The following is a 56,712-nucleotide window of genomic DNA, read 5'->3' on the forward strand; positions in this document are numbered from 1 at the left end:
CGACTTTCTTTGGTGGCTACGCCACTGCTTTCTCGCCTGTAAAGTTTCAGCTGAAAATGGCTTATTTTAGGGACAAACGACCGTCACGGATTTAGTTTTATGACATACAAAACATAGAGTCACTGGGTTCCCGATAACAGCATTCGGGAACGACCTTAGTTGTTTTCACGGGGGTAGGTCGTCCTCGCGCATGCGGGGACCCAGCGACTTTACAGTTGCTTCAAACACGGATGGCGGAAGGTAGAATCACGCAGGAGCAGTTATCGAGAAGCCTGTAAGCGCCAGCGCATGCTTTTATGCCCTAACTGGCTTAAGGCCCCCCTTATCCATTCGTCTTTCTAAACTTACTGATCAACTGATTCGTCGACCCATCAAAGCCTAATTCGGCATCGGTGTTGACGAGTTTATCTAACACTTGATTACCTAACTCTTTACCGAGTTCTACACCCCACTGATCAAAGGAATTCACCCCCCAAATCGCGCCTTGAACAAATACTTTGTGTTCGTACATGGCGACCAACGCTCCTAGCGTTTTGGGATCGAGTTGTTGGAATAATAGGGTATTACTGGGTTTATTGCCGGGCATGGTTTTGTGGGTGGCAAGGGATTCAAGGGTGGTATCGTCCAAGCCTTTTGATGCGAGATCGGCTTTGCATTCCTCAAAGGTTTTACCTTGCATTAAGGCTTGGGTTTGACCAAAACAGTTTGACGCTAACATAGCGTGATGTGCTGCATTTTTATTGGGAACATTGAGGGGCAACATAAAATCTGCGGGTATTAAACTTGTACCTTGATGGATCAGCTGGTGGAATGAGTGTTGGCCATTGGTGCCTTCACTTCCCCAAATAATCGGGCCTGTGGCATAGTCGACTGCGGTTTGGGAGCCTGCGATTCGTTTACCGTTACTTTCCATGTCGAGTTGTTGCACATAAGCAGGGAAGCCTCTTAGGTAATGATAATAAGGCAATAACACCTGGCTTTGCGCATCGAAAAAGTTTACGTACCACACCCCAAGTAACGCTAAAATCATTGGCAGGTTTTGTTCCATAGGCGCGTTTTGGAAATGTTCGTCCATGTCAAACGCACCTTGCAACATAGCGCGGTAGTGGTCGTAGCCTATTGTTAATGCAATGGGCAAACCTATGGCCGACCAAAGTGAATAACGGCCGCCGACCCAATCCCATAAAGGGAAAATATTCTCTGCATCCATACCAAATTCGGTTGCGGCTTGGATATTTGATGACACCGCAATAAAGTGTTTGGCGATATCTTGTTGTGTACCGCCTTCCTCCAAGAACCACGCTTTGGCCGTTAAGGTATTTTGTAAGGTTTCTTGGGTAGTGAATGACTTAGATGACATCACCACTAAGGTTTCCCGGTGATCAATCGAGGCTAAAACATCTTGTATATGACAGCCGTCAACATTGGCCACATAGTGAACTTTTACCCCAGCAAACCAATAAGGTTTAAGGGCTTCTGACATGATTTTAGGGCCAAGAAAAGAGCCACCTATACCAATAGCTACAATTTCTTTTAGCGGTTTGCCGGTATAACCTTTACGTTTACCACTGTGAACACTTTTCACAAAGTCTTGAATTTTTTGTTGGCAGGCTAACACATCGGGCATGACGTCTTGTCCGTCTACCAACACAGGTTTGCCTGAAAAGTTACGTAAAGCAGTATGTAATACCGCACGTTGTTCGGTGTGATTGATTATCTCGCCTGCAAACATCGCCTGACGTTTTTTATTAACCTGACATTCTATTGCAAGTGCTTGTAAGGCTTGCATCACCTCATCTGTAATCAGATTTTTGGAGAAGTCTAACTCAATACCACAAGCACTTTTAGTCAACTTTTCAGCACGTTGTGGGTCTGCAGTAAACCAATCACGCATATGCTGGGCTTTTATTTGCGTGGCTATGTTTTCAAGGTTTTTCCACTCAGGTGATGCGGTTAGTGCTGTCATTTTATTTTCTCAATTTGGAGTAAAGATTAGATGCGGTGATTTCTTAGACTACAAAACAAAAAAAAGCGCCAAGTCCGACGCTTTTATTTGGCATAAGTTCGCTTATAGATAACTTCTTAACATAGTTTCTAGCTTAACTTGGTCGGCTGCAAAATTGCGAATACCTTCAGACAATTTTTCGGTGGCCATGGCATCTTGATTCATTTCCCAGCGGAACTGGGTTTCGGTTAACGGTGCACCTGGTGTTTTAGTGGTGCCGTTATCTCTTAACTTAACCGGCAAGGGAGCATTCGATTGTGACAACTCTTCCAATAAACCTGGGCCAATAGTTAAGCGGTCACAACCGGCTAATTCGGTGATTTCGCCAGTATTACGGAAGCTGGCACCCATAACCACGGTTTTGTAGCCATGATCTTTATAGTAATTATAAATTTTCGTAACAGATAACACGCCAGGATCATCGGCAGAAGTATAATCTGTTTTACCGGTACTCTTTTTAAACCAATCAAGAATACGGCCAACAAAAGGCGAGATTAAAAACGCACCGGCTTCGGCACAGGCTTGAGCCTGAGCAAAACCAAACAACAAAGTAAGATTACAGTTGATGCCTTCTTTTTCGAGCACTTCAGCGGCGCGAATGCCTTCCCAAGTAGAGGCCAATTTAATCAGAATACGGCTTTTGTCTATGCCGGCTTCTTTATACAGCGCAATCAATTTGTGGGCTTTTTCGATACTAGCGGCGGTGTCGAAGGATAAGCGAGCATCCACTTCAGTAGAAATGCGCCCCGGTACGATATTCACTATATCGGTGCCAATAGTCACAGATAATTTGTCACCTGCATCGATGATTTGCTGTTCGGCGTCAGTGGATTGTTGTTTCGCCCATGCAACAGCGTCTTCAAGGTGAGACTTGTACTGCGGCATCTCGGCAGCTTTAAGTAACAAAGATGGATTAGTTGTGGCATCGACCGGTTGGTACTTTTTAATGGCTTCAACATCGCCTGTGTCAGCCACAACTGTGGTGATGTCGCGTAGTGCTTGTAATTGGTTAGACATAGTATTCTCTGTAGGTAATGACGCTAAATTGCAATCACGTTGTTTTGCCTATAGCTTGTCAAAATTGTGAGTAAATTTACACTAGCAAGCTGGCATATCTTATGTGTGATTAATGATAACAAGAAAGTGCGAGGGGTTACCTTAAAAATATTTAAAGGATTCATTCTTAGCGAGGCTACAAGGCAAAGAAAATTCAAATCCAACTTGTATTTGCCAGTCTTTCCCACATATTGGCTACAGCAGTTTGTAAACTTCAGTTTATCATTACAGGATCTCATTACATGTTAGTTGTTATCTCGCCCGCCAAAAATCTCGACTATGACACCCCAGCGCCTACTAACGCTTTCACTCAGCCCGAGATGTTGGATGATTCACAAAGGTTAATTAAACACTGCCGTAAATTAAGCCCAGCTAAGATTGGCTCGTTAATGAAAATTAGCGACAAATTGGCAGGCCTAAACGCCGACCGTTATGCTAGTTGGCAGACCCCTTTTGGTGTGACTAATGCCAAGCAAGCGTTACTAGCCTTTAACGGCGATGTATACACAGGGCTGGACGCAGGCTCATTTAGTCAACAAGACTTCGACTACGCGCAACAACATTTACGCATATTGTCTGGATTATATGGTGTATTACGTCCACTCGATTTAATGCAAGCCTATCGATTAGAAATGGGTACTAAGTTAGATACAGGTAAAGATAAAAATTTGTATCAATTTTGGGATGAGCGCATTAGCCATAAGCTGAATCAAGCAATAAATAGCCAAGGAGATAATGTTTTGATTAACTTGGCCTCTAACGAATATTTTAAGGCGGTTAAACCTAAGGCGTTAGATGCAGATATTTACACACCTGTATTTCAAGACTGCAAAAATGGCCAGTACAAAGTGATCAGCTTCTTTGCCAAAAAAGCCCGAGGCATGATGGCTAGGTATATTCTGCAAAATCAATTAACAGAGGTGAAACAACTTCAAAATTTCGATACCGCTGGCTATCGTTATGCGCCTGAAAAAAGCCACGGTCAAGAGTTAGTATTTACCCGTGAAGAACAATAACTACTTTAAGCAAAATATTCTCTGTGGGTAATTGCAACTAATGCCAGACTCATTCGAGGGATTTATCCTAACCGCTCGTAGCATAGAGCGCCAAGGGAAAACCTATATTGAATGTTGGTTTCAGACTGAAAATGGTGTTGTAAAAGGTTGCTCTCCGGCCCAGCAGGGAGTGTTTTTTATTCATCAAGACGACGCACCTCTAGCCACACAGTTACTCGCCAAAGAAGGCATACAGCATAGCGTTAATCCCTTAGCGTTAAAGACCTTCGAACACCAAGGGGTCACTGCCGTGTATTTTGATAAGGTGCACGGGTTATTTAAGGCAAAAGCATTACTCAAGCAACACCACATCATTTGTTTTGAAGATGATATTCGCCTAACCGAGCGTTATTTGATGGAGCGTTTTGTCTATGGCAGTGCGGTTTTTACTGGGTCATCGGTGGCCACACCAAACGCTGCTAAGCATATTGAAATCACCCATATGCAATGTAAGCCTAGTAACTTTGTCCCCACATTTAGCCAGTTATCCATAGATATTGAATGCAGCGAGCAAGGCGAGTTGTTTTCAATAGGTTTGGCAAGCGACAGCTATCAAGCGGTGCTGATGATAGGCCAAGCTCAACAAGGGCCAGATTGGATCTCTTGGGTAGATAACGAAAAAGCCTTATTACAGCAATTTGTGAAACAAGTGGCACAAATCGATCCTGACATCATCATTGGCTGGAATGTGGTGAATTTTGATTTTCGTTTACTGATCAAACGCGCCGCTTTGCATCAGGTCGAATTAACCTTAGGACGAGATAACCAAGCTATTTTATGGCGGGATGCCAGAAATGAAGTGAATCAAGGGTATATCACTATGCCCGGCCGCGTAGTGGTAGATGGCATAGATGCCCTAAAAACAGCCACCTATCAGTTCGATAGTTTTAGCCTAGAAAACGTGGCACAAACCTTATTAGGCAAAGGCAAAAAGACCGACGATGTTGAGAACAGACTGGCGCAAATTGCACAGGATTTTAAACACAACAAAGTCAAATTAGCCGAATACAATTTGCAAGATTGCCAGATAGTATTGGATATTTTTGCTCACACTAAAGTGCTGGAATTTTTAACTCTACGCAGCCAATTAACCGGCCTTGAGTTAGACAGAATGGGCGGATCTGTCGCGGCTTTTGTTAATTTGTATTTACCCAAATTACATCGAGCAGGCTATATCGCACCCAATCGCCCAGAGGATGGTGGCTTAGCCAGTCCTGGTGGTTATGTGATGAATTCCAAACCTGGGTTATATCAAAATGTGTTGGTGCTGGATTTTAAGAGCTTGTATCCGTCAATCATGCGCACCTTCAAAATAGACCCACTTGGATTAGTAGAAGGGTTAAAGTCACCAGAAGATGCCATAGAAGGTTATCGCGGCGCTAAATTCAGCCGTGATAAACACTTTTTACCCGACATTATTACCTCGCTGTGGCAGCAACGAGACCAAGCTAAAAAAAACCAAGACGCAGCGCGCAGCCAAGCCATTAAAATTTTAATGAACTCATTTTATGGGGTATTAGGCTCAGGTGGCTGCCCTTTTTATGACACCCGCTTAGCCAGCTCTATCACTATGCGTGGCCATGACATTATGCAAACCACAGCAAAATGGATAGAGCAGGCAGGTTATCAAGTGATTTATGGGGATACCGATTCGACCTTTGTATGGTTAGACGGAGAATATAGCAGCCAACAAGCTAATCAGATTGGCCAGTCGCTGGTCTTAGATATTAACCAAAAATGGCAGCAGACTATCCAGCAAGAGCATAAGCTAAGCTGTGAACTCGAAATCGAATTTGAAACCCATTTTAGTCAATTTCTCATGCCCACCATTCGCGGCTCAGAGCTCGGCAGTAAAAAACGCTATGCCGGTGTTAAAACCAGCAAAGAGGGTGATGAATTGGTATTTAAAGGTCTAGAAACCGTGCGCTCAGATTGGACTCAATTGGCGAAGGATTTTCAACTTAAGTTATACAAAATGGTGTTCAAGGGACAAAACGTAAGCGATTACTTACACGAAATCATTGACGAAACCTGGGCCGGTAAACTTGATGACAACTTAGTTTATCGTAAACGTATTCGCCGCAGATTGGATTTGTATGTTAAAAATGTACCGCCACATGTAAAGGCCGCGAGGCTGGCTGATCAACAAAATCAGGCACTGGGAAAACCCCTTAAATACCAACACAAAGGTTGGATTGCGTACGTAATCACCCTCAACGGCCCCGAACCCATAGAATACCTCAGCAGCCCCATTGATTACGAACACTACGTAGACAAACAAATCAAACCCATAGCCGAAGGTATTTTGCCCTTTATCGGTTTATCCTTTGCCGATATGACCAGCAAACAAATGGGATTGTTTTAGAACGGCATTTATTCGAGGGAAGCGCTAAAGATAGAGCATCGGCTGCGCCGACTTTCTTTGGTGGCTACGCCACTGCTTTCTCGCCTGTAAAGTTTCAGCTAAAAATGGCTTATTTTAGGGGCAAATGGCCGTCACGGATTTAGTTTCATGACATACAAAACATAAAGTCACTGGGTTCCCGATAACAGCATTCGGGAACGACCTTAGTTGATTTCACGGGGGTAGGTCGTCTTCGCGTATTCTGGGACCCAGCGACTTTACAGTTGCTTCAAGTGCGGATGGCGGAAGGTAGAATAACGCAGGAGCAGTTATCAAGATGCCTGTAAGCGTTAGCGCATGCTAGTTTATGCCTTAGTGGGCGCTGCCCTCTCTTGCAGGTTTCGAATTAATAAAGCTAAAGATAAAAAAACAGCATCAAATCAAAGATTTGATGCTGTTTTGAATCTAATTTTTGCGAAGCTAGAAACTACTTCCTATTTCTTATTCGATAAAAACACAATCAAATCAACCATATCCGCTTGGTTCATGTCGCGGGTGAAGGTGGCTTGGAATTTACCGTTTACAATAAAGGTGGGTACACTGCGAACGTGTTTACGGTATTGTTGAATCGCTTTGTTGTTCATTTTTAAGCGGCTATTGACCCCAAAACTTTTCATCATTTTGTCGAATTCTGCTGCTTCAACGCCGTTTACAACAAAGATATTCTTTAAGTCTTTGATGCCAGCCAATGATGAACGAGATACATGAATATAATTAAAAATGGCTTTATTAAGCTCGGTATCTCTTTTCAGTTCTCTGCCTATCATCATGGCTTTGGTGGCATCGTCTTGAATGGCAGCGCTGGTAAAGCCCATAAAGTTTACGTGGACTTTTTTAAATTGCACGTCATCGGCAAGTTCACTTTTGATATCTTTAACTATGGGTTCAAATCTAAAGCAGTGTGGGCACCAGAATGAAAAGAACTCTAATACTTCTTTCTTGTCAGTCGCTGTATCAGAAATAACAGTATAATGTGTGCCTTCACGCCATTTCTCTTGGGCGCAGGCCTGAAGTGGCAATAACAACATAACACTTAGGATCAATAATATTTTTTTCATAACTTCTCACAACTCATTTTAAAATTATTTGCAGATTAGCATAGCTGATAGGAATTGCCGATAGCATTATGTAACCAGTGATGAATTAGTGGCGTTTACAAAGCTAAAGGTGGCTCTTGTAATGATGAAAACTGTTCCTTGAGGCCTAGAACTTGCTGCTCCCAGTATTTGGGGTCGGCAAACCAAGGAAAGGCTTGTGGAAATGCTGGATCTTGCCAGCGTTTTGCAAGCCATGCCATGTAGTGCACCATGCGCATGGCGCGCAACGGTTCGATTAAAGCCAATTGGGTGTTATCGAAGTCGCAAAACTCTTGGTAGGCTTCGATTAAGGTGTCCATTTGTATAAATTGTTGTTGCCTGTCGCCAGATAACATCATCCATAAGTCTTGAATGGCAGGCCCATTTCTGCAGTCGTCTAGATCAACAAAAGTCGGGCCATCGCGCCATAAAATATTGCCTGGATGACAGTCGCCGTGCAGTCTAATGTTGGCTGAACCTTCGTATAGTGATAGAGCTAAATCCACAACTTGCTGTAAAATGGTGAAAAAGGGATTGTGCAAGCTTGAAGGAATAAGGGAGCTACTCTGTAATTCTTGCAACGGTAAAAGCAAATGCTCTTGGGTACTAAAAGTGGGCCTATGGATAAACTTAGCACTTTTGGCAACGGCATGAATACGACCAATAAAACGCCCCATCCACTCGAGGTGATCTAAATTATCTACTTCAAATTGCCTGCCACCAACTGATGGAAACAGAGCGAAATAGAACCCCTCATGGCTATGTAGGCTTTGCCCATTATGACGCATGGGGGCGACAACGGGAATTTCATGGGAGGCCAACTCTATTGAAAAATCATGTTCTTCTTGAATTTGTGCTTGGCTCCAACGCTGGGGCCGATAAAACTTGGCAACATAGCGTTTTTGATCTTGGGCGACAAATTGATACACCCTGTTTTCGTAACTATTGAGTGCCAACAAGCCAGATTCAACCAAAATGCCTTGAGATTCAATCGCATCGAGAATTAAGTCGGGATTGAGCCCAGAGAAATCAAAAGTACTCACAAATCGGGATACAAGAACTTACTGATTTCTTGCACCTTAACGGGGCTGTGGCTGGCATCGATTGACTCTACTCTAAAGTTGAACTCTGTGGACTCTTTGGTTAGCTTGTTTGGGTTAATAGCAATACTTAACGGTACGTTCAATACTTCCCCACCAGCTACTGTTGCTTCATTTTCTCCAATATAAGTATGGCCCTCAAGATTATCAACATATATACGATAGTGCTGGGTGAACTGAGATTTATTGAGAATTTTTAAGGTAAATATATTTTCAATTAGCCCGTTTCCTGTTTCGCGATATAAGGGCACTCTGTCTTTTATAATATCAATTTCTAAAGGTTTTCTGGATAGGATTTCAGCCACTAGCAAGCCACACATTAAGGTTAATACCAGAGCATAACCGATTAATTTGGGTCTAAATATTTTTGTCGTGCCACCCGCCAATTCTGTTTCTGAGGTGAAGCTGATTAAGCCTTTGGGATAATTCATTTTTTCCATAACACCATTGCAAGCATCCACGCAGGCACCGCAGTTGATACATTCGTATTGCAAACCGTTGCGGATATCTATACCAGTTGGGCAAACTTGCACACATAAATTACAATCGATACAGTCACCTAAGTTATTCTGTTGATTTTCTTCACGACTGACTTTGCGCCCTCTGGGACCACGTTTTTCTCCTCTTGAAGTATTATAAGCCACAGTAAAAGTATCTTTATCGAACATAGCCGATTGGAAACGAGCATATGGGCAGATATGGGTACACATGATTTCACGCATCCAGCCGGCATTTCCGTAAGTACAGAGCGTAAAAAATAACACCCAAAAAACGAGCCAAAAACTACTCGAAAAAGTGAAAAACTCTATAAATAGTGTGCCGATCGGGGTGAAGTATCCTACAAAAGTAAGCGAGGTTAATAAGGCAGTGCCGACCCAAGCAAAGTGCTTTAGGGTTTTGCGCCACATCTTGTCAAAGTCCATGGGTCTTTGATCTAGCTTCATACGTTTGTGGCGACTGCCTTCAATTTTTTCTTCAAACCAGATGAATATAAAGGTCCAAGTAGTTTGTGGGCACATAAATCCGCACCAAACACGACCCGCAAAAGTAGTGACAAAAAATAGCGCAAAAGCGGCCACCATCATAATCCACGCCAGTAACGTTAAATCCTGAGGCCATAAAGTTAAGCCAAAAATATTAAAGCGTTGTGCGCTTAAATCGAACAGTATTGCTTGAGCGCCATTGAACTGTATCCAAGGAAGTATCGCAAAACTCCCTAAAAAAAATAATCCAAAAAATCGACGAATATTTTCCAGCATACCCGTCACTGCGCGTACGTATATTCTATTACGCGGCGTGTAGGTGTTGTCGTGTTTACTGGTATCTGGTCGATGTACTTTTACGGGTGAGATGTTTTTGACCGGAATTCGCTCACTCATTAGATATCCTTGGAAAAATCAAAAGAAAGTTAGAGCATAATGGTTAAATGTGCTCTGAAATCTGAGGTATTGTATCAGTATGTTTATCCTTGTGCTTGATCCCTATCATGATTTTTGGCCAATATTGCTATGGTATTCGTGATTATCACAAAGCATAACAATTGGTTATGTTTTTGAGCGCTTTTTTAACGTAATATAGGGGCATTATGATATTTGAATAGTTTTCGAGTCGCGCTACATGTTGCGTTTTATAGTGGTTACCTTTGAAGTTTTGGCGTTGATAGTTATTTTACGCAGCGCTTTTGTGCAGTTTTGGTTGTCTGATGTGCAAACCAGTACATCAGAGTGGATGGAAGGGATCTCACTGACCATAGATAATCAACAGTTGACTAAATTCAGAGAAGACATATCAACTCAAATGCAAGATTTAAGTGAATCCCAGACCGAGTATTTGCTTAAAATTACCAGTTCCAAAGCAGCGCTCCATAAATTTAATCTACTTTATTGCCATGCAGGAGATAAAAACCCGTATATATACGGTACCAATCTGCGGTATGTTTGCGGTGAAATATACCGCAAAGAGATTTTAAAAGAATATAAATAACCTGTTGCAGCTTAATTGAAAGGGCTAGGTAAGCTAATAATAAACTTGGCTCCGCCCAATTTACTGTCGACTACAATGCAATCTCCTTGATGCCAATCAACAATTCTTTTTACAATTGCTAAGCCAAGACCCGCACCACCTTTTTGCCTATCGCGACTTTCATCGGGACGAAAAAACGGTGAAAATATCTTTTTCCGCATTGCCTTAGGTACGCCTCTACCATCGTCTTCTACACAAATCTGAATCACATCTTGTTGTTTGATAATACGTATTTGTAACATCTGATTTGCATAGCGTTTGCCGTTTAATACTAAATTTTCTATGGCACGTTCGATAAAATGCTCGTCGGCTAGAACGTGGGCATCATCACCAAACACCTCGACCTTTAAGTTGGCCAGATGGCTATCTTTCAAGCGATTTATTAATTGCTGGCACAATTGTTTGATGGGAATTTCAGCTAAGTTCATCTCGGGTATACGAGCATCGGTACTGGCGTAATCGAGCATTTCTTGTACCAGATTTTCTAACTCGTTTACGTCCTGTTGCATACCTTTCCAAGGTTCGCTTTGTTCAGAAGGTGCCATGGCTAAAGCAAACTTTAATCTGGCAAGCGGTGTGCGAAACTCGTGTGTTACTGCTCCACTAAGCTCTCTTTGATTTTGCATCAGTTGTTTGATTTGCAGCCCCATACTGTTAAGTGATTTTGCAATAGGGTAAATCAATGAGGTGGGGCTAATGTGATTTTGTACAATGCCGCCATCAGGCATGACCTTAGAGACGGTTTTTTCAAGATTAGATAAGTCTCGCCATAATGGCCAGATCCAAAAGGCAATCACAGCACCTAACAACAAAAAAAACAGGATGCTGTATGTCAAAAATTGCCCTGAATCGGGTCGGGTAACCGGTAAAGATATTTCTAAGAGCTGCGTGTTGTTATCCAAAATGTATATGTATTCAGAAATATCTGAGTCACTTAGGACTATGGCCAAACCGCTATTTAGCTTGCCTAAATTATCTTCTGACCAAGCAATATCGCCTATATCGAGTACTTTGTAAGTACCACCTAAGGTCTGAATGAAGTTTGGCATATTCACATTTTGTTGTTTAGCCGCTTCGAATACAGGGCCTAACAGTTGGGTTGCAGATGTTTCTGATTGGGTGAAAAATATGCGTTCTAGGCCCGCGCTCAAACCGACTAACGAAAGAGCGATAAACAAATACAAACTAACAAATAGGCGAGCCATTGTGGTTAGTCATCCCATGCATCTGCGACAAAAAAGAAACCTTTGCCCCAAATGGTTTTAATTCTATAAGGGTGTTGGCTATTGTCTTGTAGCTTTTTACGTAGGCGAGAAATACGCACATCGGCACTGCGATCTAATCCGTCATATTCCCGTCCAATCACCTCTTTATACAAGGTTGTGCGGTCGACTAAAGTTGAAGGGTTTTCAGCCAATTTCCATAACATGTCAAACTCATGGCTGGTTAATTGCACATCTTTGCCTTGAAGATGGGCTGAGCGCGTTGAACGTTCAATGGTAAGTTGTCCGTATTGCAAAGTTTGGTTGCTAATATTGGAATGCTTAGGTTCGGTATTTCGCCGTAACAATGCGTTGATCCTCGCCAGTAACACTCTTGGTTCAACTGGTTTAATGATGTAATCGTCGGCGCCTATTTCTAAACCAAACACTTGGTCAAAATCATCATTTTTCGCTGTCATAAATAATAAAGGCCCAGAGTAAAAGGGTCTTATTTTATTACACAAAGTAAAGCCATTATCGCCAGGTAACATTACGTCCAAAATCAATATGTCGGGAGGCGAAGTCTGAATATGTTGCAATAAAGTGTCGCCATTGGCTAAACGTTGCACTTTAAAATCTTGTTCACGTAAATATTGGCTAATAAGACTGCTTAAGCGCTCGTCATCTTCCACTAATAATACTTGTTTCATTAAAAAAGACTCCATGGAGGACGGATCCGCCTACGTTGAGCATGTGGTTCAAGGTATTTGATCATTAAGGTTTTAGAAAGAATAGTTTGTTGCGCCATATTTTTTAATTCAAGCAGTGAGTTCTGCGTTATTGAAATGGAGGTTTCTTTATAAAAGTGGGATTGTTGAGAACAGCTTAACAACTTACCTTCAAGAAAAAGACAAAGTCGTTCTGGGGGCAAATCTTCAGTTTCTATACTAAATGTGAGTTGGCAGGTGTCACCTAGACGCTTAGCGACACAAGTATTAGGCTGTATTGTCCAGACAGGTGTTTGCGCGCAGATCTGGCTGCACCAAATGACACCTGTAATCAATACCGCTATTCTCAAATCCACAGCCTAATCAAAACGATACGCTACACCTAAAAATGCATTAAGTATGTTATTTTTTTCTACTAGCGGACTACCAGTGAGTGACTGAGGCAGTCTCCGATAACCGATATTTGCAAGCCAAGACCAGTTTTCATTTATCGGCTGTTGGGCCTGTAACGAAATGTAAGGCTGCCATCCAGCTTCGCCTTTAAAATGCAGTTCTTTAAGTTCGGTATCCCGCACTGAAACACCGTAATAGTAGTCAATTAAGCGCGCACTTTTCCAGTCGACGCCTAGCGATATGCCAAAACGAAAGTCATGCCAAAGCCATCTGTGCTTATATTGTACACCGGCCTGTTGGCCTTGATGTACATTACTAATATCTTGCTGAAAAGATAGTTGCCATTCACCGTTTGATAAAAAGTAGTGGCCCCGAATGCCTCCGTTGATGGCCCATTTTCGGCTGGCCACATCATCAATAGAAAAGCTGCGTTCGGTGTTGATGATTTCATTATCGGGTGAGTCGACAATGTCGGATGAATCGGGTTTATCAGGTGCAACGGAGTTAGTCGAACCATTAGATGGCACTAAGAAGTTTGCTGGATGCAAAAAACTAAAATATGCGCTTTCTCGTTCGAGGTTGATAAAGGTTTCAAAAGAAAATTTTTGCTGGCTAAGCCATTGATACCCTAGTTCACCATTATCAAAGTAGGCTTTCTCTGCGTACCAAGCAATGTCTGGTAATAGCACTAAAGGAATATCGTCTCCATCCACCAGTGGATTGGTTTTAACACCTACGCCTAATGCTATGCCAAGTTGCCAACTACTTTCATCGATACAGTATTCTCCTCGAGTGCAGGCTAATGCTGTGCTCGAAGCGAGTATAGATATCAAAGAGAGGATACGAAAAAACACCATGTACAAAAAACAACATCTCAAACGAGTAATGTGGGTAGCCTAGCAGAGTTTACATGCTAGTTGTTGAGGGGTTACAAATATTCACAATTAGATGCAAATTTATGCATATATACTCGGTCACATTTATTACACTAATGTCATTGTTCACATAAATGGTACTTGATTATGATCCACTCGAAAAAGCGTCGAAGCAGTGACTATAGGTATTTTGCAATGCCATTTATTCCTGTCATATTTCTATTGGCGGCATGTTCTGGTGATTCTACCCAAGTGGCAGATGAACCTCCAATTAGGATTGACCCCGTAATTGAAAGGCCCACAGAGCCGCCTTTGGTTAATTCGGCTACTGCATTCGATGGTCCATTAGTGAAAGCGGATCAAGCGTCTGCTAGTCGCTTTATTAAAAATGGCATTTATTCAGCCACGTTAAATTACGTTAACTCCTTTAAAGATGAAGGGGCTAATCCTACCGCGACCCAAGACTCTAGCAGCGCGACGGGGGACTTCTCAACAACTAATACCCAAGAGTCTGGGGTAGATGAAGCAGACCGAATTGAATACGATGGGCAAACACTCTATCTGGCAGCATATCCACAATGGCATGGCGAAACGACCGAACCAGCGAAAATTAGAGTGTTAAATAGGCAAGACGATTTCTCATTAGAATCAATGGCTGAATTGCCGGTTTTAGAAAAAGATTCTCACATAGAAGGCATGTATCAGCACAATGATAGGTTAGCGGTACTGAGTACGACGGCTCAATTTTACGCTGTTGATATTTTATTTGCGCCCACTCCATGGATCCCAAGTGATCAGAAACTCAGCTTAGATATTTACAACACTGCTATACCTAGTAATCCCTCTACTGTAAGCAACATTAAAATAGACGGAAATATGATCTCAAGTAGGCGAATTGGCGATGCTGTTTACTTAGTCACTAGCTATACCGCCTATGTTGATGGGCTAAAGCTTGATGCAATAACCGATGCAGAAATATTGGCCAATTACTTAACTATTTTGAATACCCCTGACTCGCAACTGATGCCGAAAATATACCGAGATGGCGACCAAGGTACGCCCTTACATGGCATTGAGGAATGTGTTATTCCCAGTCAAGCCACCGATAAAGATGGTTATGCGCAATTACTATCAATCACTAGAATTAGCTTGACCGATCCTAATGATTATCAGTCACGCTGCATTAGCTCAGTGGCAGAGATGGTGTACATGTCTGAAGTTAACTTGTACTTAGGTTCATCTGTTACAGAAGAAACCATTTTGCACAAGGTGTCACTGGACCAAAATTTAACTTATCAAGCGACCGGCAAGGCTCAAGGGATAATAGGGTGGCGTAGTGCACCAAATTTACGGTTAAGTGAGAAGGATGGGTATTTAAGGATTGTCTCAACCACTTATTCTAAACAAGGGCCAGAACATAAGTTGTCGATATTGAACCAGCAAGGAGGCGAGCTGAAAGTTGTAGCAACGCTGCCCAATGAGGGATCGCCAGAGCCTATAGGTAAGCCCGGTGAGGATATCTATGCGGTGCGATTTTTAGGCGACAGAGCGTATATAGTCACCTTTGAAAGAATCGACCCACTTTATGTTATCGACTTAGCCAACCCAAATGCTCCTAGTGTGTTAGGTGCGTTAGAGATCCCAGGATTTTCCAACTATTTACATCCTTTGGACAATGGCTACCTGCTTGGTGTTGGTCAACAAGTGAATGTAAATAATATTCCAGAAGATGGACGAGTAACTATCCAGCCTGTAATTCAGGAAGGGATGAAAGTGAGTTTGTTTGATGTAACGGATCCAAGCCATCCAGTAGAAGTGAATAGCCTTGTTAAACTAGGAGGTTATACACCAGTTGAATACGACTATAGAGCATTAACAGTACTGAATACTGACGGTAACTATAAATTTGCGTTGCCGACAGAAAGTTGGAATTTTCGAGCCAATGACAGAGAAGGAGCTTGGGTATCTTCTTTTAGTTTGATGTTACTTGAGGTTGATACTAGGAGTAACAGCCCTGAATTAATTAAACGCTCAGAAATTCGCCCAAGTCTACAAACTGAGTCTTATGTAAATGGCGCACAAGACAGAAGCGTGATCCACGGAGACAATGTGTATTACATACACGGTAATCATGTATGGCAATCAACTTGGGCTGAAAAAGCCGCGGTGTTCGGGCCATATTAGACTAAAAGGCTGAATACATAGGGTATTAATTCAGTATGTATTCAGGTGATATTAGTGATAATGGCAGATACCTAAATATGGGGAGAGTATGATGAAATTATTAACTGGCGTATTTTTTGGTGCGATGACACTTGGTTTTTCTGGTGAGCTTATGGCTCAAAATGAAGTTGAGATTGAATGGGACCATCCAGAGAAATATCGTGATGTTAGACCTAGTTCTGAGTCACGTAAAAGGTTTAGAGCCGCAACCTTCAAACATATTAACGAGTATATGAATGAGCTGGCAGTGACATTACCTGAAAATAACAAATTGACAATGAAAGTGAGCGATCTTGATTTGGCGGGTGAAGTTTGGCCGGCCTCATTTGTTGGTTTGGGACCGAGTGCTTCAGATGTGCGAATTATTAAACAAATTGATATTCCTAGGATCCACTTTAGCTACCAATTGCTGGATGAGTCAGGTGACGTGCTGCAACAAGCAGAGGTTAAACTTAAAGATATGTCTTTTCTCGACAGCAGTAACCGTTTCTATAAAAGTGATAGGTTAGGTTACGAAAAAAATATGTTAAGACGTTGGTTTGAAAAGGAATTTCAAGAGAGAATTGGTAAAGCGAAAAATGCTGAGGATAAAGTAGCGGCTAATTAACCTGTATCGTTTAGGAATACAGGAGCCATGAGTTTTTACCATTTTCTTTAGCTTGATACAAAGCGTTATCTGCATGCTTAATAATGGTTTCTTGATCTAATAAAATAGTGGGGTTTGAGCTAGCTATACCAATACTCATAGTCACATAATCTGCCACATTGCTGTATTTATGTGGCAGTGCGTTGTGTTTCATTTGTGCAATAATATGTGTAGCTATCTTGATAGCCCCCTGTGAATCGGTATTTGGCAATACACACACAAATTCTTCACCACCATACCTAGCTACAAAATCACTCTCTCGAGGCAGTGAATCAGTAATGATTTTGGAAACATTTTTTAGACATTGATCACCAGCAATATGACCATAGTTATCGTTATATAGTTTGAAACAATCAATATCCATAAGCAGAATACTCACATGAGATTTTTGCCTAGAACACAACTCAATATCATGTCTTAGGCGGATATCTAATGCTCTTCTGTTGGCGATACCTGTGAGTCCATCGGCCATAGAAAGCTTCTTAAGCTCTCGCTTTTGCAAGTCAATTGTTTGGGTGAACTCTTTAAAAGCGGCTGCCAAATCAGTGATTTCATCATTTCCATCTAGCATGGTTTTATATTCAAAGCCTTGAGTTTTGTTGCGTACTATTAGATTAAAAATACGGATCCTTTTAAGTACTCGTTGCTGAAATAAAATCACTGTAATTATCAAGATAACAACCCCCCCCGCCAATAGATATTCCATGAGTTGAGTTTGTTGTTTCATTTCTTTTACTGATGACGCTACTTTTAAGGTGATATTTTGTTCGGTTTCTTTGGTAACAAACTCCATTTGTGCCACGTAATCCACAATTAAATTATGCACAAAATTTTCTCTACCTAAAGTTCTACCTGCTAAACGCAGAGCTTTTATTTTTAAAGCTTGTAGCCCATCCTCTGCAAAAAGTAGGGCCTCTAGCTGAGTTGTTAACCGCTGTCTTTTATCATTATTTTGTTGATTAGCAGCACTTGCTCTCAATTCAACAAGTTGTTTTTTTAATTGAAGAAATAGAAACCTGACGCGCTGTAGTTTGTCTTCATTTAATACTCTACTTACATTCACTAAAGCTTGAGAAAATCCAAGTATCCAAGTTGAAGGGCTATGCTTTTCGATAATAGTGGCCTGAAGATTAAGCTCATACATTTGTGCTTCTACTAACGCAATGCTATCAAAAGTCTGTATTCGCTCTTCTATCAGTGTTGAAAACTCGTCTAACTCAAAAGCAATGGTGTTGAGTTGCGTATCTAGAAACTCATTTGCGAGAATGTCTTTTGACGCTTTTCTAGTACTATTAAGGTTTTCTTGCAGCTGTTGTTCCGCCAAGCGTTTCGACGCAAAAGAAGAAGATCGTGATAAAAGTTGTTTGGACTCTATAAGTGAAGTGGCTTGACTGTATAACTGACCAATTTGTATCAGTTTAGGCATAGACTTATTAGAGACAAAAGTCAGCGTTGACTCAAAACTAAGCAAACGGGTAAAACTAAAGTAACTAAGCAGAACAAAAACAAATAATACGCTTGCCAATCCTATGCTAAACACTGTTACCAATGAGATACGCGCACGTTTTTCCACTGCTTCCGTCATTCAGTAACCTGCAATATTCGATTTTCGATCACTGGGGAAATTGTTTTTTGCTGTTGGATCATACGGGTGACTATATAAGAGAGTATCGGAGAGTTTTGAGCGAATTGATTAAGATGCTCTGCGTTGATAAATGCATCATATCCATCGCCACCTTTTGCCAAATAGTCTGTGGTAGCGACCGAATATTTTTGTACTGGATCTAACAATTTGCCATTGATGTAAACGCTCTGAACCCGTTCACCTATAGGCTTATTAATGGAATATGTAAAAGATAAGCCAGATACCTGCAAAAAACGCCCTTCCGTATCTTCAGCTGTGCTGACACTATTTTCTAGTGCCTGTTTTACTTGCTTACCGGTTACGGATAAAACAGCGATATGACTTCTAAATGGGATCTCGGTAGCAATATCTCGTAGGGTGATTGTGGTCCCCTTAGTATATGCTTTGTCGCCTCTTATCCCTCCTGAATTCATCATCCCAATGTCTGCCTTGGCATAATGTTTCAGTGCGTCGGCTACAAAATTTCCAAAAGGCATTTCTTTAGTGCGTATGAGGTGTTTAGAGGTGAGGATTTCAACGCCGAAGATACCAATTTTTTGATTGAGTAATCGATTAAGTCGTTGATTATACTCGTCGATCAAAATTGAAGTGGTTGGTTTGCTAGGACTGAATGAAATGTCATTCTGTGACTTCTTAATATCAAGACTTTCTTCAAGATTGCCAGCATTCCAACTTATCCTCAGCAAAATTATGGGTTCAATGCTTGAAATCGCAAATACGTTACTTTCTTGAGATGGAGTGGGCCGGCTTTCAGAAGTTGAACTAACCCGTAAAGCAAAATTTATTTGATGTTCGGACAGAAGGCTTTGGTAATAATCTCGCTCTTTAGAATAAATCAGTACTATTAGCTCAGCACCTTGTTGTTTGAGGTGAGCAATCTGTTGTTGGATGATTTGCTGAGGTTCAAACACTTTGATCCTTTTTAGTAGGTATTGTTCGATCACTTCTTCATCCAAAATCGATAAAAAACCTATTTTCACATTATTTTTTTCGACAATTAGGCTGGTTAAAATACCTTCTAGGTTACTCTTAATTAGAGGATCATAAAGATTACTGCTAACAATAGGGAAAGCGGCCTCATATGACCTTAGGGTGAGTTCATCCTCGAAATAACTAAATTCCTGTTTAGTGAGTGTCATCAAGTCGGGTTCGAGGGTATTTAAAATGTCTATGATATGTGAACCTTTATCTAAGCTGGATAAAGGACTAGGGCCTAAACTGCCACCGCCAAAAGCAAAAACGGTAGGAGAAATTTCGGCTCGTAAACTATCGAGTAAAGCAGCAATGTCGGGGTAAGTACCGTAGGTAGACACACCTATGTCAGGCATTCTGCCGGCAAACACTAGGTTTAAATGCTTTTTATCAGAGGATGCAGCACTTGTTACCGTGCTTAACAGTAGTAAATAAAGAACGCCTAATAGCCGAAAACTTATGAACAATTCTATTTTCCATAATAGTTACCAATCAAATTCAACACTGTATTTGATTTAGGGGTGCTACCAATATCGGTAACCCCCCTATAATCTGCATTATTTCTTAAATAGATTCAATACTAGTACGTTGCTCATTTAATTTACCCATCTGCATAGTAAAGTCAGCCAATTTTGCTTTTTCTTTTGTTATTACCGCCTCTGGGGCATTGCTCACAAATTTTTCATTGGCAAGTTTGCCTTGGGTACGAGCAAATTCTTTTTGCAATTTATCCAATGCTTTAGCAATTCTCGCCAGTTCGGCATCTTTATCTATTAAGCCGGCCATGGGGATCATAACCTCAAGAGATCCCAGCAAAGAGGTGGCACATGCCGGTGCTTTTTCTGTTTCACTTAGTGGCGTGACTGATTCCAATTTAGCAATGGAGTGTAAGAAAATAGCATTGTCATCAAGGCGTCTAATGTCCTCTACTGATGCGTTAGCTAATAACACAGGCAAAGGTTTGTTTGGGGAGATGTCCATTTCACCGCGAATGGTACGGATCGCAAGTACAAAGCCTTTAACCCATTCTAAGTCGGCCATCGCCGCTTCATCTACTTTAGTCCCATCAAATTCAGGGTAACTTTGGTTCATTATGGTGGCAGAATGACAATTAGCCAGTGGCGACACATCTTGCCAAATGGTTTCGGTAATAAAAGGCATAATGGGGTGCATCAAGCGTAGTAATGACTCTAAAACTGTTACTAAAGTATGTCGAGTACCGCGCTGCTGTTCTTCATTTCCTTGCAATATTACCGGCTTAGTTAATTCGATATACCAGCCACAAAACTGATCCCAAGTGAATTCGTATAAAGTGTGGGCGGCAATATCAAAGCGGTAATTATCGATTGCTTCGCGATACGCCTTGATAGTATTTTGGTACTGACCCATGATCCATTTGTCTGCCAAAGATAAGGTCATGTTTGAGTCATGACTAAAGCCACAATCCTGCTCTTGGGTATTCATCAGCACAAAATTACTGGCGTTCCATAGCTTGTTACAAAAGTTTCGATATCCCTCTAAACGTTTCATATCCCAATTGATATCACGCCCTGTAGTGGCGAGTGCCGCTAAGGTAAAGCGTAATGCATCGGTACCATGAGCTTCGATACCGTCTGGGAACTGCTTTGAGGTTTGTTTTTTGATCTTTTCAGCCATTTTGGGCTGCATCATATTGCCGGTGCGCTTTTCGAGTAAATTCTCAAGAGAGATACCGTCAATCATGTCCAATGGATCAATCACGTTACCTTTAGACTTTGACATTTTATTGCCATCGTCGTCGCGAATAAGCCCAGTCACATATACGGTTTTGAAAGGCACTTGTGGTTTACCGTTTTCATCTTTTAGAAAATGCATCGTCATCATAATCATTCTGGCAACCCAGAAGAATATAATATCGAAACCAGTGACTAACACATCACTAGGATGAAAGGTTTTTAAGTCTTCGGTGTTTTCTGGCCAGCCTAAAGTAGAAAAGGTCCACAGGGCAGATGAAAACCAAGTATCTAACACATCGTCGTCTTGTCTGAGAGTGATACTCGCATCTAGGTTGTTGTTGGTGCGCACTTCGGCTTCGTCGCGACCCACATAAACATTACCTTGTTCGTCATACCAAGCGGGAATTCTGTGACCCCACCACAATTGACGAGAAATACACCAATCTTGAATGTCATTCATCCAAGAAAAGTACATGTTTTCGTATTGCTTAGGCACAAACTCAATTTCACCATTGGTGACGGCATCTTTGGCAACTTTAGCTAGCGGTGCAGCCCGTACATACCATTGGTCGGTCAGCATAGGCTCAATCACAACGCTGCTTCTATCGCCATAAGGTACGGTTAAGTCGTGATCTTTAATTTCATCTAATAACGCTAATTCGTCAAACTTGGCCACTATGGCGCGGCGGGCCGCAAAACGGTCTAAGTTTTGAAATTCTGCCGGTAATTCGGCGCTCAATACATCACTGGCTTCGCCGTTGGTATCGAATATTTCAGCTTGCTGACGAATTTCGCCAGAAAAAGTCAAGATATTGATCATGGGTAATTGATGACGTTTGCCTACTTCATAATCGTTGAAATCGTGGGCAGGAGTTATTTTAACGCAACCTGTGCCTTTTTCAGCGTCGGCATGTTCGTCGGCAACAATAGGAATACGGCGATTAACTAAGGGCAAATCAACAAATTTGCCAATCAAATCATGGTATCTTAGATCGTCAGGATTGACCGCCACACCTGTGTCGCCCAGAACCGTTTCGGGACGGGTAGTGGCGACGACTAGGTAGTTTTTGCCGTCTTTGGTTGTCACTCCATCGGCTAATGGGTAACGAAAGTGCCACATGTGACCTTTTTTGTCTTTGTTTTCGACTTCGAGATCAGATATAGCCGTGTGTAACTTGGGATCCCAATTGACCAAGCGTTTACCGCGATAGATGAGATCTTCAGAATGTAAGCGCACAAATACTTCGTTGACTGCGTTAGACAGACCTTCGTCCATTGTGAAACGTTCGCGATCCCAATCCACAGAAGTCCCTAAACGGCGCATTTGGTTGGTAATAGTGCCACCGGACTGGGCTTTCCAATCCCAAATTTTATCGATAAAGGCTTCACGTCCTAGCTCTTTACGAGTGGGACCATTTTCAGCGGCTAATTTACGTTCCACTACCATTTGTGTGGCGATACCGGCGTGATCTGTGCCAACTTGCCATAAGGTATTATTGCCCGACATACGTTTGTAGCGCGTTAGGGTATCCATTATGGTTTGTTGAAAGGCATGACCCATGTGTAAACTGCCCGTAACATTGGGGGGCGGGATCATGATGCTATAGGGAACACCTTCTCCAGAAGGTTTAAATTGGCCGCTCTGTTCCCATTTTTGGTAAATATCTCGTTCGATATTTTGTGGATTAAAGGTTTTATCCATTGTGCTGTGTCTCGTTAATGCTTGAGGCGGGCAGGGTATCTAGTTGATTGCCTGCTGCTCTGTATTGTTTATATCGTTCTCTGGCCTGAAGTTTGAGTTGCTCATTGCCAGGCACAAAATCTATCACTTGTCTAAATCGTTGATGAAAATCGGCAATATTATCGGCCAAGTTTATCAATGTTGGTCGATTAAATTGGCTAGGTGTTTGCCAGCATATCTCAACTGGTGCGCCGCCTACAGGGCCTTCGCCGCTTAAATTGTGTGGCACAAAAGCGTCATTTGGTAATTGCCATAACAATTCATCAAATTGCTCAGCTTGTTGCTGGCTTTGACAATATACTAAACACTTTTGCTTTTGCCGATAACTACGGGTAGCCAACAAACAAGCCAGGGCAAAGTGCGCTGGCTGTTGATGGCTATGCTTAGTTTCATCAAGCAGGTAAAAGGTGACATGTGACATAAGTTAGATGTTTCCTAAAGATTGATTCAATCTTCGGTTTCAATGCCGGCGCGATTCATTAAGAACTGAGATAACATTGGCACCGGTCTTCCGGTTGAACCTTTGTTCTTTCCGCCGACCCAAGCTGTGCCTGCTATATCCATGTGGGCCCAATTATATTTGCGGGTGAAGCGTGATAAGAAACACGCAGCAGTAATAGTGCCGGCAGGGCGACCTCCTAAGTTGCTCATGTCGGCAAAGGGGCTTTCGATTTGATCTTGATATTCATCCCATAAAGGTAAACGCCATGCCTTATCTCCACTTTGCTCTGACGCACTAATCAACTCGTGGGCAAGCGGGTTATGGTTACTCAATACACCTGTGGCATGTTTACCTAAGGCAACCACACAAGCGCCGGTTAAGGTGGCAACATCTACCACTAACTCGGGATCAAACCTTTCTACATAGGTTAACGCATCACATAACACTAATCGGCCTTCCGCATCGGTATTCAGTACTTCTACGGTTTGCCCTGACATAGTGGTAAGAACATCACCTGGTCGGTAAGCATTGGCATCGGGCATGTTTTCACAACCCGCTAAGATACCCACAATGTTAATAGGCAGGTTGAGCTCACTGATTGTATGCATGGCACCTAATACACCAGCGGCACCGCCCATGTCGTATTTCATTTCATCCATGGCTTCGCCAGGTTTGATAGAAATACCGCCAGAGTCAAAGGTTAATCCTTTGCCTACTAACACTATAGGGGCTTGATCTGCTGGGCCACCTTTATGCTCCATTATGGTCATAATGGACTCATTGACCGAGCCTCGGCCTACAGCCAAGTACGAATGCATCCCTAGCTCGTCCATTTGTTTTTCATTCACCGAGCTAACATGCAAGTTGTCATATTGAGCTGCTAAACTTCCGGCTTGCTCTAGTAAATATTTTGGGTTGCAAATGTTGGGTGGCATATTAGCCACGTCTTTTGTGGTTTTTGAGCCTTGAGCTACGGCTAAACCATGCTCCAGTGCACGTTCTCCAATGGATAACTCACGGCGGGTGGGTACATTAAATACAATTTTTCGAAGTGGACGACGTAGTTCACCCTTTTTAGTCTTAAGTTGTAAAAAGGTGTATAAGGAATCTTGAGTGGCTTCTACTGCTTGGCGCACTTTCCAGTAGGTATCGCGTCCTTTAACATGTAATTCGGTTAAAAAGCTCACAGCTTCCATCGAACCTGTTTCGTTCAAGGTTTTAATGGTTTTTGAGATAATTTGTTTATACTGACGTTCGTCTAATTCGCGCTCTTTACCACAGCCAACCAACAATACACGCTCACTCAAGACATTAGGTACGTGGTGAAGTAGTAACATTTGGCCCGCCTGACCTTCTAAGTCGCCTCTTCTAAGTAAGTTGCTAATGTAGCCTTCACTAATGATATCGAGTTGCTCGGCTACAGAGGTGAGTCGCCTAGGTTCAAATACACCTACTACTATGCAGGCACTACGTTGTTTTTCTGGGCTACCACTTTTTACGCTAAATTCCACTTTGGATCCTCGTCAAATGATGAGTTAAGCTGCAACCCATAGTCCTTTTGATGAATATTCGAAGGGGGTATTGGGTAAAGCAGCGATATTAATGTAAGATTAACTTTAGCCGGACATAATAATGTAAATAAGATCTAGGCTGAGTGCTTTAAATACGCACACTTTATAAATTAAACTTGTGAAAACGTTAAGTTTACTTAAAATTTCCCATAGTGCCACTAAAAATACTACTTTTCCCTTGGATGTGTTGTGCTGATTTTTCGCTATTTAATGAAAGAAACCTTAAAGTCTCAGGCGGCGATTTTTATGCTTCTTATGGCTATTTTCATTACTCAAAGGTTTGTCAAGGTATTGGCCGATGCCTCTGAAGGCGAAATACCTGCCAGTTTGGTGTTGGGCTTCTTAGCTTTACATGCCCCTGTTTTAGCCTCTTTAGTTTTACCTCTAAGTCTATTCTTGGGAATAATGTTGGCTCATGGTCGCTTATACGTAGATAGCGAAATGAGCGTAATGCGGGCCTGTGGCATCAGTGAATGGTATATCACTCGCGTGATGTTGATTTTGGCGGTTTTTATGTCAATAGTCACCGCTGGCTTGACTATGTGGGTCACGCCCTTGTCTGTAGAAAGCACCTATCAACTAGAAGATAAAGTGGGGGCCCAAAGTGGGTTAACCAGCTTGATCCCTGGACGATTTCAGCAAACAGCTAATCAACAAGCTGTCATTTTTGTACATGATATCGATAACGGTCAAAACCCTCTAAGAAAAGTTTTTGTGGCTCAGCGAGACAGCGACTCTGACTCAGAAGGTGTAAGAATAGTGTATGCCAATACGGGGGGCATATCAGAACAAGCCAATGGCGCAGAAAAGTTGATCCTCAAACAAGGGAAGCAATACGAGGGCCAAGTAGGACGACAAGATTATAGTGTGGTTGAATTTGAAGAATACCAAGTACAAATTGCCGAACAACAAACGGAAAAAAAACGTAGGAAATTGAGTGCTTACCCTACTAGTGCGTTGTTAAATGATCCCTCAATCTACGCTCTCGCTGAGCTTCATTGGCGTATCGCTATTCCGCTTTCCTTACCTTTTTTGGTGTTGATTGCCGTTCCATTAAGTGCCTCAGATCCACGACAAGGGCGTTTCGGAAAAATGTTCCCTGCTTTGATGCTTTACCTTGGATATTTTATGTTGCTAATGGCTGGTCGAAAAGCCTTAGAAGAAGGCAATTTTCCACCTCAATTAGGATTATGGTGGGTGCATGCTGTATTGCTCTTTATTGGCATAGTATTACTGCTTAAAGGGCGTCCTATAGGGGTTAAGCTTAGAGCACAATTAAAAGGGGATGCCGGTGTTTAAAATACTGGATGTTTATATCGCCAAAACATTGCTTGCCACAACTGCACTTAGTTTGAGTGTGTTAGTTGGCCTAAGTGCTCTGATTAAATACATTGAACAAATGAAACAAGTAGGCAGTGGTAGTTATGATATGACGGTTGCCTTAGTCTATGTGTTGCTGAGTTTGCCACGTGAGCTGGAACAGTTTTTTCCTATGGCTACATTAATTGGTGGCTTGATAGGTATGGGGATTTTGGCCAGTAACAGTGAGTTAGTGGTGATGCAAGCTGCTGGACAAAGTAAGTGGAATATCATAGTTTCTGCCATGAAATCAGCTTTGTTAATGGTACTGTTTGTAATGTTTATCGGTGAATGGGTTGCGCCTGTTACAGAAACAAAAGCCAAAGAAATTCGCACCCAGTCTATTTCTGGTGGCAGTTTATTCGCATCCGATAGGATCACCTGGGCTAAAGATGGTGATAACTTTGTGAGTATAGGTGAAGTTGTTGATACCAATACATTGCGGAAAGTCACTGTTTATGAGTTTGATGAGCAGTTAGTTTTAAGAAAAATTATCAGTGCCTTACAAGCCAATTATAAAGAACAAAGTTGGCACTTGGAACAGGTGAAGTATACCGTCATTGACGATCAACGGGTGCGGTATGAACAGCAAGAAACGGGAGTATGGTCTTCTACTCTGACACCCGATAAATTGGGTGTGGTAACGGTTAAACCAGAAGCTTTGTCAATTCAGGGATTAGCCAAGTACATCAATTATCGAAATAATAATAGCCTAGATCCTAGTCGTTACGAATTAGCGTTGTGGCGAAAAATATTGCAACCATTATCCATAGGGGTGATGCTGTTGATGGCGCTGTCATTTATTTTTGGACCTCTGCGCAGTGTGACTATGGGCGCGCGAGTGATTCTTGGTGTGTTAACGGGTTTTGGATTCTTTGTCAGCAATGAGGTATTTGGCGCCTTGAGTTTAGTGTATCAAATGCCTCCCATTCTAGGCGCAGCCTTACCAAGTTTAGTGTTTGTCGGTTTCTCTATATTTTTATTGCAAAGAAAAGGCTAACAGCTTTTATTCTTGGATCTTTTTCCAAGCCTCATGGTGGTTATCTTCCTTAGTTAATACCAATATTTCCGTGCCGGCTATCCTATCTTGCAGTGATTGCTTCGATTTAAAATCCAATAGTACTAACAAGGTTCCTAAGCCGCCTAAGGAAAATATTAACCGTAAAAAGGCTCTGCCATAGCCAAACGGTTTATCATTGGTACTAAACAGGCGCAAGCGCCACGCTCGCATACCGATTGTTTGCCCACCATTGCGCCAAAACCACAGAAAAAAACCTAGGACCCATAATCCAACCCAAATTTGTAATGTTAGTTGGTAGCTATAAGAGTGCTGAATAAGATCGCTAAAATGTTGGTGTCCTTGATAATCCAATACATTATTTTCAACTAGTAACAACATAGCCACTAGCATTACCAAAGCGGCGCACATGCCAACTGCAACCGCTACTAGCACATCATAAACAATAGATGCGAGACGTCGAAAAAAGCCAGCTCGAGGGAAATTATTGGCGCTGTCGGTCATAGTTTTTGGATCTTTAGAGGTGGTTAAAAAAACAAGTTTATCAGGAAAACACCACCTAGATAAGATTTGTTGGGTTTAGTTTTGCACCCAAATACAGTCATTATTATTGGTCATGTAACACATATAATTGGTAATAGGTGTATTGGTGTTTGGTCGACAATAAATAGAAATATTCGGTTAACTTCAATATTCATCGTGTCCAAAAATACTATTTGTCCATATATAGAATAAGCACTTAGACTCATTACATTAAAGCCATAGTATGGAAACTACTATTTGTACAAAAAGTAATTTAAGGCATAAATATCGCTATTTATGCCTTAAAAAGCACAAAAACCATTCTAATATAGAAAGTTTTTTGTGCATCACAAACCAATAAAAATCAATTGCTTATGATATTGGTATTACCAAATTGGCTATTTAAGTGTGTTATTGGTATGTCAAAGTGTTGACACAATGATTGCTGATCGGTTAACTTGGTAACAGCTGGAATCAATTTATTAACAATTTACTAATAAATTGATATCAAGATTTATAGAAACTTAATTTATATAAATTTAATCAGTATTCGGAGACACAACATGACACACAAATTATCAAAAATAACCTTAGCTATGCTGACAGCGACTTCGCTGAACTTTGCATCATCAGTTACTGCTCAGGAAGCACAAGATCAAGATGTAGAAGTTATATCAGTTTCAGGCATTCGAAGTTCATTAACTAGTGCACTTCTTGAGAAACGTGAAACTGTCAATCTTATTGAAGTAATTGAAGCCGAAGATATTGGTAAATTACCTGATCAAAACTTGGCAGAAGTATTGGAAAACGTAACGGGTGTTCAAATCACCAGAACTGCGGGTGTAGGTACTGGTGTTCAAATTCGTGGTTCAAACTCAAACAATGTTTTAATTAATGGTGTACAAACTGTTAGTTCAGGTACTGGTCGTGGTGGTATTAGCTTTGAAGATGTCTCAGCTTCAATAATTGCAGGCGTAGAAGTGACTAAAGCTTCTGACGCTAAAACCATCGAAGGTTCAGTAGGTGGTACTGTTAACTTGCGTACTATTAGACCATTAGAATTAAATGAGCAATTAATTAATGTTCGAGTGCAAGGCGAAGACAGTAGCTTAACGACAGATGGTATTAAACCTCGTTTTTCAGCAGCTTTTGGGGATAACTGGGAAACAGATAGCGGTGAATTTGGATTTGTTATAAGTGGTAGTGTTACCCAGCAAGAAGCATCATCTTTCCGACCTCGTGTTGACCGCGATGGTAGTTTGGTAGAAAACTGTAATGCAGTCGTAGTGCGAGGCGGAAACGTTCAGGACTCTTCAGCTCGTCCAGCTTGTCAAGATTTCGATTTTCTAGGAATTCAATTCTTAAACCAAGAATATGAAAACTTCGAATATGAAACCACTAACATTTCAACCACATTCGAATTTGCACCTACAGAAAACACCAAGTTTTTCGTAGATGTTGTGTTAACAGACCAAGAACGTCGTCAAGACAGTACCCGTGTGCAAGGTTCTGGAGTTAGTTCAGTGCTTGACCTTAGCTTACCAACTGAATTTGAAACCGTTAATTATGGTTCTTTAGACGGTGTGCAGCTCGGCAGCATTCAGGCTGGTATTCGGGGCACAATCGAACCTAATCTTGCCAAAGATGACGATGATCCAAATTTACGTTTTAATAGTGACACTGGCGCACGTTTAACGGATACAAGCCTTTTCCGTATCGGTGGAGAATGGCAAGGAGACGACTTGTTCGCTAGTTTCGAAATCTCATCCGCAAGTTCAGATACGACTAACCCAAACCTAAGTACCCAATTGAACTTCATCAATCCACATGCACCTTTAGATGGCCTTGATGCTGACGGTAACATCACGTCTAGTACCAGTAATGATAATTCAGTTCCATTTATCTATGACTTAACAGGCGGCGCCTTAACATTTGGTATCAATTTTGATTCGCCATTTGCTCCATCAGTTTCTGAATTGTTGGATCCGGCAAACGTAGTGCTCGATCAAGTTGATGTTGGTAGAAATAAAACAGAAAATTCACTGGACGCAGTACGTGCAGATTTCACATACTTTCTTGAAGACTCTCCAGTTACGTCAATTGATTTTGGTTTTCGCGTAAGCAAACGTAAAAGCACCTACAATCAAATTACGGACAGAATTGGTGGATTCAGTAAAATGGTTGATAGCCCAAATGGTACATTGTTCGCCGATTTGTTAGTGCCAGGACCCAGTAACTTTGGTGACGCTGATGGTCGTGAATTGGCTATGCGTAATTTTATCATAGTCGATCCTGACTTAGCATTTAACGACCCTGATAGAGTATTAAGCACCTTAGAAGCAGCGTTAATAGCACATGATTCGTCACCTGACTTATCAAATTTAACGCCATCGTCATCAGCTTTCTTTAGCATTTCAGAAGAAACTCAAGCTATTTACGCACAAGCTAATTTTGATTTTGATCTGATAGTAGGTAATTTTGGTGTAAGGCACCTTAAAACCACAGTTGACTCAACAGGTAATACCGTTACTTCTTCTGGCTCACAATTAACTACCATTTCTGGAGATTACAGCTTTACATTACCTAAACTTAACATTGTATATAACGTTCATGATGATGTAGTACTACGTTTAGGATGGGGTCAAGATATTCGTCGTCCTAACTTCTCGGATTTGAATACTTCCGTGTCTTTTCCAACCAATATTAACCAATCTGTGTCTATCGGTAACCCAGGTTTAGAACCACAAGAAATCACGACTTTAGATTTGTCTGCTGAGTGGTATTTTGCGGAAGCCGCGGTAGTGAGTATTGGTTATTTTGATAAAGAAATCGGTAACTTGTTTGTTTCTACATTAGAGTCTTCACCAAGAGATGGAAATGGTTTCTTTGACTATACCAATACGTCATGTCCAAGCGGCGGTATATACAACCCTGCAGCACAGGGTGATGATTTCCTAGCCCCTCTAGGTGTTACTGGTGCCTGTGTAGATAAGAATACTAAAGTAAACGATCCTGCTAAAACGACTCAAACCGGTGTCGAAATGACAGTGCAATACGATTTATCTAGTTTTGAAGAAGACTTAGGCTGGGCTTCAGGTTTTGGTTTCATAGCTAATTATACTATCCAAGAATACAAAGGTGGTTCAATCGTTAACTCTTCAGCGGGTCGTGGTACTGATATCTTTAACGCTATCAACGGTATTTATGATGATAGTCAGTTTGTAAAAGTAAATGCGGTTCAAGGTCTTCTAGACTTCTCTGAAAATGCCTATAACCTTACTGCTTACTACGAGAAGCATGGTATATCGGCTCGTGTTCGATACACATGGCGTGAAGCGTTCCGCACTGATGATACTGCTGCCGGTGCATCACGTAACTCTACTTTAGGTTTCCCTGTATATACTCATGACCGCGGTCAACTTAATGCAAGTGTTAGCTATGACGTCAATGAACAACTTAACATAGGTGTAGAGGCGGTCAATTTGAATAAGGCCGGTGTCACGCAATCTTGTGTGAATGAAGGTGCAATCCTTTGTTTTCAAGGCTTAGCAGACCGTCGTATTACCTTCGGTGCAAGTTATAGATTCTAACGTGCTGACTTTAGTTATTAATTACAATTGACAGTGCCACCGTCTATTGGTGGCCAAGAGCCCAATATTTTGGGTGAATATTAAATAAAGAGAATGTGATAATTCTAGACTGTTAGTTATCACTTTAATTTGGAGATAGAAATGACTAAACCTACCATTGGTTTCATAGGCCTAGGATTAATGGGCAGTAACATGGTTGAAAACCTACAAAACAAAGGTTTTAACCTTATCGTAATGGATCTCAATAAAGATTCAGTGGCGAAAGTCGTTGCACGAGGTGGAGCTACTGCAGAATCAGCTGCAGAGCTAGCTGCTGCTAGTGACATCATAATGCTTTGTTTGACTACTTCAAATGTTGTAGAAAAGTTAGTTTATGCCGATGACGGCATTTTAGCTGGGATCAAAGAGGGGTCTGTTTTAGTGGATTTTGGTACCTCTATTCCAGCATCGACCCGAAAAATTGGCGCTGATTTAGCGAAGAAAGGCGCAGGCATGGTTGATGCTCCATTAGGGCGTACACCGGCGCATGCAAAAGATGGTTTACTCAATATAATGGCTTCGGGTGACCAAGCGACTTTTGATAAAGTTAAACCAGTCTTAGACGAACAAGGTGAAAATGTATTTTATCTGGGTGCTTTGGGCTCTGGTCATACTACCAAGTTAATCAATAACTTTATGGGGATGACAACTGTAACTGCTATGTCACAAGCATTTGCTGTAGCGGACAAAGCAGGCGTCGATCGTCAGCAACTGTTCGATATCATGTCTACTGGGCCATCAAACTCTCCCTTTATGCATTTTTGTAAAAACTATGCGGTTGACGGTGTCAGTGATCTAGGCTTTTCAATTGGAAATGCCAATAAAGATTTAGGCTACTTCTTAGAAATGGTGAAAGATCTCGGTACTCGTTCACAAATTGCAGAGGGCACCTCAGCGAATCTTCAAGCATCCTTTGATCAAGGAATGGCCAACGGCAACGTACCAGAAATTTACGATTACTTCCTTAAATTGGAAAGCTAATTTTTAACGTTATTGTCGAATAAACACATGAACTTAGTGACTTATTAAGCCTCTTAATCAGAGGCTTTTTATTTCATAAAAAGAACTAAGAAATAAGTAGGAGAGAGTTATGAGTCAAAGTGAACACTTTTTATTTGCTAACGAAACCGAAATAGAAGACCTCGGAAACGGCCTAAAACGCCAAATGTTGGGCTATAACCAAGAACTTATGGCAGTCAAAATTTGGTTTAGTGAAGGAGCGATTGGATACAATCATAAGCATAGGCATTCACAAGTCACTTATGTAGTGGAAGGTGAGTTTCACTTTAATATTGATGGTGTCACTAAAGTACTCAAAGCCGGTGATAGCTGCTTGATCCCACCCTTTGCCGATCATGGCGCAACCTGTCATACAGGTGGAATTTTAATTGATACTTTCAGCCCATTGCGTGAAGATTTTATCGATACTGAAGAAAAAAGCTAAGCTGAGTTAATCACCTGGACTCCAAGAAATAGTGAGATAAGGACCCATGTATATGTCTTTAAAAAATATTATCGCGCTTATGTTGATTGTCATGGCACTTTCAACCTCATTCTTTGCGCAAGCACAGCCACATCCCAATTTAATTTTAACTCAATCGGGTGTTGAAAAAATTAGAAAAAATTTAGGCAGTGTGCCTTTATTTGATGACACAGTACAAAGAGTGAAACAAGAAGTCGACGCCGAGATTGCGCTGGGTATAGACACCCCTATTCCTAAGGATTTTTCTGGTGGTTATACTCACCAAAGACACAAGCTTAATTTTTTAATTGCTCAAAAAGCGGGTGAGCTGTACCAGATAACGCAACAGAAAAAATACGCCAAATACATTCGCGATATGTTGTTTCAATACGAAGCTATGTATAAAACCTTACCCGTGCATCCCCAAGAAAGATCCTACGCTCGTGGTAAGTTGTTTTGGCAATGTTTGAACGACAGCAATTGGCTGGTCTACATGAGTCAGGCCTACGATGCTATTTACAATACCCTTTCTTCTGCTGAACGTGAAACATTAGAAAATAATCTATTTAGACCCTTTGCTGATTTTATATCTATCGAAAATCCTCAATTTTACAATCGCGTACACAACCACAGTACTTGGGGCAACGCAGCTGTGGGTATGATCGCACTCGTTATGAACGACGACGAGTTATTGCAACGTGCTTTGTACGGAATCGAAGACGACGGCCTTGATCTTAACGCTAGAGATAACGACGGCGGTTTAATCAAAGTGGCAGGTCAAAAAGCAGGATTTTTAGCCAATCTAGAAGACCCCTTTTCACCCGATGGTTATTATACTGAAGGGCCTTATTATCAGCGTTATGCCATGTATCCATTTTTGATTTTTGGTTTGGCTATGCATAACGTTAAGCCCGAAATGCAAGTTTTTGAACATAAAAACAATGTACTGCTTAAAGGCGTGGACGCTTTACTCAATCTATCAGATGCCGATGGTGAGTTTTTCCCGCTAAATGATGGCCAAAAAGGCATGTCTTATTATACGGCGTCTTTGGTGACTGCTGTTAATATTGCCTACCACTATGGCGAAAAAAATCCGCAACTACTAAGCATTGCAGAAAAGCAAAATAAAGTATTGCTGGACGAGTCTGGCTTGTCGGTTGCTATGGGAATTCGCGATGGTAAAGCTCAGCCGTTCGTTAAAAGCTCCATCAATTTGACCGATGGACAAAATGGCGAACAAGGCGGTGTTGCCGTTCTGCGTTATGGGAATGAAGACTTAACCCTAGTGTTTAAATACGCGGCCCAAGGGCTCAGCCACGGCCACTACGATAAACTGTCTTATTCTCTATATGAAAAAGGCGATGAAGTCCTCCAAGACTACGGCTTAGCGCGTTTTGTTAATATCGGCCAAAAAGGTGGCGGCAATTATTTAAAAGAAAACAAAACATGGGCCAAAACCACTATTGCTCACAATACCCTGTCCCAGAATGAGCAAATGCACTTTAACGGCAAGTACGAAACCGCCAGCAAGCACCACTCAGAATTGTACTTTTATGATGACGCGAATAAACAGGTTCAAGTCGTCAGTGCCATTGAAAACAACGCCTATCCCGGTACACAGCTGCACCGCACTATGGCGGTGATTAAAGATGATGGATTTGAAAAGCCATTCATGCTGGATATTATGAAAATCAATTCAGATTCTAAGAATCAGTATGATTTCCCGTACTACTTTATGGGGCAGGTATTAAGCCAAAACTTTGAATATGAATCTCCGAAAGTGTTGAAACCTTTAGGTGAAAACAATGGTTATCAACATTTATATGTTGAAGGGAAGGGCCAGCCTTCCACCGACTCAACCCAATTTTCATGGTTAGGAAATGGTAAATATTACACCTTAACCACTGCTACCAAGAAGTCCGACGAACTATTGTTCACCCGTATTGGTGCCAACGATCCGCAATTTAACTTGCGTAGAGATGCAGCCTTGATGATCCGCAGAAAAGACACCGATGACACCCTGTTTGTATCAGTCATCGAACCCCATGGAAGTTATAGCCCAGTGTCTGAACTGTCATTGAATTCAAGCAGCCATATCGCCCAGCTCGAAGTGGTACATGACGACAAAAACTACACTGGGGTGTCAATTCAAGATGTTAAAGGCAAGGTGAGTTTGTTTATATTAGCTAATAGTGACGCTTCGCCTGCTAAACAACATCAATTAGAAATTGGTGGCAAGACTTACAACTGGAAAGGGTCTTATCACTTTGCTCAATGGTATTAGAGTAGCGATGTAAACAGATTGGAATTTTTACATCGCCACCAGAATTAATTAACCAGAATTCTGGTTAATTAGATGCACCACTTAGGATGTGACTAAGGGAATATAGATCGCGCGTTTCGCTGGTTTGTTTTCGCATTGCCTCTAAGGCTTGTTTTTCACTGGCTTCAAATAATGCATTAATTAATCGATTAAAATGCAAATGCATGGCGGCTCTGGCGGCCTGTGAGTCACGCTTTTTTAGTGCATTGTAAATTGATTTATGTTCATCGAGTCGTTTGCTACTACTTTGGCTACAAACACCTTTATACGCATCCTTTACTGTTTCACTGGTATCGCGCACGTGCCAAAAGTTTTCAACTGCCATTAAAATGGCATTATTACGGGTGGCTTTAGAGATAATTAGATGAAATTTTCTATCTGCTATTTCAGGTTTGATATCTTTTTCCATATCTTCCAAAGTCTTATGTAACTGCAACAGTTCATCATCAGTAATGGTGGTTGCAGCTAACGCCGCTGCTTCGCCTTCAATCAAGGCTCGCGCTTGAGTTAATTCAAATGCGCTAAATTCATAATCAGAGGTTGTTGTTTGTTTGCCATTAAGTACATAGACACCAGATCCAGTTTTTACTTCTACTCTTTCTCGTACTTCAAGGGCAATAATCGCTTCACGGATAGTGGGGCGACTCACCTCAAAATTTTCTGCTAACAATCGCTCCGGTGGTAATCGACTACCCGGTGGGTATTGGCCAGAGTCAATCAACTCTTCGATTTTAGTTACTATTTTCCAGAACAAACGATGATTTGCCATTTTCAAACATCCTACAGTTTTACTTATTTTATAAATTTATAATAACTCTATTACAACCAATTCACTAGCTGTTTAACACTGGTATATCGCTGATTTATTTACAGACTGGAATCATGTTAGCGTCCATTGGTATTGCCAAATTGTCACATATTGGTAATAAAAAAACAACTATTTGGTTAACATTGGTTTGACAATATGTTTAACAATTGGTTACATTGTATTGTCTGAGTATAAATGTGAAGTTGTTTTCTTCTAGGGGAGCTGCTTCTATCTAAAAGACACCAAGTTAATTTTTAGCAATAAGAGCAAAGTTATGCAGCGTATATTCATATTAATCATTTTTACTTTTGTGTTATTAGCGACGATAAATCCTGGTGCTGTTGCTAAAGAATATTTAGTCAAAACTCAACAAGAATATAAAAAAGTGGTGACTCAATTAAAAGCAGGCGATGAAGTTGTGTTGGTCAATGGCACATGGTCAGACTTTGAAATAGTGTTTAAAGCTACAGGTACAAAACAAAAGCCAGTCACGTTACGAGCCGAAACGCCGGGTCAGGTTGTTTTGTCAGGGCTGTCAAATTTGCGTTTGGCTGGTAAGTATTTAGTGGTGTCTGGCTTAGTGTTTAAAGATGGTTATACCCCAACTGGGGAAGTTATTTCATTTCGCCGTAATAAAAATGATTTGGCTAATCATAGCCGCGTGACTCAAGTAGTGATCGATAATTACAGCAATCCAGAAAAATTTGAGCAAGATAAATGGGTGGTGATGTACGGAAGATATAACCGTTTTGACCATAGCAGTCTAATTGGAAAACGTAATGCTGGTGTCACTATGGCGGTGCGTTTAAATACTGAAGAAAGTCAGCAGAATCACCACCGAATCGACCATAACTATTTCGGGCCACGCCCGACGCTCGGCTCCAATGGTGGTGAAACATTGCGCGTTGGAACAAGTCACTACTCATTAACAGATTCATTTACGACCATTGAAAACAACTATTTTGACCGTTGTAACGGCGAAGTAGAAATTATTTCCAACAAGTCGGGTAAAAATCGCATTCTTAACAATGTGTTTTTCGAATCGCGGGGCACTCTGACATTACGTCATGGTAATGGCAACTTAGTTGAAGGTAATGTGTTTTTTGGTAATGGTGTCGATCACACCGGTGGTATCAGAGTTATTAACCGTGACCAAGTCATTAATAATAACTATATGGAAGGGTTAACCGGTTATCGTTTTGGCAGTGGATTTACCATAATGAACGGTGTACCTAACTCTAAAATAAACCGTTATCATCAAGTCGATAATGCGTTGATTAAGAACAATACTCTAGTTGATGTTGAGCATATACATTTTGCCGCTGGAAGCGATGCCGAACGCAGTGCCGTGCCTATCAATAGTCAATTTCAGAATAATTTAATTGTTAATAGTAACAATACTGACGGTATTAGTTTGTTTGACGATGTCAGTGGTATCAGCTTTGCTGGCAACCTGGTTTCATCTGGCATTAACCCTACATTAGCCAGTGGGTTTACCGTGACTTCATTAGATATGCAGCGTGCTGAAAACGGTTTGTTATATCCACAAAGTGACATATCAAAAGGGGCGTCAACTTCTCTTCAGCCCATCAAAAAACAACAGGTCGGTGCAAGTTATTACCCTAAAGCCGAACAAGATGTGGCTTTTGACTCGGGTAAAACGGTATCGGTCAAACCTGTCGAAAACGCACTTTTTGATGCCATAAATAATGCTGCCAGCGGTGATGTATTGCTGTTAGAGAATGGCGACTACACTATCGGCAAAGTGATTAAACTGACCAAAACGATTACCATCAAAGCAAAGCATAAAACCCAAGTGACTTTGTATCCTGAACGCTCTACTTTTGTAGATATCGGTGATTTTGGGAGTTTAAAATTAGTCGATCTCATCATTAGTGGTAAACACACGCCAGATTCAGCGGGTAATACTTTGTTGCGTACTTCAAAAATCCCCATGCAGCGCAATTACCGAGTTGAGATCCAAGGCAGCGTGATTGAAAATTTAAATGTTAATCACTCTTTTCATGTATTTGATGCAGGAAGTCGCAGCTTTGCTGATAGCTTTACCATCAACAACAGCACATTTAAAAATATTACGGGTGATCTCATTCGTCTTAATAAAGAAACCGATGATCTGGGCATTTATAACGCCGAGTATGTCTATTTCAACAACAATACCGTTGAGAATGTCGAAGGCGCGGTAGTTAAACTTTATAGAGGAGGAACAGACGAAAGTACTTTTGGTCCTCATTTTATGATGAATGGTAATACCATTAAAAATGTAGGCAAGGGAAAACGCAACAAAAGTGAGTCGGCTGTAAGGCTACATGGTGTGCAAGTCGCTCAAATAAGTAACAACCGCTTTATTGACTCCGCGTCTGCTTCTATAGAACACACAGTTGGCGAACCCATTACTACTGTGAATGATAATGAGTTTACTAATACTTCAGCGCCTACAGTTGTAGAGTTGCGTGTAGAGGGACCTCATACCGCCACATTAACCAACAATATCGTTAAATGATAAAAAGAGTAGATAATTATGAAAATGAAAAATTTACGCTGGTGGGTAATTGCATTGATCGCGTTAGCTACCGTTATAAATTATATAGATCGCTCGGCGTTAAGTGTTTTGTGGCCAGATATTGTTGAGGATTTGTTTCCTGATGAGTCAGCGCTAGAGCGCAAACAAATCTATGCCAACATCTCGATTGTGTTCATTTTGTCTTATGCCTTTGGTCAAGCCATATTTGGCAAAATATTCGATTGGGTGGGCACTCGAATGGGGTTTGTGTTGTCGATTGGCTTTTGGTCACTTGCCACTGCCGCTCATGCGTTTGCTCAAGGGGCTCTTAGTTTTTCCATCTTTAGAGCGATTTTAGGTGTGTCAGAAGCCGGAAACTGGCCTGGTGCCGCTAAAAGTAATGCCGATTGGTTCCCAACTAAAGAGCGTGCTTTAGCTCAAGGTATTTTTAATTCTGGAGCAGCGATTGGCGGCATCATCGCTATTCCACTAATTGCCTACTTGACAGTATATTTTAGCTGGCAAATGGTGTTTGTGGTGATTGGTTTAGTGGGGTTATTGTGGCTTATTCCTTGGATTATTCTTGTTAAGGCGCCACCTGAGTCTCATCCTTGGATCACTGCACAAGAGCGTGAATATATTTTAACAGGGCAAAAAGTCACGGTCGCCGCTCAAACAACGGTTGCAGATGAATATAACCCATCAACAGCCGAGTTACTCTCTCGTAAACAGAGTTGGGGTGTCATCATTGCTTCTGCTGCTATTGATCCTATTTGGTGGTTGTTTGTTTTTTGGATCCCAATTTATCTAAACGAAGTATACGCAATGGATGTAAAAGCCATAGGAATTTATGGTTGGGTGCCATATGTTGGCGCTATGGTTGGCGCGTGGTTTGGTGGTTTATTGGCTCAGAACCGTTTAAAAGCGGGATGGAATACCGATAAAACGCGTAAATTAACCATTACTTTGGGTTGTTTGATCATGTTACCGGCACTGTTAGCCATGGCAAATCCCGGAGGTCCAACTACAGCGGTGATGATTATGGCGGTTATTTTATTTGGTTTCCAAACGGCCATTGGTAACGTGCAAACCTTACCTAGTGATCTCTATGGTAAAAAAGCAGTGGGTACATTGGCTGGTTTTTCAGGTATGGCGGCTAAGTTGGGGGCTTTAGGCCTTACCGCGCTTGTCCCTATTCTAACGGCTGATGGTAACTACACACCGGCATTTGTAATAGGCGCATCGTTAGCGGTGATTGCTATGGTCGCTGTGTGGGTCCTTATTCCTAAAATAGAGCCGTTAAAGTCTCTTAAGTAAGTCGTTGTCGAATATAAATAAGCGAAGCTCGTTGAGCTTTGCTTTGTCTCAATTTCAAGGTTTATTATGCAAAAAATAGTGTTAATGGGCGAATGTATGCTGGAATTACGTCAAGCGAAAGATGGGCTAATGCTGCGCTCTTTTGCAGGCGACACTTTCAATACAGCTGTGTATATGAAACGCATATCGGCAGAGCAAGATGTTGCCTTTATGACCGGCCTTGGGCAGGACACCATTAGCCAGCAATTAATATCAGTTTGCCGATCTGAGAATCTGAACAATCAGCATATTTCTACCAAGAGCGAGCGCCATCCAGGTATTTATTTGGTGGAAACTGATGAGCAGGGCGAGCGTTCATTCTTGTATTGGCGTGATAAGTCTGCCGCTAAAGAAGTCATGCAATTTGTTGACGAACAAGCTATAGCTGAACTTTGTCAGGCTGATTTGTTTTTCTTTTCGGGTATCTCAATTGCGATTCTAGAAACGGAACACAGAGCTGCTTTTTGGGCAATGCTTGAGCGTTTAAAGTCTGCAGGTGTAAAAATTGGCTTTGACCCTAATTACCGGCCTCGATTATGGAATGGCCCAGAGGATGCCATTGCAGAATTCACAAAAGCGTACGCCGCCTGCGATATTATGATGCCTGGAGTAGAGGATTTTAAACTGCTGTATGACATCGAAACCTTAGATGACATTCTAGCGTTTTGTCAGCCTTTTAATATTGATGAAGTGGTGCTTAAAAATGGTCCCGAGAGCGTGTATTGCCAAGTCAAGGGTGAATTGACCCATGTGGTCGTCACGCCCGTTACTTATGTAGTGGACACCACGTCAGCGGGTGACTCATTTAATGGTGTGTATTTAAGTGCTAGGTTGGCGGGCAAAGATGTGACCTCTTCGGTTGAATTGGCGTCTGCAGCGGCTGGGATCGTCATTCAACATCCAGGAGCGATTGCCCCAGTTGAATCATTTGCCGGTATTCGTAATAGTTTTGCTGACTATTAATCACTCACTAATTATTTCTTTAACTTCTCAGCTTCATTCTGCAAAGTCCAACAGCCCTTAAAAACGATTAGTTGTTTTTTCAGCTAATCGTTGGCTACTCTTCATCCAACAAACAATTACTTAGTGAATCTAAGATATAATTGTTATGAATTTACAATCCATTCTTAAATAATACATATTTATTATAGTTCTTAAATTAGTACTTAAACTTTGAGGTTTCTATGATGATTATCGGGTTCCCTGCTGAGCTTAAGTCTCAGGAGAAACGTTGCTCTGTATTACCAGCCAACGTTAAAGCGTACAAATTATTGGGTGCAACGGTGCAAGTGCAAGCCGGTATAGGCAAACACATCCATGTGAGTGATGATGAGTATGCACAAGCCGGTGCAGACATTGTTGCCAGTCGCGAAACGCTGTTAACAAAAGCCGATCTGGTGCTTAGTTTACATAAACTAAGTGACGATGATTTAGCCCATGTTAAAGGGAATGCGCTTATCGTTAGTTATCTAGACCCATTTAATGAGCGGGAGTTTGTGACTAATTTATGTGATAAGAATATCACTAGTATTAGCATGGAAATGATCCCACGCATCAGCCGTTGTCAGAAAATGGATGCCCTTAGTTCGCAGGCTAGTTTGGCAGGCTACGTGATGGTAATGCAGGCCGTCAATCACCTAGACAGCGTATTACCTATGATGATGACACCAGCAGGCACACTTAAACCCGCTAAAGTGTTTGTGATTGGTGCGGGTGTTGCCGGGCTACAAGCCATAGCCACGGCCAAACGTTTAGGCGCAAGTGTAACCGCCTTTGATACCCGTACTGTGGTTGCCGAACAAGTGCAATCTTTAGGAGCTAAATTTTTAGATATTGATTTGGGCGAAACCGGCGAAACCGGACAAGGTTACGCACAGGCACTGACTCAAGAACAAATGCAAATTCAGCAGCGCGAACAAGCTAAGTGTATTGCCGACTCTGATATCGTTATCACCACCGCGCAGTTATTTGGGCGTAAACCCCCCGTGTTAATTGACTCACAAACCATAGACAGCATGAAGCCGGGCAGCGTGATTGTGGATATGGCCGCCGAAAATGGCGGAAACGTGCAAGGCTCCGTTGCTACACAAGTCGTGACGCAATCTGGGGTCACTATTATTGGCACAGGTTATTGGGCCAATGGAGTAGCCAAACATGCCACCCAAATGTATGCCAATAACCTACAAAATTTAATCAGTGAGTTTTGGTCGAAAGAAGACAATAAATTTGCCTTAGATATTGAAGATGAAGTGCAATCTGGCTGTGTGATTACCCATCAAGGGCAAGTGGTGAACGCCATGCTGAAGTCGATTTACGACGCCAACGACGCAAAACCAAACGATAAAGAGGAAGCCTAATGGACGCCGTATATTTATTATTTATTTTACTTTTGTCGATTTTTGTTGGTTTTGAGCTGATTCAAAAAGTCCCTGCAACCTTACACACACCTTTGATGTCGGGTGCCAATGCGATTTCGGGTATCACAGTGGTTGGGGCCTTAGCATTAGCGGGTAACGATGCCATGGGTGAATACGCCGCTTATCTCGGTGCCTTTGCGGTATTTTTGGCCACGATTAACGTTGTTGGTGGGTATTTGGTCACAGACCGAATGCTTTCCATGTTCAAGAAAAAGCAGTAGGGGAATACCATGATAGAGTCAACTACCACCAATTTGGTGATCAATTTCACTTACGTGCTTTCTGCGGCGTTATTTATATTTGGTTTAAAACTACTTGGCCATCCTTCGTCAGCTCGAAAAGGTAATTTTCTGTCTGCGTTGGCTATGCTTGTGGCCATAGTTGTCACTATGTTCGACCAACAAATTGTCAGTTTTGAAATGATAGCCATTGCCATGATTGCGGGTAGCCTAGTTGGTGTACTTGCCGCGCGTATGGTCGCTATGACCGCCATGCCAGAAATGGTGTCGTTACTTAATGGCATAGGTGGTCTTGCTAGTTTATTTGTTGCATGGGCAACTATTGCAACAGGCACAGAATTAAGTGCCTTTACTATGGTGGTGACATTTTTGGCATTGCTAATAGGTGGCGTGACCTTTTCTGGCAGTTTAATCGCTTGGGCAAAACTAAGTGAACGCATTACTGGGCGCTCTGTTACTTTTGTGGGGCAGGCAGCACTTAATAGTTTACTGGTGCTCACCATTGTTATAGTGGGTTATCTTTTTGTGACACAGCCAGCCTCCATAGCGGGAATGAATATTGACCCTGCTACCGTGTTATATATCGCCATGGGATTAGCTCTGTTATTTGGGATAATGCTAGTACTACCCATTGGTGGAGCAGATATGCCTGTGGTTATATCGCTACTTAATTCCTACTCGGGACTAGCCGCCTGTGCCGCCGGTTTTGCACTACATAACAATATTTTGATTGTGGCAGGTTCATTGGTAGGTGCCAGTGGCATAATTTTAACCAATATCATGTGTAAGGCCATGAACCGCTCGTTATCTAATGTTTTGTTTAGTGGATTTATGTCGGTGTCTAAATCTGACATGGTTATCGAAGGAGAGGTAAAACCATTATCTGCCGACGATGCATACTACGTGTTAGAAGCCGCTCAATCTGTGGTGGTAATTCCAGGTTACGGTATGGCAGTGGCCCAAGCACAACATGCTATGAAAGAGTTGCAAGAACAATTAGAAGAAAACGGTGCCGAAGTCGCTTACGCCATTCACCCAGTTGCAGGGCGGATGCCGGGTCATATGAACGTACTGTTAGCCGAAGCTGACGTGTCATATGAACATTTATTTGAAATGGATGATATCAACAAGCGCATTCAAAACTTCGACGTGGCTATGGTGATTGGTGCCAACGACGTGGTTAACCCCGCCGCTCGCGAAATGAAAGGCAGCCCCATTTACGGTATGCCCGTCATCAACGCAGACTTAGCGAAGAATGTATTTGTGTTAAAACGTGGCATGGCCTCTGGATTTGCTGGCATTGACAATCCATTATTCTTCAAGCCTAACACTCGAATGATTTTTGGTGATGCAAAGGAAACCTTAAGCGCAATGGTTAGGCAGTTTTCAGATTAATTGTCATTTAATTAAACGCTTGATAAAGAGTAAACTTATTGGATACGGACAAAGCTAGCTAACGCGAAATTGGCCACCTCAAGTAATTGGGCTTCGGTGGCGCCGCTGCTAGCTTGTACAGCCATACCTTGTAACATGGTACTTAAATAACGAGCCAAAACCTGCACATCGGCATCTTTGCTTAAGTCACCTTGTGCTTTAGCTAGTTCGAAACGGGCTCTAATTTGTTCTTCATTGTTCTGGCGGCGCTTAATTAATTCTTCTTTAACCCCAGTTGCCGCCTCGCTACAAGCCAAGGCGCCTTGCACCATGACACACCCTTGTGGATGAGATGGATCAGACATATTTTTTGCCGCACCTAACAACATAAACTCAGCCACTTGGTAGGCGCTAGGTTGTGCTAAAGCAGGTTTGAAAAAACTACAGGGTCGATTTTCGTAGAACTCAATAGCCTTTAAAAATAACTGTTCTTTATTACCAAAAGCGGAATACAAGCTGGTTTTATTGATCCCCATTGCGGCGGTCAAGTCAGCTAAAGAAGCGCCGTCGTATCCTTTATCCCAAAATACTTCTAAGGCTTTCTCAAGGGTGGCTTGCTCGTCAAAAGCCCGAGGTCTACCCACTGCAACAGTACCCGTAGCTGTATTCATTATTTAGTTCCTGCTCTTAAATGTAAGCACATGGTAAACAGCTTGTTAAGCTTTGTCTATATTGAATTTGTACTATTCAGTACGAAAAGTAAAGGGTTCACAAACAAGTTTTGAGTCATTCACACCCTTTTGCTAATCAATTTTAATGCAGTCCTTCATCTGAACGCTATGTATTTTGGGGCTGTTAAGGAAAGTTAGTAACGCTATAGACTTAGCTGCAACAGTTGCTTGTTTTCAAGACACTATAGAATGTCGATCTTAGTTAGATTAAAAATAACTTACCAATCGGTACGCAAATGGATTGACTAAACACTTTATATCTATATTCTTACCGACCAGTACGTAATTGTGGGTTTTAAAAATCAAACCCGAATAAATTAAAACGATAGGAAATGAATATCATGAGTAAAAAACACGCCATACAGAAGTCTTTGCTAGTAGCTATCACCAGCATAATGTTGGCTGCTTGTGGTAATTCAGAGCCATCCACTCAAGTAGCGCCTCAAATGGTACCTCAAGTGAGTGTGGCCACAGTGGTGAACGAACGCATCACAGAGTGGGACGAATTCACCGGTCGCTTACAAGCGCCACAAACCGTGACCTTAGTACCAAGAGTCTCAGGTTATATTGAAAATGTATTGTTTGCAGAAGGTGCGGTAGTCACCAAAGGCGAAGTGCTGTTTCAGATTGACTCGCGAGCGTTTAAAGCCGAAGTAGATCGCTTAAAGGGAGAGTTACTCAGTGCGCAGAGCGCCTTTACTCAAGCAAAAAATGACTTTAATCGTGCCAGTACATTAAGAGAGCAACGCGCGGTATCTATGGAAATTCTCGATAGTCGTTTAGCCCGTAAACAACAAACAGGCGCTACCGTTGCCTCGGTATCCGCAGCCCTAGTGAGGGCGGAGCTTGACTTGTCTTATACCCAAGTTACGGCACCGATTTCTGGTCGGGTTTCTTATGCCCAAATCACCGCAGGTAATTTTGTGACTGCAGGGCAAAGTATACTGACCAAGCTAGTGTCTATGGACAAAATGTATGCGTATTTCGATGTAGATGAACAAAGCTATTTAAAATACAAGCAACTTGCTCAGTCTGGTGAAGGCTCGGGTACGCGTCATACCACGGGTAATCCGGTATATATGGCTTTAGCTAGTGAAGAGGAGTATGTACATGCGGGCAGTATCGATTTTGTCGATAACGCAGTAAATCATCAAACGGGCACTATACGTATACGCGCAACGTTTGCTAATCAAGATCAAGCCTTGTTACCAGGTTTGTTTGCTCGGATTAAATTGACCGCCAGCCAAGCATATCAGGGGATTTTAATTAATGAGAAAGCAGTGGGTACAGATCTCAACAGAAAATTTGTATTAGTGGTAGGTCAAGACAATCAACTTGAGTATCGTCAAGTGGTGTTAGGCGAAAAAATCAAAGGGTTGCGCTTAGTAACGGAAGGGCTCAATCCTGAAGAGCACATAGTTGTAAATGGCTTGCAGCGAGTTCGACCAAAAATGCTGATACAACCAAAGTGGGTCGAGATGGTCAGTGACGAGACGCTGAGCGCACTGCGTCACCAACAAAAATTGTTAGATCACAGTAACAATGAGTTGATGGCTCAAGCCCACGAATCACTAACAGATCGCAGTTAAGGGGACGGCCATGTTTTCACAATTTTTCATTGGCCGCCCAATTTTTGCGGCGGTTATCTCTCTTGTATTTTTGATTGTGGGCGCTATCTCTGTATGGCAACTACCGATCACCGAGTACCCAGAAGTGGTGCCACCTACAGTAGTGGTAACGGCTAATTATCCAGGTGCCAACCCCAAAGTGATTGCCGAAACTGTTGCTTCGCCCCTAGAGCAAGAAATTAACGGCGTAGAAAATATGCTGTATATGTCTTCGCAAGCTACGTCTGATGGGCGAATGACTTTAACTATTACCTTTGCCATTGGCACCGATGTGGATTTGGCGCAAACCCAAGTTCAAAGTCGAGTAGAGCGCGCTAAACCGCGCTTACCAGAAGAGGTGCAACGCTTAGGTGTGGTAACGGCAAAGTCGTCTCCTGATTTAACTATGGTGGTGCATCTTACTTCACCCGATAAACGCTATGATATGCTGTATTTGTCGAACTACGCGGTACTCAATGTAAAAGATGAGCTAGCCCGTGTCGAAGGTGTGGGTCAGGTGCGCGTCTTTGGTGCAGGTGATTACAGTATGCGGGTTTGGCTAGACCCCAATAAAGTGGCAGCCTTAGGTCTGTCACCGGCCAATATAGTGGCGGCAATTCGTGAACAAAATCAACAAGCGGCGGCGGGTAGCTTAGGTGCCCAGCCAAGTGGAAGTAGTGATTTTCAACTGTTAATCAACGTTAAAGGCCGTTTGACCACAGTTGAAGAGTTTGCCGACATCATCATTAAAGTGGGTGAACAAGGGCAAATAAGCCGCTTAAAAGACGTTGCACGCGTTGAACTTGGCGCCGCATCTTACGCATTGCGCTCTATGCTCGACAACCAAGATGCCGCTGCCATGCCGGTGTTTCAAGCTTCTGGTTCAAACGCCATTCAAATTTCAAATGATGTGCGTAGTAAAATGGCTGAGTTAGCCAAAACATTTCCAGAGGGTTTAAGTTACGACATTGTGTACGACCCAACCGTATTCGTTCGTGACTCGATTGATGCTGTGATAAAAACCTTGTTTGAAGCGCTGTTGCTGGTGGTATTAGTGGTGGTGCTATTTTTACAAACTTGGCGCGCTTCTATTATTCCTTTGGTTGCTGTACCTGTTTCTTTAGTAGGCACTTTCGCCTTTATGCATTTGCTAGGTTTCTCGCTAAATGCCTTATCGTTATTTGGTTTAGTGTTAGCCATAGGCATAGTGGTAGATGACGCCATAGTAGTAGTGGAAAACGTCGAACGTAATATTGCCGAAGGCCTTGCGCCTGTCGCGGCTACACAAAAAGCCATGAAAGAAGTCACCGGCCCTATTGTGGCCACAACTTTGGTATTGGCGGCGGTATTTATTCCGACTGCGTTTATGTCAGGTTTAACTGGGCAATTTTACCTACAATTTGCGCTTACCATCACTATTTCGACCTTTATTTCTGCTATTAACTCTTTGACCTTAAGTCCGGCTTTGTCAGCGCTATTACTTAAAAGTCCGCAGCAGAAAAAAGATTGGCTAACCCTTGCCATGGATAAGTTATTGGGGGGCTGGTTATTTAACCCCTTTAACCGTTTCTTTACCCGTTTATCACAAGGCTACGGCTGGGTGGTTAAGAAAACTCTGCGATTTGGTATATTGGTAGGTGTTATATATTTAGGTTTAGTCGGCGTAACGGGTTTGCAATTTGCCACTACGGCAAGCGGCTATGTGCCAGCTCAAGATAAACAATATTTGATAGCCTTTGCGCAATTACCTGATGCCTCGTCACTTGAACGCACCGAAGCTGTGGTCAAAGAGATGTCACGCATTGCGCTAGCACAGCCAGGCGTAGCACACTCGGTTGCCTTCCCTGGCTTGAGTATCAACGGCTTTACTAATAGCACTAGCAGCGGAATTGTATTCACTCCATTGGATGATTTTGCAGAGCGAGAGGATCCTGCATTATCAGCAGATGCTATCGCTGCGGCGCTCAATAAAAAATTTGCGGCCATTGAAGATGCCTATATTGCTATATTTCCCCCGCCGCCCGTACAAGGTTTAGGCACCATAGGCGGGTTTAGATTACAAATTCAAGATCGTGCCAATTATGGTTACGAAGAGCTGTATAAAGTCACAATGCAAGTGATGCAAAAAGCTTGGGCTACCCCTGAATTAGCAGGAGTTTTCTCAAGTTATCAAATCAATGTACCGCAATTAGGTATAGACATTGACCGTACCAAAGCAAAACAGCAATCGGTGTCGTTGCATGAATTATTTACCACTTTGCAAGGTTACATGGGCTCAGTCTACGCCAATGACTTCAATCAATTTGGCCGTACTTATCAAGTGAAAGTGCAAGCCGATGAGCAGTTTAGACAAACACCTGAACATATTGCTCAGCTTAAAGTGCGTAACAATAATGGTGACATGGTGCCTATTGGTTCATTCATTCAGATTAACAATACTGCCGGGCCTGATCGTGTTATGCATTACAATGGATTTACTACGGCCGAGATTAACGGAGGTGCAGCACCCGGTTTTAGTTCCGGCCAAGCACAAGCCGCGATCGAGAAAATTTTGGCCGAAACTCTACCAAATGGCATGAGCTACGAGTGGACCGAATTGACCTATCAACAGATATTGGCTGGTAATGCAGGCATGTATATCTTCCCGTTAATCATCCTCTTGGTATTTATGGTTTTGGCAGCGCAGTACGAGAGCCTTAGTTTACCTCTGGCAATCATTTTGATTATTCCTATGACCTTATTGTCAGCGTTAAGCGGTGTATTAATAGCGGGAGGAGACAATAATATATTCACCCAAATAGGCTTCATTGTGCTAGTGGGACTGGCAACCAAAAATGCTATTTTAATCGTTGAATTTGCCAAGGAACTACAAGATGAAGGCCGCACTGCCTATCAAGCGATACTTGAAGCAGGTAGATTGCGCTTACGCCCCATATTAATGACCTCAATCGCTTTTATTATGGGGGTGGTGCCTATGGTATTTTCAAGCGGGGCTGGATCTGAAATGCGTCAAGCGATGGGTATAGCGGTATTTTCGGGCATGATAGGTGTCACCCTATTTGGGCTGCTGCTTACACCGTTGTTTTATTATGCACTGGCAAAACGTAATGACGCGAGTCCAACAAAACATGTCGATTAAAAAACTAGCAAACTATAGCGATCAGTAACAAAATACTTGCAAGCAAAACGTCTATCGCTATAATGCTCGCCTCTTGGAGATTGATTGCATCAAACACCAAGTATTTGCGAAGCCAGTGTGGTGGAATTGGTAGACACGCTAGATTCAAAATCTGGTTTCTTCGGGAGTGGCGGTTCTTATCTTAATAGGAACCATTGTCTGAATAGAATTCAGGCATAAATATAGTTTTTGCCAGAGTGATGAAATTGGTAGACATGACGGATTCAAAATCCGTTGCTAGTGATAGCGTGCCGGTTCAAGTCCGGCCTCTGGTACCAAATAACGTTGTTATACAACGTCTTAGAAAGAAAGCTGAACCTTTATGGTTTGGCTTTTTTTTTGCCTTTTAGATTTTATTTAGACAGTTTGACTGAATAGGGGCGGTGTGCTAAATTGTATCCCTACAAACTGTTTGAATAGAATTGTATTGATATTTGGGGGCTGAATTAGGATGGTATCTGGGAAGAGTATTAAGAAAACCGTAAAGAAAAGAAAGCACGTTAAGAAAATCACCATTAAGAAAAATGGTGTGGTTTCTTGGGAACTTCTAGATGGCAACGGGCAATCTATTCAGGGCTACTCAATATTCATGGACGACTTGATCAAGCAAAATGAAGCTTTTAACACAAGGCGTAGCTATGCATTACACATCTCTCAATTTTATGATTACTTATACGAAGTAGCATGTTTATATGGAGGGTTGACAGAAGAGACATTAGAAGATGCTTGTGAAGCCTATGAAACGTATATGATTAAGGGAGATCGTGTAACTGATTACAGTATAGTCAATGACGTGACAAAAGGGCTACCGTCGCCAAAGATTACTGCGAAGTCGTACGATCCTCATCATGCAGCATTACAGCGATTTTTGCGTCTTTCTGCTAAATCCGCAAAACACATAGCTCAACGAATGAAAGCAGGTTTCGACACCAACAATGTGCCGCAATCAGAATTACCGATGTTCGATGTAGGGAGAAGGGAGCTTGCCAATAAAGAGCGTGCGGAACTAATCAGCAATAGTATTTTAGCCAGTACAATGTCGGGTGGAGCTAACACTATTGCAGCTAATATCCTCAAAAGACGTTATCCGTCATCGTCTAACAGCAGCGCTTCAAATATATTTGATGATGAAGCTGAGCAAAGAACTTTTCCATGGGATCGCTTTCAGGAGCTGTTAGACGCTGCACCAAATCACAGGGCGCGTACATTGTGGGCACTTATTGCAGCGATAGGTTGTCGTTTTTCGGAAGCCATTGCCATTTTAAATGCTGATATCGACATCGCAAAACGTAAGGTTAAGTTGATCGCGGCTAAGACACGTCCCGAAGCATATCCGTATTTGTCGGTTGAGCAGCTAGATCAACTGGCTTTCAAAACACGTGAAACACGAGAAACATTTATGATTTCATGGGGGCAAAAGTTCTTCGAATATTTGCTTGAATACAGACGCTCTGGTGATTATCGCATTGCGGTAAAAAATGACTTTGTCTTTCAATCTCAAGGTGCAACAACCTTTGGTGAGCCACAGGTGTTTAACTCATACACAAGCGCACTAAATACCTTTCAAAACGCCGTCCGTAAAGTACTAGGGGAAGATGCCACCAAATACGGATTTCATTCATTACGTCACATGTACGGCTTCTACTTAAAAAATTATGCGCCCCGTGCGGATGGTAAGTATGGTTTAGACCCATCAGACGTTCAAGCATACATGGGGCATGCAAATCCATCGAGCACAAAGCGATACGCTTTGGATGTAAAAGAAAGACTTGAATTGCAGCTCATATATGCGAATGAGGTGAGCACGGGGCGTGAAGGTCCTGAGACGTTGCTTAAATTGAAGCTAGAGCGAAACCAAAAAGAATATGAGCAGCTAATGGCGGAAGCGAAAGCGTGTCATTTGGTAGTAGATAAACGTTTTAATGGAATAGCTGAAGATGATTAATGTTGGCAAGGAAATTTACTTCTTAAAAGATGGAAAGGCGCTGTCTGACGCTGTCCATGAGGCGGTTGCCACAGTATGTGAGGTGATTAAAGAACACCATAACTACGATGGTGCTCCGGACACCATAACTATTAGAAAAAATTTCAATGGAGAAGCTATTAGTTTCTTACGTTTTTTTGGGGCTGATTTTAAAAAAGACAATGATGAAATATCAAAGGATAATATCTGTAGCCTTTATGACCTTGTTGGTTATTCATCGGCAAATCGTCCATCAAACGAAGAAATGATTGCATTGTCTTTGTCCACTGGTAGCCCTAAAAGGTCAACGATAAAAAAATCTTTTTATGGTGGTATAAAACTTGGATTGCAGTTGGTATTTGTAAGACTATGGAAGGAAAGAGCGCTTATTTTGCCATACGATTTTGAGCCTCCTCGTTGCGAATTCATATTCGAAGAAAAATTTAGACCGTTATTTTTTTCACCTGTGTCGTCTTCGGTAAGGGCGCAAAACTCACGGTTTAATTCATCATTGAAATTTAAAGATCTTTCAGAACAAAGAATGTGCGATTCACGGTCTGTGTGCTGGTTGAAGTTGATTTTGGCTACTAGCTGGTATGAGGCAAAGGATCTGGAATTGGTCGAGATTTGCGAAGTTAGAGATTTGAACTTAAATAAAACCAATGGATTCACAAATTGTAAGCTTCAAATTCATCTATTGACCCACATATTTATTAAGCACTTGGGAACTGGAGTAGGTTTTACAGTTAAGGAGTTTGAGGAAGAACAGCTTAAATTTTATATGTCAATCAATAACCAAAAGGAGGCCAATGCAACAAGAGAGAAGTTAGGGGTAGAACTTGTTTATAGTGAACTAACATCTGAGTACCAAAAGTATCGAAAACATGGGATTACAAAAAAAGAGAGTTCGAAAGGTGAGAGGTTGTCGAATCAAAAAGAGAGACAAGCAGACAAGCTTAAGGGGGCAATAAAAGAGATTTACAACTCATTTCCTACAGCCACTGAACACGAAATCTTAAAGTCTTTAATGTCATTAACAATGACACATATGGGCAACAAGGGGCAGATATTTGAAGAAGTGTATGTTGATACGATACCGGAACAATATCACGAAGATGTCAAATATTGGCTTGGTATTCAAAGTCTATATGCTGAAAAGAAAAGTTATGAAAATTCAACGCAATTAAATGTCACTATGGGACTCTTTTTTTCATACTTGTTCATTTACCTTCCTTTTTGGTATTCCAAAAACCAGCTCCTAGCTAGTTTGCCGGACTTTCCAAGCACGCTTAACAAGCTTAACTGTGAAATTTTTATCAATCGGTGGACAGGACAAGCAGACAAACTCCCATTGGATTTTATAAGACTCATAGAGTTATATGCTGAAATAAAAGGGTGGTCGAACAACACCCATCATGGGAACCTTACCCCAATGGTTGTGTTTTTGCGCTGGTGTGAGAATAGAAAAAGAAGGCTGCCAGATGCTGATGATTTTGAAAACTTACTAGAAAATGATGATTTACCATCATACAACGCTTACAAGCAAAGCAGGAAGACACCTTTGTCGCGGCGCGTATTTAAAATGTTCACGCGTTTTTGTCACGCTTTGCATGACTTTCAGACTCAAATTGAAGCAAAAGTTCAGGCTGGTGAGCTTAATCCAGCGTTGTTTGGCGGACATGGCAGTTGTGTCAATTTTGTAGACGAAACACCTGTTAATAAAAGTACTAGACCATCAAGGCACTTAAGATCAAGAGCAGTGCAGCCCATTGATTTCTGCTTAAAGGATTATGGGTTAGATCTACCTGTAGTTTCTTTTGAGGATGAAGGGGGTAAGCAGTATTCTATTAATAGCTTTTATCGGTTCTTTTACTACAACACGTATCTTGTAGGCGATGAAAAAAAAGCACTTGTTTATCCCGGTGATATCCGTGTATGTCTGTTGGCAATGAACACTGGTATTCGAGCTATGCACTTACGCTGGTTGGATTTAGATATGTTTGACATGCGCATAAATCCTAAAATGTTAGATGATTACTTGCATCCATTAACCGTCAACACTGACAAGGTAAAAACACAACCTTGGGTTGCCACAGTGTCAGCATTAACTGTCAGCCTTTGTCTAGAACAAAAAGCTTGGCGCAAGGAAGTTTCAAACGAATCATTTAACAAGAATATCTTTTATAATGGAAACAAGAAGTCAAAATTTGGGGCTTTTAGACCCTTATTTGCCTGTTATCCGGATAGTGGCTCGACCACTACAAATGTTGATGACTGTTTTCTTTCCTTGTTACTTTCATTTGAGCTATTCCTCAAGGACCATGGCTTTGATGAGGAGCCAATGTATAAAATAAGGCCTGTTGGCCAAAAGTATCATGAGGAGCCAAACCCCGAAGTTGTTAAGGTGGAATTGACGAAAGATGGCTTGGAGCACATTAAGATTACGTATGCCAAACGGACGACTGTCCATGCGTGTAGAAACTCAGTCGTCAAGGAGAAGACGCGATACCTGCCAGAAAGCATAGTGGGTAAACACATTACTGGTCAGCACCCGCGACTTGTTGCTTACTACAATTTGCGAGACCCAGAAGATCACTATGCAGACCAAAATCGCCAGTGGATCAGCGAGCCGGGCGCTCCAAATGTAAATATTCCAATGTCTGATGAAGCGTTTAACCGAGAAATGCCATCGAATGCGTTTGGAAGCTCCATGCATCAAGGGATTTCAAAAGATCCTAAGCAAGCAATTGATGCATACGGTCTGATCAGTATACAACTGATTACTGATGAAAACGGCAACTTAAAGGATGGAGTCAGTATGTTGAGGGGTAAGGAGAAATGTAAACTGGCATGTAACCCAACCCATTTCTGCCCGTTTGATAATATTTGCCCTAAGGATATTGTTGAGGAGTTAGGAGATGTTAAGGCCTGTGCTGTATGTCCTTATGCAATCAGTGGTATCAATCATCTACCAGCAATATCCGCAGCCCACGATGCGTGTATTGAGGAATTTGTTGATGCACGGGAAAAGTTGTCGATGTTGCAACAAGACAAATCAACTGACTTGGAAATGATTTCTGAGGTGCAAGCGATCGTTGACCGGAAGAGCTTATATGCAAGCGGCTGGAAATATCGTCAATCGGAATTATTAGCCAAATTAGATGACATTAAAAATGGGTTTGAGACAGGTGCCTTTACGGTTGGCAAGCCGGAATTCATCGCGAACATGCTTAAGCCAACTTTCTTCAAGGAGGAGGAGCATCAAGGCGATTATATACTGAAGCGGTTACGTGATTGTAAAGCATTTCCTTTGCTTGAAACAAAAAAAATTGCAGCCAAGTTTGAAATGTCTAAGCGTAAACTTATGGCTATCAAAGACCCTAAATCTGCACTTACTTTTGATGTGTCATTGGCTCCTGTGAAAGAACTGTTTAGTCTGATCCAATCGTACAAGGAGCTGCATGGGATATCTAATGAACAAGTTAGACAAATGTTAAACTTGACCCCACAGCACCTAATGGAAAGCTTAACTAATGGTTTAGGATTGAAGTTTGAAAGTGAGGTGAACGATGACTAAGCCCAAAAAGCCTTTATCAGGCGGAGCCATTGCTAACCAAGAGCGAAAGAAGGTGAGGATTAATGTTGCTTTGGAGGCGCTAAAAAACATTAAACCAACATTAAAGTTTAAAAGCCGTACTGAGATTTATCTTTACCTTGCTGACACCATAAACATGTATGAGAAGCAAGCTAAAGTAACAACAAGTAAAGGGCCATGTTCCCGTTCTGGTGTGTATAGCATTCCTGAAATAAAAGTTGCCGTTGAGAAGTTTTGGGTAACGGGCATACTGGTGAGTGATGATGTTGATCTGTATCAGACAGTTGAGGCCGCAGCAAAAAAAGCGCTGATGGACAAGGATCTTGAAATAAGCAATCTGAAACATCAATTGTCAGAAAAAACGCGCTTTTTAGACGAAGCGGATAACAACGTACGTAAGCTGACTAAGTTTATTAAAAGTACCGATTTGAAATCACCCCTTCATGCCCTTGGGAATGCAGATTCCTCAGTCTCACAACAAAACACCTCAGTCACTGCTGACGATAGTGAAAAGCTGATTGAGGACTTATGCCAAGTCATATACAAACTTGAGGTCTGGGCTGATAACCTAATCGAACGTCAAAGTGATGGTGCACTGGTGGATGCCGGGCTGGAGAATGAAATCGTATCAGCCAAGCTTATGCGTGAGTACCATAAGCGAGTGCCAATGAGCATGGTTAAAGAGTAATTATGGCAAAGGCTAAGGGCAGATCTAGGACAGAAGTTAATAAAGCGAGCTATGAGCTTTATGTGAGCAAGCTTAGGGAAGTTGGAAAAGGCTTCCCTGTAAATAAGTCGGGTGATGTCAACATTGCTGAGATTGCTAGACAGTGTGATTTTGGCCGTGATCGCTTATATCAACCCACAAAGCTGAAAGAACAGTTTGAAAGGGACTTGAAAGACATTGGTCTGGAAGGTGACCCTCTTAAAACAAAAAACGAAAAAGATGATTATCTTGCTAAAAAAGCTGATCAAAAATCAAGGGACGCTTCGGTGTTGAAAACTCGGCTGGATACAGCAGTAGAAGAACTGTCAATCCTAAGGGCGAAATATGAAAAGCTGGAAGCTAAATACGAAAGTCTTAAGCGTAAAAAGTCAGAACAAAGTGCTGCCATGGATGAAATGGAAAATACGGGTAGAAGGGTCTTCAACTAGTGGGAGTTTATAACGGTATCGCCCAAGTTAGCAATGTGTGGCCCGGAACTGTAGGTGGTGCTATATTTACTGCGTGCCCAATAAACAGCAAAAAAACAGTCCTGTTTAATGCCTCGTTTAAAACGTTGACAACCATCCCCAAAAAAGGTGAATTTTGGAAAATCAAAGGGCACATGTCCTTTAACAAGAAAAGATATATGAGTCAGGTGACAATTTCAGCCTGTCACCTACAGGGGTTACCGAGTAACCAATTCTTATCTGCTTATTTGAAGTCGTCGCCTAGATTTAGGGGGTTTAACCTTGGTCCTAAAACAATTGATAAGCTAATTAATAAGGTTGGCGATGAGGGCGTGCTTATTGACTTGATGGAGCAAAATAAATGGTCACACATTGCCGATTTTATTAGTGACGTTGCAGCACAGAGGCTTTGTCAAGAATGGCAGAAGTCAAGAAACGAAACAGAAACCGTTGCATTTTTAGTTGAGCATGATTTTGAACCGAAACTAAGCAATAAGATTTTGAAGCTGTGCAGGGAAAACACGATGGCACGGCTAAAGGACAACCCCTACAACCTGTTAGCCTTT

At 41.8% G+C, this 56,712-nt stretch carries 41 protein-coding genes and 1 tRNA gene; 25 read left to right on the forward strand and 17 right to left on the reverse strand.

The window, feature by feature from the left end; genetic code table 11:
• Window positions 1–322 precede the first annotated feature (322 nt).
• Window positions 323–1,966 (reverse strand): glucose-6-phosphate isomerase, encoded by a 1,644-nt coding sequence (gene pgi, locus Q0688_RS20965; RefSeq protein ID WP_299082078.1) that lies wholly within the window; start codon window positions 1,964–1,966, stop codon window positions 323–325.
• Window positions 1,967–2,068: 102 nt separating this feature from the next.
• Window positions 2,069–3,022 carry a transaldolase gene (tal, locus tag Q0688_RS20970; RefSeq protein ID WP_299082080.1) on the reverse strand — a complete coding sequence of 318 codons (954 nt, stop codon included), beginning with the start codon at window positions 3,020–3,022 and terminating at the stop codon, window positions 2,069–2,071.
• Window positions 3,023–3,303: 281 nt separating this feature from the next.
• On the opposite strand from tal, the gene yaaA reads away from it, so the two are divergent.
• Window positions 3,304–4,077, forward strand: a complete 774-nt coding sequence (yaaA, locus tag Q0688_RS20975; RefSeq protein ID WP_299082082.1) for a peroxide stress protein YaaA — start codon at window positions 3,304–3,306, stop codon at window positions 4,075–4,077.
• 40 nt (window positions 4,078–4,117) lie between these two features.
• Window positions 4,118–6,481 carry a DNA polymerase II gene (locus Q0688_RS20980; protein WP_299082084.1) on the forward strand — a complete coding sequence of 788 codons (2,364 nt, stop codon included), beginning with the start codon at window positions 4,118–4,120 and terminating at the stop codon, window positions 6,479–6,481.
• Between the two features lie 473 nt (window positions 6,482–6,954).
• Here the strand turns inward: Q0688_RS20980 and Q0688_RS20985 are convergent, their stop codons facing one another.
• The 3 genes from Q0688_RS20985 to ccoG form a co-directional block, all read right to left on the reverse strand.
• Window positions 6,955–7,578, reverse strand: a complete 624-nt coding sequence (locus Q0688_RS20985) for a thiol:disulfide interchange protein DsbA/DsbL (protein WP_299082086.1) — start codon at window positions 7,576–7,578, stop codon at window positions 6,955–6,957.
• 95 nt (window positions 7,579–7,673) lie between these two features.
• Window positions 7,674–8,639, reverse strand: coding sequence for a serine/threonine protein kinase (locus Q0688_RS20990; RefSeq protein WP_299082088.1), 966 nt, complete (start codon window positions 8,637–8,639; stop codon window positions 7,674–7,676).
• Window positions 8,636–10,075: a cytochrome c oxidase accessory protein CcoG gene (gene ccoG / locus Q0688_RS20995; protein ID WP_299082090.1), complete on the reverse strand. Its 1,440-nt coding sequence runs from the start codon at window positions 10,073–10,075 to the stop codon at window positions 8,636–8,638. The genes Q0688_RS20990 and ccoG overlap by 4 nt, the downstream gene beginning before the upstream one ends.
• A gap of 238 nt (window positions 10,076–10,313) precedes the next feature.
• Here ccoG and Q0688_RS21000 point away from each other — a divergent pair, with 238 nt between their 5' ends.
• Window positions 10,314–10,679 (forward strand): hypothetical protein, encoded by a 366-nt coding sequence (locus Q0688_RS21000; RefSeq protein WP_299082092.1) that lies wholly within the window; start codon window positions 10,314–10,316, stop codon window positions 10,677–10,679.
• An 11-nt stretch (window positions 10,680–10,690) separates the two neighbouring features.
• On the opposite strand, the gene Q0688_RS21005 is transcribed toward Q0688_RS21000, so the two are convergent.
• The 4 genes from Q0688_RS21005 to Q0688_RS21015 are packed head-to-tail and all read right to left on the reverse strand — an operon-like array spanning window position 10,691 to window position 13,874.
• Entirely contained in the window at window positions 10,691–11,923 is a 1,233-nt protein-coding gene (locus tag Q0688_RS21005) for an ATP-binding protein (RefSeq protein WP_299082094.1), read from the reverse strand.
• A gap of 5 nt (window positions 11,924–11,928) precedes the next feature.
• The gene (locus Q0688_RS21010; protein WP_299082096.1) at window positions 11,929–12,630 is read right to left on the reverse strand and encodes a response regulator; all 702 of its coding nucleotides are present in this window, start codon (window positions 12,628–12,630) and stop codon (window positions 11,929–11,931) included.
• A complete protein-coding gene (locus tag Q0688_RS27685; protein ID WP_367179824.1) occupies window positions 12,630–13,004 on the reverse strand; it encodes a DUF3019 domain-containing protein in 375 nt (124 codons plus the stop codon). The genes Q0688_RS21010 and Q0688_RS27685 overlap by 1 nt, the downstream gene beginning before the upstream one ends.
• Before the next feature lie 3 nt (window positions 13,005–13,007).
• The gene (locus Q0688_RS21015) at window positions 13,008–13,874 is read right to left on the reverse strand and encodes a MipA/OmpV family protein (protein ID WP_299082098.1); all 867 of its coding nucleotides are present in this window, start codon (window positions 13,872–13,874) and stop codon (window positions 13,008–13,010) included.
• 237 nt (window positions 13,875–14,111) lie between these two features.
• Between Q0688_RS21015 and Q0688_RS21020 the strand changes: the two genes are divergently transcribed.
• The gene (locus Q0688_RS21020; RefSeq protein ID WP_299082100.1) at window positions 14,112–16,100 is read left to right on the forward strand and encodes a beta-propeller domain-containing protein; all 1,989 of its coding nucleotides are present in this window, start codon (window positions 14,112–14,114) and stop codon (window positions 16,098–16,100) included.
• 91 nt (window positions 16,101–16,191) lie between these two features.
• On the forward strand, window positions 16,192–16,746 hold the full coding sequence (locus Q0688_RS21025; protein ID WP_299082158.1) for a DUF3016 domain-containing protein: 555 nt from the start codon (window positions 16,192–16,194) through the stop codon (window positions 16,744–16,746).
• A gap of 10 nt (window positions 16,747–16,756) precedes the next feature.
• Here the strand turns inward: Q0688_RS21025 and Q0688_RS21030 are convergent, their stop codons facing one another.
• From Q0688_RS21030 to pepA, 5 genes are all read right to left on the reverse strand, one after another.
• The gene (locus tag Q0688_RS21030) at window positions 16,757–18,370 is read right to left on the reverse strand and encodes a diguanylate cyclase (RefSeq protein ID WP_299082103.1); all 1,614 of its coding nucleotides are present in this window, start codon (window positions 18,368–18,370) and stop codon (window positions 16,757–16,759) included.
• Window positions 18,367–19,869 carry a bifunctional UDP-sugar hydrolase/5'-nucleotidase gene (locus Q0688_RS21035; RefSeq protein ID WP_299082105.1) on the reverse strand — a complete coding sequence of 501 codons (1,503 nt, stop codon included), beginning with the start codon at window positions 19,867–19,869 and terminating at the stop codon, window positions 18,367–18,369. The genes Q0688_RS21030 and Q0688_RS21035 overlap by 4 nt, the downstream gene beginning before the upstream one ends.
• Before the next feature lie 97 nt (window positions 19,870–19,966).
• Complete coding sequence (locus tag Q0688_RS21040; RefSeq protein ID WP_299082108.1) at window positions 19,967–22,819, reverse strand: valine--tRNA ligase; 2,853 nt, start codon at window positions 22,817–22,819, stop codon at window positions 19,967–19,969.
• Window positions 22,812–23,279, reverse strand: coding sequence for a DNA polymerase III subunit chi (locus Q0688_RS21045; RefSeq protein WP_299082110.1), 468 nt, complete (start codon window positions 23,277–23,279; stop codon window positions 22,812–22,814). Before Q0688_RS21045 ends, Q0688_RS21040 begins: the two co-directional genes overlap by 8 nt.
• Window positions 23,280–23,305: 26 nt before the next feature.
• The gene (pepA, locus tag Q0688_RS21050) at window positions 23,306–24,811 is read right to left on the reverse strand and encodes a leucyl aminopeptidase (protein WP_299082112.1); all 1,506 of its coding nucleotides are present in this window, start codon (window positions 24,809–24,811) and stop codon (window positions 23,306–23,308) included.
• 249 nt (window positions 24,812–25,060) lie between these two features.
• On the opposite strand from pepA, the gene lptF reads away from it, so the two are divergent.
• The gene (lptF, locus tag Q0688_RS21055; protein WP_299082114.1) at window positions 25,061–26,170 is read left to right on the forward strand and encodes an LPS export ABC transporter permease LptF; all 1,110 of its coding nucleotides are present in this window, start codon (window positions 25,061–25,063) and stop codon (window positions 26,168–26,170) included.
• The gene (gene lptG, locus Q0688_RS21060) at window positions 26,163–27,230 is read left to right on the forward strand and encodes an LPS export ABC transporter permease LptG (RefSeq protein WP_299082116.1); all 1,068 of its coding nucleotides are present in this window, start codon (window positions 26,163–26,165) and stop codon (window positions 27,228–27,230) included. Before lptF ends, lptG begins: the two co-directional genes overlap by 8 nt.
• Before the next feature lie 6 nt (window positions 27,231–27,236).
• On the opposite strand, the gene Q0688_RS21065 is transcribed toward lptG, so the two are convergent.
• Complete coding sequence (locus Q0688_RS21065) at window positions 27,237–27,752, reverse strand: RDD family protein (protein ID WP_299082118.1); 516 nt, start codon at window positions 27,750–27,752, stop codon at window positions 27,237–27,239.
• Between the two features lie 581 nt (window positions 27,753–28,333).
• Between Q0688_RS21065 and Q0688_RS21070 the strand changes: the two genes are divergently transcribed.
• The 4 genes from Q0688_RS21070 to Q0688_RS21085 all read left to right on the forward strand — a co-directional run bounded on the left by Q0688_RS21070 (window position 28,334) and on the right by Q0688_RS21085 (window position 35,145).
• Entirely contained in the window at window positions 28,334–31,360 is a 3,027-nt protein-coding gene (locus tag Q0688_RS21070; protein ID WP_299082120.1) for a TonB-dependent receptor, read from the forward strand.
• A 141-nt stretch (window positions 31,361–31,501) separates the two neighbouring features.
• Complete coding sequence (locus Q0688_RS21075) at window positions 31,502–32,380, forward strand: NAD(P)-dependent oxidoreductase (protein WP_299082122.1); 879 nt, start codon at window positions 31,502–31,504, stop codon at window positions 32,378–32,380.
• Window positions 32,381–32,489: 109 nt separating this feature from the next.
• Entirely contained in the window at window positions 32,490–32,843 is a 354-nt protein-coding gene (locus Q0688_RS21080; RefSeq protein ID WP_299082124.1) for a cupin domain-containing protein, read from the forward strand.
• Between the two features lie 52 nt (window positions 32,844–32,895).
• Entirely contained in the window at window positions 32,896–35,145 is a 2,250-nt protein-coding gene (locus tag Q0688_RS21085) for a heparinase II/III family protein (RefSeq protein WP_299082126.1), read from the forward strand.
• A gap of 64 nt (window positions 35,146–35,209) precedes the next feature.
• Here the strand turns inward: Q0688_RS21085 and Q0688_RS21090 are convergent, their stop codons facing one another.
• Window positions 35,210–35,953: a FadR/GntR family transcriptional regulator gene (locus Q0688_RS21090; RefSeq protein WP_299082128.1), complete on the reverse strand. Its 744-nt coding sequence runs from the start codon at window positions 35,951–35,953 to the stop codon at window positions 35,210–35,212.
• A 313-nt stretch (window positions 35,954–36,266) separates the two neighbouring features.
• Here Q0688_RS21090 and Q0688_RS21095 point away from each other — a divergent pair, with 313 nt between their 5' ends.
• The 6 genes from Q0688_RS21095 (at window position 36,267) to Q0688_RS21120 (ending at window position 43,920) form a co-directional block, all read left to right on the forward strand.
• A complete protein-coding gene (locus Q0688_RS21095) occupies window positions 36,267–38,513 on the forward strand; it encodes a chondroitinase-B domain-containing protein (protein WP_299082130.1) in 2,247 nt (748 codons plus the stop codon).
• Window positions 38,514–38,531: 18 nt separating this feature from the next.
• Complete coding sequence (locus tag Q0688_RS21100; RefSeq protein WP_299082132.1) at window positions 38,532–39,830, forward strand: MFS transporter; 1,299 nt, start codon at window positions 38,532–38,534, stop codon at window positions 39,828–39,830.
• A 66-nt stretch (window positions 39,831–39,896) separates the two neighbouring features.
• The gene (locus tag Q0688_RS21105) at window positions 39,897–40,832 is read left to right on the forward strand and encodes a sugar kinase (RefSeq protein ID WP_299082134.1); all 936 of its coding nucleotides are present in this window, start codon (window positions 39,897–39,899) and stop codon (window positions 40,830–40,832) included.
• A gap of 221 nt (window positions 40,833–41,053) precedes the next feature.
• A complete protein-coding gene (locus Q0688_RS21110) occupies window positions 41,054–42,226 on the forward strand; it encodes an NAD(P) transhydrogenase subunit alpha (RefSeq protein ID WP_299082136.1) in 1,173 nt (390 codons plus the stop codon).
• The gene (locus Q0688_RS21115) at window positions 42,226–42,507 is read left to right on the forward strand and encodes an NAD(P) transhydrogenase subunit alpha (protein ID WP_299082138.1); all 282 of its coding nucleotides are present in this window, start codon (window positions 42,226–42,228) and stop codon (window positions 42,505–42,507) included. The genes Q0688_RS21110 and Q0688_RS21115 overlap by 1 nt, the downstream gene beginning before the upstream one ends.
• Window positions 42,508–42,516: 9 nt before the next feature.
• Window positions 42,517–43,920, forward strand: coding sequence for an NAD(P)(+) transhydrogenase (Re/Si-specific) subunit beta (locus tag Q0688_RS21120; protein ID WP_299082140.1), 1,404 nt, complete (start codon window positions 42,517–42,519; stop codon window positions 43,918–43,920).
• A gap of 35 nt (window positions 43,921–43,955) precedes the next feature.
• Here Q0688_RS21120 and Q0688_RS21125 read toward each other — a convergent pair whose 3' ends face one another.
• Window positions 43,956–44,570 (reverse strand): TetR/AcrR family transcriptional regulator, encoded by a 615-nt coding sequence (locus Q0688_RS21125; protein ID WP_299082142.1) that lies wholly within the window; start codon window positions 44,568–44,570, stop codon window positions 43,956–43,958.
• Between the two features lie 401 nt (window positions 44,571–44,971).
• Between Q0688_RS21125 and Q0688_RS21130 the strand changes: the two genes are divergently transcribed.
• From Q0688_RS21130 to Q0688_RS21165, 8 genes are all read left to right on the forward strand, one after another.
• A complete protein-coding gene (locus Q0688_RS21130; protein WP_299082144.1) occupies window positions 44,972–46,219 on the forward strand; it encodes an efflux RND transporter periplasmic adaptor subunit in 1,248 nt (415 codons plus the stop codon).
• A gap of 10 nt (window positions 46,220–46,229) precedes the next feature.
• Window positions 46,230–49,376, forward strand: a complete 3,147-nt coding sequence (locus Q0688_RS21135) for an efflux RND transporter permease subunit (protein WP_299082146.1) — start codon at window positions 46,230–46,232, stop codon at window positions 49,374–49,376.
• Window positions 49,377–49,606: 230 nt separating this feature from the next.
• Window positions 49,607–49,693: transfer RNA gene (locus Q0688_RS21140), tRNA-Leu, on the forward strand.
• A 173-nt stretch (window positions 49,694–49,866) separates the two neighbouring features.
• The gene (locus Q0688_RS21145) at window positions 49,867–51,360 is read left to right on the forward strand and encodes a site-specific integrase (protein WP_299082148.1); all 1,494 of its coding nucleotides are present in this window, start codon (window positions 49,867–49,869) and stop codon (window positions 51,358–51,360) included.
• Window positions 51,353–54,955, forward strand: a complete 3,603-nt coding sequence (locus Q0688_RS21150; protein WP_299082150.1) for a hypothetical protein — start codon at window positions 51,353–51,355, stop codon at window positions 54,953–54,955. Before Q0688_RS21145 ends, Q0688_RS21150 begins: the two co-directional genes overlap by 8 nt.
• Window positions 54,948–55,661: a hypothetical protein gene (locus tag Q0688_RS21155; protein ID WP_299082152.1), complete on the forward strand. Its 714-nt coding sequence runs from the start codon at window positions 54,948–54,950 to the stop codon at window positions 55,659–55,661. Before Q0688_RS21150 ends, Q0688_RS21155 begins: the two co-directional genes overlap by 8 nt.
• A gap of 2 nt (window positions 55,662–55,663) precedes the next feature.
• Window positions 55,664–56,128, forward strand: coding sequence for a hypothetical protein (locus tag Q0688_RS21160; RefSeq protein ID WP_299082154.1), 465 nt, complete (start codon window positions 55,664–55,666; stop codon window positions 56,126–56,128).
• 173 nt (window positions 56,129–56,301) lie between these two features.
• A partial coding sequence (locus Q0688_RS21165; RefSeq protein WP_299082156.1) for a helix-hairpin-helix domain-containing protein occupies window positions 56,302–56,712 on the forward strand: 411 nt, incomplete at its 3' end.

This window comes from uncultured Paraglaciecola sp., from assembly GCF_937123705.1.
Classification (GTDB): Bacteria; Pseudomonadota; Gammaproteobacteria; order Enterobacterales; family Alteromonadaceae; genus Paraglaciecola.

What these genes read in the sequence shown, in the direction of transcription:
- pgi (WP_299082078.1), bottom strand. Translation starts at nt 1,966, where the DNA reads ATGACAGCACTAACCGCATCACCTGAGTGGAAAAACCTTGAAAACATA.
- Q0688_RS21045 (WP_299082110.1), bottom strand. Translation starts at nt 23,279, where the DNA reads ATGTCACATGTCACCTTTTACCTGCTTGATGAAACTAAGCATAGCCAT.
- Q0688_RS21075 (WP_299082122.1), top strand. Translation starts at nt 31,502, where the DNA reads ATGACTAAACCTACCATTGGTTTCATAGGCCTAGGATTAATGGGCAGT.
- yaaA (WP_299082082.1), top strand. Translation starts at nt 3,304, where the DNA reads ATGTTAGTTGTTATCTCGCCCGCCAAAAATCTCGACTATGACACCCCA.
- Q0688_RS21065 (WP_299082118.1), bottom strand. Translation starts at nt 27,752, where the DNA reads ATGACCGACAGCGCCAATAATTTCCCTCGAGCTGGCTTTTTTCGACGT.
- Q0688_RS21010 (WP_299082096.1), bottom strand. Translation starts at nt 12,630, where the DNA reads ATGAAACAAGTATTATTAGTGGAAGATGACGAGCGCTTAAGCAGTCTT.
- Q0688_RS21085 (WP_299082126.1), top strand. Translation starts at nt 32,896, where the DNA reads ATGTCTTTAAAAAATATTATCGCGCTTATGTTGATTGTCATGGCACTT.
- Q0688_RS21090 (WP_299082128.1), bottom strand. Translation starts at nt 35,953, where the DNA reads ATGGCAAATCATCGTTTGTTCTGGAAAATAGTAACTAAAATCGAAGAG.
- Q0688_RS21040 (WP_299082108.1), bottom strand. Translation starts at nt 22,819, where the DNA reads ATGGATAAAACCTTTAATCCACAAAATATCGAACGAGATATTTACCAA.
- Q0688_RS21020 (WP_299082100.1), top strand. Translation starts at nt 14,112, where the DNA reads ATGCCATTTATTCCTGTCATATTTCTATTGGCGGCATGTTCTGGTGAT.
- Q0688_RS20980 (WP_299082084.1), top strand. Translation starts at nt 4,118, where the DNA reads ATGCCAGACTCATTCGAGGGATTTATCCTAACCGCTCGTAGCATAGAG.
- Q0688_RS21150 (WP_299082150.1), top strand. Translation starts at nt 51,353, where the DNA reads ATGATTAATGTTGGCAAGGAAATTTACTTCTTAAAAGATGGAAAGGCG.
- Q0688_RS21135 (WP_299082146.1), top strand. Translation starts at nt 46,230, where the DNA reads ATGTTTTCACAATTTTTCATTGGCCGCCCAATTTTTGCGGCGGTTATC.
- Q0688_RS21030 (WP_299082103.1), bottom strand. Translation starts at nt 18,370, where the DNA reads ATGACGGAAGCAGTGGAAAAACGTGCGCGTATCTCATTGGTAACAGTG.
- Q0688_RS21110 (WP_299082136.1), top strand. Translation starts at nt 41,054, where the DNA reads ATGATGATTATCGGGTTCCCTGCTGAGCTTAAGTCTCAGGAGAAACGT.
- Q0688_RS21130 (WP_299082144.1), top strand. Translation starts at nt 44,972, where the DNA reads ATGAGTAAAAAACACGCCATACAGAAGTCTTTGCTAGTAGCTATCACC.
- Q0688_RS21080 (WP_299082124.1), top strand. Translation starts at nt 32,490, where the DNA reads ATGAGTCAAAGTGAACACTTTTTATTTGCTAACGAAACCGAAATAGAA.
- Q0688_RS21160 (WP_299082154.1), top strand. Translation starts at nt 55,664, where the DNA reads ATGGCAAAGGCTAAGGGCAGATCTAGGACAGAAGTTAATAAAGCGAGC.
- Q0688_RS21000 (WP_299082092.1), top strand. Translation starts at nt 10,314, where the DNA reads ATGTTGCGTTTTATAGTGGTTACCTTTGAAGTTTTGGCGTTGATAGTT.
- Q0688_RS20985 (WP_299082086.1), bottom strand. Translation starts at nt 7,578, where the DNA reads ATGAAAAAAATATTATTGATCCTAAGTGTTATGTTGTTATTGCCACTT.
- tal (WP_299082080.1), bottom strand. Translation starts at nt 3,022, where the DNA reads ATGTCTAACCAATTACAAGCACTACGCGACATCACCACAGTTGTGGCT.
- ccoG (WP_299082090.1), bottom strand. Translation starts at nt 10,075, where the DNA reads ATGAGTGAGCGAATTCCGGTCAAAAACATCTCACCCGTAAAAGTACAT.
- Q0688_RS21005 (WP_299082094.1), bottom strand. Translation starts at nt 11,923, where the DNA reads ATGGCTCGCCTATTTGTTAGTTTGTATTTGTTTATCGCTCTTTCGTTA.
- Q0688_RS21115 (WP_299082138.1), top strand. Translation starts at nt 42,226, where the DNA reads ATGGACGCCGTATATTTATTATTTATTTTACTTTTGTCGATTTTTGTT.
- Q0688_RS21100 (WP_299082132.1), top strand. Translation starts at nt 38,532, where the DNA reads ATGAAAATGAAAAATTTACGCTGGTGGGTAATTGCATTGATCGCGTTA.
- Q0688_RS21070 (WP_299082120.1), top strand. Translation starts at nt 28,334, where the DNA reads ATGACACACAAATTATCAAAAATAACCTTAGCTATGCTGACAGCGACT.
- Q0688_RS21155 (WP_299082152.1), top strand. Translation starts at nt 54,948, where the DNA reads ATGACTAAGCCCAAAAAGCCTTTATCAGGCGGAGCCATTGCTAACCAA.
- Q0688_RS21125 (WP_299082142.1), bottom strand. Translation starts at nt 44,570, where the DNA reads ATGAATACAGCTACGGGTACTGTTGCAGTGGGTAGACCTCGGGCTTTT.
- Q0688_RS21145 (WP_299082148.1), top strand. Translation starts at nt 49,867, where the DNA reads ATGGTATCTGGGAAGAGTATTAAGAAAACCGTAAAGAAAAGAAAGCAC.
- Q0688_RS21095 (WP_299082130.1), top strand. Translation starts at nt 36,267, where the DNA reads ATGCAGCGTATATTCATATTAATCATTTTTACTTTTGTGTTATTAGCG.
- Q0688_RS21120 (WP_299082140.1), top strand. Translation starts at nt 42,517, where the DNA reads ATGATAGAGTCAACTACCACCAATTTGGTGATCAATTTCACTTACGTG.
- Q0688_RS21025 (WP_299082158.1), top strand. Translation starts at nt 16,192, where the DNA reads ATGAAATTATTAACTGGCGTATTTTTTGGTGCGATGACACTTGGTTTT.
- Q0688_RS21105 (WP_299082134.1), top strand. Translation starts at nt 39,897, where the DNA reads ATGCAAAAAATAGTGTTAATGGGCGAATGTATGCTGGAATTACGTCAA.